Raw genomic sequence first — 57,419 nt, 5'->3', positions numbered from 1 at the left:
GCGATCGCTCCTGACTGATAACCCTACCTCAAGATCAAGTTTATTTTCAGAGGAGTATCCCCTACTTGATAAAACTCCTATCTCAAGATATACAGCTTTCTAAAGTAGACGAGGTTTATTTAATGTCGTAACCAAATAAATTGGCATTGATTTCTGCTAGCTCGATATCTTGCAGACCATATTCTTGCCAGCGTCTTTCTACCATTGCTGCGACATCAGGATCCGATTCTAGAGGTTCTCCCCATGCGTGACTAGTTTCGGGAGCGATTTTAGTGGTGGCATCAATTCCCATCCGTCCTCCCAAACCAATTTTGGCACTGGCAAAATCGAGAGTATCGAAAGGAGTGTCGGGAAGAATAAACACATCGCGGGAAGGATCGACTTTAGAACTAATCGCCCAAACTACCTGACGAGGATCGCGAATATTAATGTTTTTATCGACGACAATTACGAATTTAGTGTACGTAAATTGCGGTAACGCGCTCCAAAAAGCGAGAGCGGCGCGTCTGGCTTGTCCTGGATAGGCTTTATCGATCGAGATAATTGCCGCTTTATAACTCAAAGCCTCCATTGGCAAAAAGAAATCAGTAATTTCCGAAACTTGCTGACGCAAAATAGGTGTATAGATGCGGTTTAGAGTGATCGCCATCATCGCTTCTTCTTTGGGAGGACGACCGCTAAAGGTAGTGAGGTAAATGGGATTTTTACGATGGGTCAGAGAGTGGAAGCGAACTAAGGGGGAATCTTCCACGCCGCCATAATAACCCATATGATCGCCAAAAGGTCCATCGGGCAAAACTTCCCCTGGGGTAATCGTACCTTCTAGAACGAACTCCGAATCGGCAGGAACTTCTAAATTTAGCGTTTTACACTTGGTCAGTTTGACTCCACTACCGCCATACAAACCGGCGAATAACCATTCCGATAAATCTACAGGTATGGGAGTTGCTGCCGCCATAATAATCAAAGGATCGACACCCAGCGCGATCGCAATTTCTAATTTTTTACCTGCTTCGGCAGCTTTGCGGAGATGTCTGGCTCCTCCTCTTACCGATAACCAATGAATGGTCATAGTGTTCTTTGACTGTAGCTGAAGGCGATAAACACCTACATTAGGCGTACCCGTTTCTACGTCTTTGGTAATTACCAGTCCTAAAGTAATAATCTTGCCTGCATCACCAGGATAAGGACGAATCATCGGAATTTGATTCAAATCCAAATCTTCATTTTTAACCACTACCTGCTGACAGGGAGGAAAAAAGTCTCTACCTGGTTTGGCTTTGACTACATCGAACAAAACTTTACCAAAGTCTACAGCTTGAGAAATTTTTTTCGGTGGTTTGGGCTGCTGTAGCATTGCCAGCTTTTTACCCAAGTCTTCTAATTCTTCTGGCTGCTGCATATTCATCGCCCAGCAAATCCTTTCAACCGTACCCATAAGGTTGATAGCTACAGGAAAAGGCGAACCCTTAACGTTCTCGAACAGCAGACCAGGACCTCCAGCCTGGAGCATTCGATTGGATATCTCTGCAATCTCCAGGTCAGGATCGACCAATGCCGAAATCCGTTTTAGTTGTCCTCTTTGTTCTAAGGTTTTGATAAATCCCCGTAAATCCCTAGCCATAGTTAAAATAAAATCCGTCTATTTATTATGAACCGATTTGAAACGGGAAAGGTAGAGATAATTGAAGCGATCGCACCATAATTAAAACTTACAATCTCAACTCTAAGTCAGTCGGCAACAATAAACTACATTTTACTACAAAATGTTTACCCGTTCTTTTACCAATGACAAAAAATAAATGACGACCTCCGCCAGTTAGCTCTAGATTAGATTGTCCTGCTAAAATTATGCTTGAGAACTACTTTCACCTCTAATTACCGCAGCACCAATTAAATGAGCCAAGCGTAATGCTTCTGGTACTTTACCGCAGTCCGTCAGGCATTTTAAAGCCGCTGCAACTATCTCTGGCTGCTCTCCCCACACTTGAAAATAAAAAGGAGGATAAGCATAAATTTCTCCTGCTTTTTGCAGTAGTTCGATGCGTTTGGCGCGATCGCTCAATCGAGAGAGAGCTTGTTTCATTTTAGGCAGATTGGGAAGTCGGCGCATTACGGCTACGCAAGGAAGTTGTAGTCTGGTTGACAGATGGGGCAAATCTACCAAATTAAACCCTCCAAAGCCGATACCATCAAGTAGCACCAAATGAAGCTGAGGTAAAAATTTTCCTCCCAGCAATAGCTGACTAATAACCTCAGTTGCATCCCAGCCATCGAGCTGGATTTCGCCCCAAACCATACCTTCAAAACGAGTATTAGCGCAAACAATTCCTGCTATGGGTACCTTTGCTGTCTGATGGCGTGTAAAAGGTGCGTCGTCAAATCCGATCGCTCTAATTTTACGATTTCGTTCGATTAAATCTTTTAATTCCATCAGCATTAATAAATAATGTAGTTAATATCTGTTTCGTTGCTGCTATTAACTACCAACCTCACAATTTATTACCTACCAATGTTTTTTGCCTCGTCAAAACAGTTTAACTATCTTATCTTTGTATTTATAGCTTGCGTAGTAATTTTAGTGAATACTCATCCGATTTACGCTACTGATATGCTAACTAAAGACGGAGTTTTAGAAATAGTTTACAGACAAGCTGAAGCTTGGCAAAGTGGTGATGCTGAAGCGATCGCTAGTGATTTTGCAAAAGACGCTGTTTTTGTAGTTCCAGGAATGAGATTTGAGGGTAGATCGCAAATAAAAGCCGCAGCCCAAGACTATTTTCAGCAATTTACCGATACCAAAATTCAGATTAAAAATACCATTATCGAGGGCAATCGGGGCGCAGTGGAGTGGGATTGGCGCGATCGCCCCAAACAGGCTCAAGATTTTAACTATGCTGAAGATGCTATTATTTTTGAACTAAAGGGCAACAAGATTTTTTATTGGCGAGAGTACATCGAAAAGCAGTCACCGCCTAACGAGTGATAAAACTTATCATCTCATATGAAATCTAAAAAAGAATGCTACACATAGATCTTATAAGGAAGAAGGAAGAGGGAACAAGGTTATTTAGATAATTTCTGTAAAGTAGAAACCATATTGGATGGCACGGATACTGCTGCTCGTCTGATTTGATTGGTTAAACCGTATAGTTCTGATTGTGGAAAATGCTTGGTTAATCGATAGCAAATAACACAAAGCTCGACGCTAGGTTTCCAAATAAATTAGATCTCTTGCATGAATAAATAATCAAACCTTTTTTCCTTTGACCTTTCCCCTAGCTTGACTAGTTAATGATGATTCATGCAAGAAGTCTATTATACCTTCTTCCCTCTTCCTTACAATCCCCGTCCGTTTACGGCGGGGAATTGTGAACGACTCACTGCTCAAACAATGAAATTGCCTTCAAATGCGTAAGTCCTGAATCTATAGTAAAAAAATACTAGTCAGAAAAATTAGGGCACGAGAGCACCAACACCATTGAGAATATAGCCTGGTCGATAGGCAAAGCGATCGAGATTTTCTTGGTTAGTAACTCCACTGAGAACTAATACCGTGTCAATTTCTGATTCTATGCCAGCAATAATATCGGTATCCATGCGATCGCCGATAATAGCCGTTTCTTCTCGCGAACAAGCCAATTTTTTTAACGCGTTACGCATGATTAAAGGATTGGGTTTACCGATAAAGTAAGCTTTAGAATTGGTAGCTAATTCTAATGGTGCAATCAAAGCACCAGTGGCAGGAACGATACCTTTTTCCGAAGGACCGGTTAAGTCGGGATTGGTGCCAATTAATTTAGCACCGTTGAGTACTAAAAGAGTGGCGCGTTCTAGCTTTTCGTAACTATAACTGCGCGTTTCTCCCATTACTACATAATCGGGGGAGGTATCGTTCATGGAGAAACCAGCTTCGTAGAGGGCATTAATCAATCCTGCCTCTCCGATGACAAAGACACTACCTCCAGGAGTTTGCTGGGCTAAAAATGCTGCGGTAGCTAAAGCACTAGTGTAAAAGTTCTCTAGTGCGACTTCAACTCCGAGACGGCGTAACTTCTCCTGTAGTTCTCGCGGCGATCGCTCGCTGCTATTGGTGAGAAACAAAAATTTTTTGTTTTCCGTTTTCAACCAATTGACAAATTCGAGTACTCCTGGCAAAAGTTTATTTCCATGGTAGATTACGCCGTCCATGTCGCAAATAAATGCTGTTTTGCGATGTAGTTTTTCTAGATCTTGTTTTTCTGGTAAAAGTGACATGGAATTATTTTTTTTGCCAGCAACCAAAATGATTATAGACTCGAGCGCACTATGGGAATAAAGTCTGTAGCTTAAAGGCTGGCTAGTCCTTTAAGCTACTCATCGAGCTTTCGCTCCGTGCGATCGCCTTAATTCGCTAGTTACAAGACCTTTGGGATCACACTGCTAATTCTGCACCAGGTTCGGGATGATACATAGTTGCATCCAGTTTACAACCGCGATATGCCAGAGTATAGAGTTCTTGCAGATCTTTAATTAGAGGGTAACGGGGATTAGAACCCGTACACTGGTCGTCGAAGGCTTGTTCTGCTAACGCTTCTACTTGCTCGTAAAATTCTCTTTCTTCTCCCGGTAAAGCTTCTTTAATAGTCAGAGGAATATCGATTTCTGCCTTGAGATTATCGATCGCTTCAACTAATTTTTCTACTTTTTCATCGAGAGTGTTGCCACCTAAATTTAGGTAATCAGCAATTTTGGCATAGCGTTCTTTGGCGTGGGGATATTCGTATTGAGGAAAAATCGCCTGTTTGAATGGGGCATCAGTGGAATTGTAGCGAATGACGTGGGTAATCAACAACGCATTGGCTAAACCGTGGGGAACGTGGAAACTCGAACCCAATTTGTGTGCCATCGAGTGGCAGATTCCCAAGAAAGCATTGGCAAATGCCATTCCGGCAATAGTAGCAGCGTAGTGGACTTTTTCCCTGGCTTCACGGTCTTTGGCACCCAGTTGATAGGCGCGAGGTAAGTATTTCAGCAGGATGTCGATCGCTTCTAGTGCCAGTCCATTAGTAAATTCCGTTGCCAATACGGAAACATAGGCTTCTAAGGCATGGGTTAGGGCATCGATGCCGCCGAAGGCGGTGAGGGATTTGGGCATGTGCAGCACTAATTCGGGATCGACGATCGCCATATGAGGAGTGAGGGCATAGTCGGCGAGGGGATATTTGATCCCGGTGCGATCGTCGGTAACCACAGCAAAGGGAGTCACTTCCGAACCAGTACCGGAAGTAGTAGGAATGGCTACCATCTCTGATTTATTACCGAGAGAAGGCAATTCGTATACCCGTTTGCGGATATCCATAAAACGCATGGCAATGCCTTCAAATTCCACTTCGGGGTGTTCGTACATCAACCAAATTACCTTAGCTGCATCCATGGGAGAGCCACCACCAAAGGCAATAATCACATCGGGTTGAAAAGTATTGACTCTAGCCAGTCCCATTTCAATAGTAGAAAGGTTGGGATCGGGTTGGACATCGTAAAATACTTGGTGTTCGATGTTAATTTCTTCTAAAACATCGGTAACTTCCTTGAGCATTCCCAAATCGAATAAGGGCTTGTCGGTAATGATAAAGGCTCGCTTTTTACCCACCAAATCTCTTAAAGCGACAGGCAAACAACCATATTTGAAATAAATTTTGGGCGGTACCCGAAACCAGAGCATATTTTCCCGTCGTTCGGAGACGGTTTTGATGTTGAGTAGATGGGAAACGCTGACGTTTTCACTCACAGAGTTACCGCCCCAAGTGCCGCAACCCAAGGTTAAAGAGGGGTCTAACTTAAAGTTATACAAATCGCCGATCGCTCCTTGGGAAGAAGGAGTATTAATTAACACCCTACCAGTAGAGACATGGGAATCAAAATAATCAATGCGATCGCTGTTGCTAGAGGCTGTATAAAGTACGGAAGTATGTCCTCGTCCTCCTAGTAAAATTAGTTCTTCGGCTTTCTCTGTTGCCGTTTTAAAATCGACTACCCGATACATTGCCAAGATTGGGGAAAGTTTTTCAATAGAAAATGGTTCGTCATGTCCCACTTTATCGATTTCCCCGATCAGCACTTTGGTTGCTTCGGGAATTTCGATTCCGGCTAGCTGAGCGATTTTAGCTACCGATTGACCGACTATTGCCGGATTAATCCGTCCATCTTTAACCAGCACGGCACTTACCTGAGCTCTTTCTTCGGGAGATAGAAAATAGCCCCCTCTCAGGGCAAATTCTTGCTTGACGCGATCGTATACTTCATCGACGACAATCACTGATTGTTCTGAAGCGCAAATCATGCCATTGTCAAAGGTTTTACTCAATAAAATCGAGCTTACGGCTAATTCGACCTCGGCAGTTTCATCAACGACAGCGGGAGTATTGCCCGCACCTACACCCAAAGATGGTTTGCCCGAAGAATATGCCGCTTTAACCATTCCCGGACCTCCAGTAGCCAGAATTAAATTCATACTGGGATGTTTCATTAATGTCTGGGATAACTCCACTGTCGGTTCGTCGATCCAACCGATAATATCTTCTGGTGCACCGGCAGCTACGGCGGCATCTAAAACTGTTTTTGCTGCTGCGATCGTACATTCTTTTGCTCTCGGATGGGGAGAAAAGATAATGGCATTGCGGGTTTTAAGAGCGATTAATGCTTTAAAAATTGCCGTAGACGTGGGATTGGTTGTCGGTACGATTCCCGCCAGAACTCCCACTGGTTCGGCAATTTTTTGAATGCCGTAGTGAGAATCAGATTCAATGACACCGCAGGTAGCTTCGTGTTTGTATTTGTTGTAGATAAATTCTGAAGCGAAATGATTTTTAATTACTTTATCTTCTACTAGCCCCATATTGGTCTCTTTAACCGCTAATTTGGCTAGAGGAATTCGGCGATCGTTAGCAGCTAAAGCAGCTTGTTTGAATATTTTATCTACCTGTTGTTGAGTAAAACTAGCATATTGACTTTGAGCGGCTTTGACTTTTTGAATCAGGAGATTTAGTTCTTCTATGTTGGTAACTTTCATATCGATGTTTAAGTGTTAATAGTTATTAGACATTGGTCATTAGTCATTCGTCACTAGTCTTTAGTTGCAAAGGACAAAGAACGAATGACAAAAAACAACAGATCGAGACAAGATCAATAAACTTTAATGCCGTATTCTTGAAAAATATTTTTGGCCATGGCGACTAATTCTGGAGATGCAGGCGGAGTATCTTTGAGTTGGTAGTCGTAACCCAGCCTTTCCCATTTATACTCTCCCATTTTATGAAATGGCAAAATTTCTACTCTTTCGACATTATGCAAACTAGATACAAACTTAGCTAAACCTCTAATATTTTCAGGTGGATCGGTAAGTCGGGGAACTAAGACGAATCGGATCCAAGTCGGTTTATCAATTTCACTTAAATAGCGAGCTAGATTGAGAGTTGGTTGGAGTGATACACTGGTTACTTGACGATAGATTTTAGGATCGAAAGATTTAATATCGAGTAATACTAAGTCTACATAATCTAGAATAGTTTTTGCCGTAGCTAATTTGACATAACCAGAAGTATCTAAAGCCGTATGAATTCCTAATGCTTGACAACGGCGAAAAACCTCACCGACAAACTCCGGCTGCATTAAAGGTTCGCCACCAGTTATGGTTACTCCTCCACCAGAAAACTTCATATAAGAACGATATTTTTGGATATCTGCAATTAATTTCTCAACTGTGACTTCTTTCCCTCCATCGGGATAGCGACAGTCAGGATTGTGACAGTAGAGACATCTTAAGGGACATCCTTGGGTAAAAATTACATAGCGAATACCAGGACCATCAACCGTGCCACAAGTTTCAATTGAATGAATTTTACCTTTGGTTTGAGATTGAGAAGTTGTTGTCATCGATTAATAATTTATAGTCATTAGTCAGCGATTGCCAAGTACGAAAAACAAAAGACTACGAGCAAGTTTATCGTCTTAATTTAACTTGACTGATGGACGAGCATTATGTCACAGGGAACGTGGTGAGAGACATAGTTACTAACACTACCCATAAGCAATTCGTTCAAACCTTTTCTACCGTGACTGCCAATTACAATTAAGTCTGCTTGCCATTCTCGGGCAGATTGACAGATTTTATGTTCTGGTTTGCCAATTTCTCGAACTAATTCTGCCGAAACTCCAGCTCGCATCGCTTTCTCCGCTAGAGATTGTAAATAATCTAATTTACTTTCTACTCGAACTTGCCATTCTTGTTGTGCGGTTTCATCGATATTGTCAGAGTAATAGCCACTGCCAGCTAGAGAGACTTGGTTACGATATTCTGCCTCCGCTGGAGAAATAACGTTGAGTAACTGTAATTCAGCATTAAACATCTGAGCTAGCAATAAGCTTTGTTCAAAGGCTTTCTGGCTAAGTTGGCTATCATCCAAGGCAACAAGAATTTTGTGATACATCGCTCGGCTCCGGTAGGTGATAATCGCTCGAATTATGCTCTGGGTTTTTCAAATTGCCCGGATCGCAGTACGAAGATGAAAGACAATTTGTTTGACTTAATCTCATCATAAAAAAAATCTGGAGGATAGAGCAGATTTTTAAGGTTTTTTTGAGATCTTAACTAAGTAAATATTTTATTTAGATAATTTGTAGCGGATTTAGCGATCGCGCAAATTTTGAATTTTGTGCTTAACTTTTATGCTTAATTTTAATAATAATTTGTGCTTTCTCAATAGATTGTATAATATTACAAACATCAGTCATTTTTTATCAAAATTATCATCAAAATTTATTTTGATAATTTATGTAGTTTAAAATTAGTTATTGTCAAACCTAGCAAATAAAATAGCATGAGTAAAACCAAAATCGATCCTTATTTGCAATTGCTGGAAATTCCCCCAGGACACCTGAATATTATGGGTTATGTTGACGAATCGGAAGTTAATGGTCCTGGTAGCCGTGCAGTAGTTTGGTTACAAGGGTGTCAGCGAGAATGTGATGGCTGTTTCAATCCCGAATCTTGGTCATTTGAGATTAATCAATTAATTTCCATCGAACAACTGACAACGAAAATATTAAATAATCCTAAAAATACTGGAGTAACTTTTTCTGGTGGAGAACCTTTTTGGCAAGCAACAGCATTAACTGAAGTAGCCAAAAAAGTTAAAGCAGCTGGACTAAATGTAATGTCTTTTACTGGCTTTACTTTAGAGAGATTGCAGTCAGAATATGCTCCCGCTCGCAGTCGAGAATTGCTCGCCCAACTCGATATTTTAATTGATGGTGCCTTTGTCAAATCGCTAGCAGTTAACGATCCCAATTCCTTGGTTTCTTCTTGTAATCAAAAAGTTCATATTTTTAACCCCGAGCTAAAAGATAAACTCGATTGGGCAAGCGACCAAATAGAAATACACATTCTTCAAGACGGTAATCGAATTATTACTGGTTTTCGAGGTTCTTTATCAGAATGATGGATTTTTGTTAGTAATTAGTAGTTTTTTGTTTTCCTACTAACTTAACTACTAACCACTAACATAATCTTTACCGACTTGTTGTCTAATTGGCTTCAAACCCTCTTATGAAAGGTACGACCAATCACATCTAACTGTTGTTCCCGGGTAAGTTTGATAAAGTTGACCGCATAACCAGAGACGCGAATGGTTAGTTGAGGGTAGAGTTCGGGATGTTCCATGGCATCGATTAGAGTTTCGCGATTTAACACGTTGATATTGATATGGTGTCCCGTGTCGTGGAAGTAACCATCTAACATTCCGGCGAGGTTATTAATTTTGCTGTCTTCAGATTTGCCTAATGCCTCGGGAACGATCGAGAAGGTATAGGAAATACCGTCTTGGGCGTGTTCGTAAGGCAGCTTGGCTACAGATTCCAGGGCAGCGATCGCGCCTTTGGTATCTCGTCCGTGCATCGGGTTGGCGCCAGGGGCAAAGGGTTGTCCGGCTTTGCGTCCGTCGGGAGTATTGCCGGTTTTCTTGCCATAGACGACGTTAGAAGTAATCGTCAGAATTGACTGGGTGGGAACTGCACCGCGATAGGTTTTGTGCTGGCGGATTTTGTTCATAAAGTCTTCTATCAGTTTGGCGGTAATTTTATCCACGCGCTCGTCGTTGTTGCCAAACTTGGGATAATTTCCTTCAATGGTGTAGTCTACTGCCAAGCCATCTTCATTGCGAATCACTTTAACTTTGGCATATTTAATTGCCGATAAAGCATCCCCTACCACCGATAAACCAGCTACGCCACAAGCCATCGTCCGATAGACATCGCGATCGTGCAGTGCCATTTCTAACCTTTCGTAGCAATACTTATCGTGCATATAGTGGATGACGTTGAGGGTGTTGACGTAAAGTTTCGCCAACCAACCCATCATCAAATCGAATTTGGCAGTTACTTCTTCGTAATCTAAATATTCCGAAGTTATCGGTGCAAACATCGGGGCGATTTGTTCCCCAGCTTTTTCGTCTTTACCGCCATTGATGGCATAGAGTAAAGCTTTGGCTAAATTGACCCTGGCACCAAAAAACTGCATCTGTTTGCCAATTCGCATTCCCGATACGCAGCAAGCGATCCCGTAATCATCGCCGTAGTAGCTACGCATCAGATCGTCGTTTTCATATTGAATCGAACTGGTATCGGCAGAAACTTTAGCGCAGAAGCGTTTGAAGCCGACAGGCAATTTTTCCGACCAGAGAACGGTAAGATTTGGTTCCGGGGCGGCTCCTAAGTTATATAGAGTATTTAAGAAACGAAAACTATTTTTAGTTACTAAAGTTCTGCCATCTTCTCCCATACCGCCAATGGATTCAGTTACCCAAGTAGGATCGCCAGAAAACAGTTCGTTATAGGCAGGATGACGTAAGAAACGTACCATCCGCAGTTTCATTACGAAATGGTCGATGAGTTCTTGAATTTCGGCTTCGGTAACGTCGCCATTATCTAAATCTCGTTGGCAATAGATATCGAGAAAAGTAGAAACCCTACCCAAAGACATTGCCGCACCGTTTTGTTCTTTAACTGCACCTAAATAGCCAAAATAAGTCCACTGTACTGCTTCTCTGGCATTGGCTGCAGGTTGAGAGATATCGCAGCCATAACTAGCCGCCATTTGTACTAGTTCTTTAAGGGCGCGGATCTGTTCGGAAATTTCTTCTCTTAGCCGAATTATCTCTTCATCGAAAGTATCTACTTCTAGAGAGTATAGCTGTGCTTGCTTGTCTGCAATCAGGCGAGCGCAACCGTATAAAGCTACCCGACGATAATCGCCGATAATTCTACCCCTACCGTAAGCATCGGGTAAACCGGTAATAATTCCCGAATGCCGTGCCAATTTCATTTCGCGGCTGTAGGCATCGAAAACTCCATCGTTATGAGTTTTGCGGTATTTGGTAAAAATTTCTTGGGTTTGAGGATCTAACTGATAGCCATAAGCTTCAAGAGAACTTTTAACCACCCGAATGCCACCAAAAGGCATAATTGCCCGTTTTAGAGGTTTATCGGTTTGTAAGCCGACAATTTTTTCTAAGTCTCGGTCGATATAGCCTGGGGCGTGGGCGGTAATGGAAGCAGGCATCTTGGTATCTGTATCTAAAATACCTCTTTCCCGCTCTACTGCCATCAAGTCTTTAACTTTTGCCCAAAGCTGATGTGTGACTTCGGTGGTACTAGCTAAAAACGATCCATCTCCTTCATAGGGAGTGTAGTTTTGCTGTATAAAATCGCGGAGGTTAATTTCTTCCGACCATTTACCTGAAACGAAACCTTTCCATTGTTGCAACATAATCAGATGTATCTCCTATATTTCCACTTGCTTTTGTGACCTAAGTTACCAAATTACTTGAATTATTCTTAGGACGAAATTAGTCATCGTTGAAAGTAAGGTTGAATCGATCGAATAATCTATTTTAAAATTTAATTACTAGAATTTTTGAGTACATTTGAGTACATTTTTTTCAGTAGTTCGATAGCAGCTTGCTTAGAATCTCTAGATAAGTTATTAGTAATTTAAGTTAGGACTCTTTCTCCCTCTGTCTCGCTTACACCTCTAAATTAACAGTACCATAACTACTATTACAACTCAGTTTACAAAAGGTAAAAATAATATATTATCCCAAATAAACAACATTTGTCTTGTTTTACTCTTGCTCTCTTAGACTAGAATATTCACTGAGTTTTGTGACATAAAAGAATCATAAAAAATACTGACGAACATTAATAAAAAATTAAAAGCAAAATAGCAAACATTTTAAAAAAAATTAATTGATTATAATCGAAGGGAAAAATCGAGCTTACCCTACATTAAAACTCGCAAACAAGTCTATGACCATCTATATGAATCTGACCGTCGATCCCGCTCATGATATTACCAACTATCGACGGCGACCTCTAGACAGAATTTTTACTCCCAAAACTGTAGCCGTTATCGGTGCGACAGACCGTCCCGGTAGCGTAGGCAGAACTTTACTTTGGAATCTAATTAGTAATCCTTTTGGCGGTACGGTATTTCCCGTCAACCCCAAGCGGGATAATGTTCTCGGGATTAAAGCCTATCAAGATATAACTGCTATTGCCAGCGCGATCGATCTAGCTGTCATTGCTACTCCAGCTGCCACAGTCCCTACGGTGATTCGTCAATGTGCCGCCGCGGGGGTAAAAGGAGTAATTATCCTCTCGGCAGGATTTAAAGAAATTGGTACGGTAGGGATTGAGTTAGAACGGCAAATTTTATTTGAAGCTCGTCGTCATCAAATGCGGATTATCGGACCTAATTGTCTGGGACTGATGAATCCCAGCAATGGTCTAAATGCTACCTTTGCCGGTACTATGGCACGTCCCGGTAATGTGGGTTTTATCAGTCAGAGTGGGGCATTATGTACGGCAATTTTAGACTGGAGTTTCCAAGAAAACGTCGGTTTTAGTACTTTTGTCTCTATCGGTTCGATGCTTGATGTCAGTTGGGGCGATTTAATTTATCATCTTGGTGACGATCCAGCTACCACCAGCATTGCTATTTATATGGAATCTATTGGTGATGCTAGCTCTTTTCTCTCGGCAGCGAGAGAAGTGGCATTAACCAAACCGATTATCGTAATTAAAGGGGGACGTACTGGTGCGGCAGCCGATGCAGCAGCTTCACACACAGGTACCTTAGCCGGTAGCGATGATGTCTTAGATGCAGCATTTCGTCGTTGTGGCGTATTGCGAGTCGATACTATCGAAGACCTATTTAATATGACTGAATTGCTAGCCAAGCAACCTCGTCCTAAGGGCAAACGCTTGACTATTCTAACTAATGCTGGTGGACCGGGAGTATTGGCTACTGATGCCCTAATTAGAGAAGGAGGAGCTTTAACCTCATTATCTCCCGAAACTACCACTCAGTTAGATAAAGTCTTACCTGCTCACTGGAGTCGCCACAATCCGATTGATATCCTCGGCGATGCTACGGCAGAACGCTATACCGAAGCTTTAAAAATAGCAGCAGCAGATAATAACAGTGATGGTCTATTAGTCATCCTTACTCCTCAAGCGATGACTGATGCCACCAAAATAGCAACTCAATTGCAAGAAACCGTTAAGGAATTAAATGGCAAACCCCTACTAGCTAGCTGGATGGGAGGAGAAAATGTTACCGAAGGAGAAATGATTCTCAACCGTGCAGGGATTTATACCATGCCCTATCCCGACACGGCTGCCCATCTGTTTAACTTGATGTGGAATTATAGCTATAACCTTAAGGGTTTGTATGAAACTCCAGTATTAGCAGCCAATGACAATGGTCACAATCGTAGTAGTTGCGCTCGAGCAGCAGCAATTTTAAATCGAGTTAGAGATACGGGGCGCACTTTACTGACAGAATATGAATCGAAACAGTTACTAACTGCCTATGATATTCCTACTATAACTACTGAAATTGCTACAAGTGAAGCACGAGCAGTAGAAATAGCCAATCAAATTGGTTATCCAGTAGTTCTCAAACTCCACTCTGAAACCATTACCCACAAAACCGATGTGGGTGGAGTACATCTCAACCTCAATAATGCCGATGCCGTCATCAATGCCTACAATTCAATTAAACAAGCCGTCGAACCAACCCACTTTCTCGGCGTTACCGTGCAGCCAATGGTCAAACTCGATGGCTACGAACTAATCGTAGGTAGCAGTATCGATGCACAATTTGGACCAGTGTTGTTATTTGGAACTGGGGGGCAGTTAGTAGAAGTATTTAAAGACAGCTCTTTAGCTTTACCGCCGCTCAATACCACTCTAGCACGCAGGATGATGGAACAAACTCGCATCTATGAAGCCCTTAAGGGAGTTAGAGGTAGAAAAGCGGTAGACTTAACCGCCCTAGCTAAATTAATGGTGCGTTTCAGCGAGTTAATTGTAGAACAACCCTGGATCGAGGAAATCGAGATCAATCCTCTATTAGTATCAGAAAATAACCTGTTGGCTTTAGATGCTCGCGTTGTCCTCCACGACCGAGAGACTCACGAGTCGAAACTTCCGCGGGTTGCCATTCGTCCCTATCCTACCCAGTATGTAAAATATTGGACGTTAAACGATGGTAAACAAGTAACCATTCGTCCGATTCGTCCCGAAGACGAGCCACTGATTGTTGACTTTCACCAAACCCTTTCGGAAGAAAGCGTTTATTTCCGCTATTTTCACCTGATCGGGTTACAAGCCAGAGTGGCTCACGAACGACTAACACGGATTTGTTTTATCGATTACGATCGCGAAATGGCATTAGTAGCCGATTACCTCGATCCCAATACGGGAGAAAGCGAGATTTTAGGAGTAGGTCGTTTGAGTAAAATCTACGGCACCAATGAAGCAGAGTTTGGTATGTTAGTCAGCGATCGTCATCAGGGTCGAGGTTTGGGTACAGAATTACTAAAGACCTTGCTCGATATCGGTCGGCAAGAACAATTATCCGGTATCAGTGCTGAAATTCTCCCCGAAAATCATACTATGCAACATTTGTGTAGCAAAGTAGGTTTTAAACTTCAGAGAAATATGGATCTAGTCAAGGCCTATTTCGAACTTGTATGAAATAAAAACCGAAATACTACATTTAGGTGCGATCGGACAGAAGGCACAGAGCGCGATGTTAGAGGCTCACTCCAACATCGCGCTCTCTTCAATTTCGTCTCGGTTGTTCGTGTCGTTTTACTGATCGATTGTATTTTACTCAACTAAAAATCGCTGTAAGCTCGGTTTTCAACTAGATACTTTTAAATGCATTGAACGATAAGCTTTGTCAATTAATTATAAAATATTTTTATATAAAAGTTCTTATAAAATTCTGTTAGCTTATTAATAGGTAATAAAAGTTAAGCAGAACAGATTAAAAAATGACCGATCTAATTCAAAGTTTTTACCAAAAACCTCTAAATCCTTGGCAATTTCTCCAACAATGGCTTGATGGTTTAGAAATCCAAGAAGCTCAAACAGCAAGACGCATCGTTAAATTGATTCCCAGTCAATGTCCATTTGCCAGAGAAATACAGGTGTTTGGTAAAGTTATTTTCCGGATTCCAGCATTGTGTAAATTCAATCCTTTATACGAGCAATTGATGGGATTGCGATTTCGCGCACTGTGCTTTCTCGCCGACTCGTGCGATGAAGATGTTACCTCTTATTGCTTGTAATCCAACCAAAATTTAACAATTGGAATCTTTTAGCAAGGTTCGGTTATTGAAAATTTAGAGTACTTATCTAGGAGTCACTTATGGTTGCACTCATTAATACCGATCGAACGACTAAAGTTAGTGGAAGACTGACCCTCCAAACCGTCGAACTAGCACCAGAGACTACGGCAATTCGTTGTCTAGATTGGGATCGCGATCGCTTTGATATTGAATTTGGCTTGCAAAACGGAACGACCTACAATTCTTTTATCGTTCAAGGAGAAAAACTAGCTTTAGTCGATACAACTCACGCTAAGTTTCGCCAGCTTTATCTCGATCTACTAACCAGTTTAATCGATCTATCTCAATTAGATTATCTAATTATCAGTCATACCGAACCCGATCACAGTGGTTTGGTTAAAGATATCTTGGCGTTAGCACCCCAAGTTACGGTAATCGGGGCAAAGGTGGCGATTCAGTTTTTAGAAAATATGGTGCATCAACCCTTCCAACATCAGACCGTTAAAAATGGCGATCGCTTAGATTTGGGCAATGGGCATTACTTAGAATTCGTTTCGGCTCCCAATTTGCACTGGCCAGATACCATCTTTACCTACGACAACAAAACCCAAATTCTCTATACTTGCGATGCTTTTGGGATGCACTATTGCGATGAGCCTACTTTTGATGAAAATTTAGAATTAATCGAGGCAGACTTTGAATATTACTATGACTGCTTGATGAAACCCAACGCCCGTTCGGTTTTAGCTGCCATCAAACGGATGGGGAAACTCGAAGTAGATACCATCGCCACGGGACATGGACCTTTAGTACAGTACCATCGTGACGAATTAGTCGATCGCTATCGGCAATGGAGTCAGGCACAAACCAAAACTGATACTTTGGTGGCGCTATTTTATTCTGAAGATTACGGCTATAGTGACGAACTCGCTCGTGCGATCGCTCATGGCATTACTAAAACCGGAGTAGCAGTAGAATTAGTCCATTGGAACGATACCGAACCTCAAGAAGTCAGAGAATTAGTCGAGCAAGCGGAGGGGTTAGTATTAGGAATGCTACCCCAATCAGACTCAGAAGCCCAGGCGATTCTCAGTACCATTTTAGCAGCCGCACAGGGTAAACAAGTGATCGCTTTATTTGAAACTGGCGGTGGTGAAGATGAACCAATTTATCCTTTACGAAATAAATTCCAAGAAATCGGCTTAACCGAAGCTTTTCCCCCAATTTTAGTTAAAGAATCTAGCGATCGAGTAATCACACAAATCTGCGATGAAGCTGGTACCGATCTGGGTCAATGGTTGACTCGAGATCGCACTGTCAAACAAATCAAAGCCATTGATAACAGTTTGCAAAAAGCCTTGGGCAGAATTAGCAATGGTTTATACATCATCACCGCCCAAAAAGGAGAGATTTCCAGCGCGATGGTGGCTTCTTGGGTAACCCAAGCTAGTTTATCTCCTTTGGGAATTGCGATCGCAGTAGCTAAAGATCGGGCGATTGAATCTTTCTTACACATTGGCGATCGTTTCGTGTTGAATGTCTTAGAAGAAGGCAATTATCAGCACTTAATCAAACATTTTCTCAAACGTTTTCCCCCTGGTGCAGACCGCTTTGCAGGAGTTAAAACCGTACCTGCTAATAATGGTTCGCCAATTATTGCCGAATCTCTAGCTTACATTGAATGCCAAGTTGAAAGTCGCTTAGAATGCAGCGATCACTGGATCGTCTATAGTATCGTGCAAGCTGGCAGAGTTGCCAAACTAGATGCTTTGACTGCCGTTCACCATCGCAAGATAGGGAATCATTACTAAGTTATTAAGTCATTTGTTATCAGCTTTTAACTGCCTCCTCTGCTTTGTTCCCTAGTCTCGTCGCGATCTCTCACTCTTAATCTCATGGAAAAACTTGCCAACACTCCATCAACACCCTGGTATAAATTACTGAATAGCAGTAGTGTAATCAAAATTTTGGAATTCATTCAAGATTCGATTATCATCTCGCTCTGCATCGGTTTATTTTGCTTTATGGCAATTCAGTTACGAGAGATGTTCGTATCTCTACTGCCGCCACTGAATTTTCCCCGAGTAACCGCTGATATTTTGTTTTTGCTGATTTTAGTCGAATTATTTCGCCTATTAATCATTTACTTGCAAGAACGTCGTGTTTCTATTGGTGTCGCCGTCGAAGTTTCCATCGTTTCGGTTTTAAGAGAAATCATTGTCAAAGGAATTCTCGAAACTCCATGGAATCAGGTATTAGCAACTTGTTCTTTTTTACTCGTTTTAGCAGTTTTGTTAGTAGTCCGAGTGTGGATACCTCCGACTTTTGAAGGCATCGATCCCGAACAAAAAGTATCTGAGCGATACAAACAAAAGATCGTCAACGGTAAACAGCCTATTAGTCGTTAGTGATTGGTAGTTAGCTTGGTGATTTACTTTTGACTGTTTACTTTACTTTTTCCATAATTTGACATTCCTAAATTTTCAAACCCCTAAACCGCAAAAAATTATGCTACAAACAACTATTAAATCTATACCCGCTAGACCGAGAGATGTTCGAGTAGCAACAATTAGCACTAATACTCAAGTATTGCGATCGCGTACTTGGGAGCGATTGAAGTTTGAAGTTGAATATTCCCGTCAAAAAGGTACGACCTCAAATTCTTATCTCATTGAAGCAGATAAAACTGCCTTAATCGATCCGCCAGGACAATCTTTTACGCAAATTTATCTAGAAACTTTAGAACGTCATCTCGATTGGCAAAAGTTAGATTACATTATCTTACAGCACGTCAATCCCAATCGGCTGGCAACCTTAGAAGTCTTGGTTGGTAAAGTACCTCAAGCACAAATTATTTGTTCCAAACCAGCGGTTAATGCCCTCAAAGCTGCTTTAATATTTCCCGAACGACAGTCTCGTATTCGAGTAGTCAGAGACAACGATACTTTAGATTTAGGACAGGGACATCAACTACAATTTATTAGCGTTCCTACTCCTCGTTGGGTTGATGGCTTATGTACCTACGATCCCCAAACCCAAATTCTCTATACTGATAAGTTCTTTGGGGCACATGTATGCGAGGAAGCCGTTTTTGACGAACACTGGAAACAGTTAGATCTAGACCGCCGTTTCTATTTTGACTGTCTCCACGCTACCCAATCCAAACAGTTAGAAACTGCTTTAGCTAAATTAGCTCCTCTGGTGAGCAAAATCTATGCTCCCGCTCACGGTCCCTTAATCAAATATAGCCTCAGTCGCTTTAGCTACGATTATCAACAATGGTGCCAACAACAAACCGATCGAGAATTTAAGGTAGCTCTTCTCTACGCTTCTGCCTATGGTAACACCGCAAATCTTGCTAATGCGATCGCCCATGGCTCGCTCCAGTCGGGAGTAGCGGTAGAATCGATTAACTGTGAACTCGCTTCGACTGAAGAAATTGCTCAGGCTGTTAAAACTTGTGATGGTTTTATCATTGGTTCGCCAACACTGGGAGGTCATGCACCAACTCAAATTCAAACTGCCCTAGGAATCGTCTTGGCTAACGCAGCCAAAACTAAATTAGCAGCTGTTTTTGGTTCTTATGGTTGGAGTGGTGAAGCGATTGATGTCTTAGAGACTAAACTCAGGGATGCTCATTTCACTTTTGGGTTCGATCCTATCCGCGTGCGTTTTAGTCCTACTACTATCGAACTGAAAGAATGTATCCAAGGAGGTCAAGAATTCGCTCAAAGATTGAAAAAAAACAAGCGACTGCGTACTCCTCGTCAGCCAGTCACCGAAACCCAAATCGATCGCACCGAACAAGCAGTAGGTAGAATTGTCGGTTCTCTCTGCGTGCTAACTACTTGCAATAACCATCAACATAGCGGCGTACTCACTTCTTGGGTATCTCAAGCTACTTTTAATCCTCCTGGGATCGTGATTGCAGTTTGCCCAGAACAAAATGCCGAATCCCTCAACGAACCGGGAGATAAGTTGGTGTTAAATATCCTCAATGAAGCACGAAATGTGAGAAGAAACTTTTCCGCTAGTCCTAGTAATTGCTTTGACAACTTAACTACCAAAACCGCCAGCAACGGTTGCCTCATCATCGAAGAAGCTCTAGCTTATTTGGAATGTACCGTCCAAAGTCGTTTAAAGACTGGCGATCGCACTTTAATTTATGCAGTAGTCGATAGTGGTGAAGTTTTAGAAAACAATGGCATTACTGCCATCCAACATCGTAAGTCTGGTAGTTATTATTAACCCGATGTTTGAGGCCGTCTTAGGTGAGCGAAATTTGGTGTTGCAGAATTAGAGGTTGGGTACTGAGGGTAGCGGTATTTTTTGGAGTTTTAAGTAGTGCATTAGTAATCTTAGCGAATGGCGCAACATCGAAACAGATTTGGAATAACACAAGGTTTGTCGTTTGAGCCTCGCTAAATAATGTCTGAGTCGCGTATTTTCTCCTTCGACTCTGGTTAACTGAGTTTTCGGAAGTACTTTATGCTTCTTGGAGTCAATGTAATTAGCGTAGACACAATATCCATCGGTTAAGTACCTTTTGCTATCCCAAGCTTTGATTCTCCTCCAAAGTCTCTTAAAAGTTCGACCGCTGCGATCGCCAATCTCGATTGCTAGAATTCCTGGAAGATAATGATTGATTGCCGTCCACACCCAAATCTTATCTTTCTTTCGATCTACATAAGTTTGGAGTTCATCTAACTCAGCAATGTTTGGCAACCAAGGTTCAGAAATCTTGAGCACACGGGCAATACCAGCTAAGGGAATTTTCTCTAATAGTAATCGGTCAATCAGAACTTTAGTCTCTTCTGGAATACTTCTCCATTGTGGATTTTCCACAAATTGACGACCACAATCATTACACTTGTAATTTTGTTTTCCATGGCGGGTTTGACCATTCTTAACGCTCGCCTGAGAACCACAAGTTGGACAAGATAACAAGGAATCTGCCATGAATGAACTTTCAAGATCGAACTACTTGCTATCTTCCCTTATCCTTTCCTTTTTAGGACTACCAAACTCTTCATATTAATACCCTACATTTATTCTTCAACCTGCGAAATGCCCGCTTCAATTCTGCAACACCCGACTAGGAAGGTTAGAGCGATCGCCTCCGAAATATTTTACTTTTCTTGCTTTCTCGGCGATCGTTCAGTTGCCGTTATCGATAATAGGTAACACCACGATATTTTAATTTCGTTTTTTGCTTGGCTTTTAAAGCTTTAAGCCGTTCTATTTTTACTGTTAAACTCCAGCAGCGATCGAGTCTTTCTAGATCGTCTAGATACCAACATTCATCTAAAAATTGTCGTTTGTGGTCGTACCAAAAGGTTATCGGATCGAAAACTGGTTTAGATTCGGATCTTCCTACTAGCTGTCTAATATATTTCCACCAGGGAAACTTAGGATTGATTCTCGCTGGTTGAGGATTACCGCGATAGATAATCTGGTTATTTTCTACTGCTGTTGCTGGTGTGGATAGTTTAGGGACTGCTTCGCTATATTTAACTCCCCGATAAGTGAGTTTCATAAATATCACCTCTGTTATCGTGTCGATTATGAGGCGCGTTCCTTCAGGATATTTAAGTAATTCCTTACTTCCGTCTTTCCTAATAGTTTGGATAAAGATGAACGATTTGATAGTTACAGACAATTATATTTTTATGATACTCAACAATTTGAGGGAATTGCTATACCCTTTGTCCTAGATTGCAGTCCTTATCTAGAAGCTGTAGAATTCCCCGAAAAAGTGCGCTCTTGAAATTTTTTTACAGGATAAATGTTTCAAGCTAAAACTTTGCTGCTCTAACTATTATCGGGATCGCTACTGGCTATTTACCCTAATTATGCCCTAATTATGCCCATTGAAAAATTGCCGAACTCCAAGTTAAGCCAGCCCCAAAACCAGAAACGGCAACCACATCTCCTGGCTTGACTTTACCCTGTCTGACGGCTTCATCGAGGGCGAGGGGAATCGAAGCCGCAGAAGTATTGCCATATTCAGAAATATTACTAAGAATTTTGGATTGAGGAATATTCAGGCGTTTAGCTACGGCATCCATAATGCGCTGATTGGCTTGATGCAGCAGCAACCAGTCGATCTCCGCCGCCGAAAGATTGGCCTGAAACATCGCTTTGCCAATCGCTTCGGGAACTTTATCTACAGCAAAACGATAAACTTCTTTTCCATTCATGGTGATGGGCTGATAAGTACCGCTTTCGATAGTAATATCGGCAACTAAAGACTGAGTTTGCCCCCGATAGGAAAGATTGAGACAGTTATTTTGGCTGCCGTCGCTGTACAGGGAAAAACCTAACAGGCGATCGCCTTCAGCAGTACCCTGACAAACTACTGCCCCGGCACCGTCACCAAACAAAACGCAGGTATTGCGATCGCGCCAGTCCACCCAACGAGAAAGAACATCGGCGCCAATCACTAAAACATTCCGATACATACCAGTACGAATAAACTGGGTAGCGGTAACTAAGGCAAAGACAAAGCCCGAACAGGCGGCAGTTAAATCGAAAGCGACAGCCCTAGTCGCTCCAATTAGATGTTGAATTTTACAGGCACTACCAAATAGATCGTCTGGAGTAGAAGTTGCCAAAATGATTAAATCGATCTCGGTGGCAGTAATTCCTGCCATTGAGATTGCTCTTTGACTGGCGATCGCCGATAATTGACAGAGAGATTCGCCCTTACCGGCAATATGACGGCGTTTCATCCCCGTTCTACTACTAATCCAATCGTCAGAAGTTTCAACTATCTGGCTCAAATGGTCGTTGTCTAAAATAGCCTTTGGTGTAGCCGAACCACATCCAGTAATTGCAATACCTGCTTCCGTATGATTCAATATATTACCCCCTTACTGCTTGGGATCGAGCTTTTACAAATTTAGAGCGGGCTGCCGACGCGAGTTCGGCGGCTTACTCCGATTTTGCCGAGTTTACACTAACTCACGGCCGTTTCGGTTACATCTTCGACATCTGTAACTATTTTTTCGTTATATTCCTTAAATCTCTCTAAAATCTGGTTGTCAATTGCTTCTTTCGCCTGACGAATGGCGTTAAAGATTGTCGGTGCTTTCGAGCTACCATGGCTGATAATACACACCCCCGATACGCCAAACAATAAACCTCCTCCATGTTCGGCATGGTCAATTCTTTGTTTGATCCTACTGAGATTCGGCTTGAGAAAAGCCGTTCCAAGCTTACCACGCCAGCCACGAGGCAGTTCTTCCTTCATAATTTGCAGCATTACTTCCCCTACTGCTTCGGCAAATTTGAGCAGTACGTTACCGACAAAACCATCGCAGACGATAATATCAAATTCTCCCGATAAAACATCCCGTCCTTCGGCATTACCTACAAAAGGAATTCTAGAATTTGACTCTAACAATTGATAAGTCTGTAGAGCCAGGTCATTACCTTTTGAAGCTTCTTCGCCGATGTTGAGCAGTCCTAATTTGGGTTCTTTGGTACCCAAAACGTATCTACTATAAATCGTTCCCATCAAAGCAAACTGCTCGAGGTACTTGGGACGACAGTCTACATTAGCCCCCACATCCAGTACGATTACCGATTTGCCTGGTATGATAGTGGGAAATACCGCACCAATGGCGGGGCGATCGATACCTTTCAAACGTCCTAAACGCAGTAAACCAGATGCCATTGCCGCTCCCGAATGTCCCGCAGAAACTACCGCTTGAGCCTGTTTTTGCTTGACTAAATTCATCGCTACATTAATCGAAGCTTGTGGTTTGCGACGAATTGCCATCAGAGGCTCTTCTTTCATGGTTACGACTTCTTTGGTAGGTACTATTTCGACTAGAGAAGTATTGACGCTACCCTGTTGGCTAATTGAGGATGCGATCTTTTCTTCATCTCCTACCAACAAAATATTTACATCGAGTTCGGTTGAAGCTTGTATGGTTCCAGCTACGATTTCATCAGGGGCATAATCTCCCCCCATAGCATCTACTGCGATTGTCGGACGTTTAAATACCATTTAGTAAATTCTAGAGAAGCCTTACAAATTTTAACAGTTTTAGGGTCAATCTCTATACATATTATCTACATCATTAATATCTATTTTCAGACTATAAATGCTGTATTTGCCAATAACGAAGTAATTATCGCTTTGTATGGGGTGGGCAATTTAATTTGTGTTGAAGATGTTTTGAACCATTGCTCTAGCCTTCAGCTATTGAGGTAGGAGTTTACCGAATGAAGGAGAAGTCCCAGCCACCAAGACCACTAATCACTACCTTTTATCTTAAACAGAACTAATCTTAGTCCACCATTCGGTTAATTCGAACTAACTGTTTTATTCCGTCCCAATATCGGTTAGCTTCCAACTCCCAAGAGTCAAATAGCTGAGTTTCAAAGTTGGTTTTAGAATAAACGGGTCGTCTAAACGGGACATCTTCATCTTCTTCGTCATACATATCTTCTATGTCTTGCCGTTTGATCTTAATCTTAGTGGAGGAAGAAAAGGACGGAGAAGTTAGATGTGAATTTTTCTTTAATTCTGTTGGAGATTCGATCGCATCGGGCTCTTTGCAGTTTGCCGTTAATGGAAATTCTGGCTTTTTAATCGAATAATCATCCAGCTCCACTAATTCTCCCTCGAAACTCCGAGTTAAATTAGCGATCGCCCGCTGTAAGTCATCTATATTTTCAGTATCGTCGGTAGTGGCAAGTGAATTCGATTCTACTTCTGTTGCTTGTAGGGGTTGGCTGGAGTTTGGCTCTAATGAAGTGCTAGCAGTCTCTGGGACTATTGGAGGCGGAGATTCAACCGGAGCATTAGCAATAGTATTGTCCGGTGTTTGTAACGCGGCAGGGTTATCAGAAGTGTTTGACTCTTCAGGGCGATCGCCAGTTTCGGACTGGTTCGCGCTAACTAGATCCGCCCTGGATTCTGACCGAGGTTCAGCAGGAGAACCAGCAGCAACATTATTCCCTACTGATGGCTTTCGGGGATTAGCAACTTCTAGCTTGACTTTGATAATTCGCTGACAGACTTTAGCAAAAGCAGTTTCAATATTGGTAACTTTTCCCTGATGCAGTCTCTGTAACTTCGCCGAACCGATCCCGACGATAGCTGTCGAACCTTCTAGACTGATTAAATGACACTGTTGACGCAGCAAAGCTTGAGTTGTCGGTGGCTGAAGACACTGAATTACGCGTTCCCAAATCTCCTCATTAGCCACACTATCAGAAGTCTCAACCTCAGACTGGACATTTTGTCGAGTAGTTTGCTGGTTGAGATTATTTAGGCTATTACTTTCTAATGCTTCATTCTCGCTAGTAGAAGATATTGGTTTTAATTGAACCACATTGCGATCGCGCTTTGAATCTGATTTTACTGCTCTTTCTGCTTGCCGTTCCTGCTCTAATTTAATTTCAGTGCCATTTATACTGGTTGCTTCTTGACGCTCCTGCTGCTTGACATCGAGCTTATCTTTACCGCTCGGCGCTGAGGAGTTTGGTGCAAGGGCAGTAGGATAAGAGCGATCGCTGGGTATGGTTTTAGATACAGCGGTTGGAGTTACAGATTGTAATTCATTAGCGGCAGGTAATAATCCCAGTAGAGTTATTTCTAACCAGAGGCGGGGTTGAGTCGTTTGTTTGAGTTGTATTTCTGCAGCTTTAAGCTGCTGTTGCCCCTGTAGAATTAGCTCGATTTCCCAGCTAGCCGCTTCAGTACGCAGTTCTTGCCAACAGCTTTCCGTAACCGCTACCATCTCGCTGCGATCGGGTGCAGTTTTGGCAATTAAAAGATTGAGATAAAAACTTGCTAGATTTTGCAGTACTACCAAAGGTTCTCGTCCTCGATCGAGTAAACTACGACACTGCTGGATAATCTCGGTAGCGCGTCCCCTTTTAATTGCCTTTAATAAGCTTAATAAATCTAATTCTGGTACCGCTCCTACCAAGTCCCAAACCTTTTCTACCGTAATTTTTTCTGGCAACAAACTTAACTGGTCGAGCAAGCTTTCGGCATCTCTCAAGCCCCCATTGGCGATTTGGGCAACTAGAGTCAGAGCATCATCGGCGATCGCAATATTTTCTTCTTTGGCAATGTATTTGAGGTGTCCGACCATTGCTGAGAGTGGAATGCGACGATAATCGAATCTCTGACAGCGTGAAATAATTGTGGAAATTACCCGTTGGGGATCGGTGGTGGCTAAAATAAATACTACCTTGGGGGGCGGTTCTTCGAGAGTTTTGAGCAAAGCATTAAAAGCGGCGGTGCTGAGCATATGGCACTCGTCGATGGCATATACTTTATAGCGACATTGTACGGGAGCAAACCGACACCGCTCGATAATTTCGCGAATATTATCTACTCCCGTATTACTAGCAGCATCGATTTCCATCACATCTAATGCCGTACCTGTGGCGATCGCCAAACAAACTTCACACCGACCGCAGGGATTGGATGTTGGTTTGTCACTTGACAAACAGTTGAGGGATTTGGCCAAAATTCTCGCACTAGAGGTTTTTCCCGTTCCTCTGGGACCGGTAAATAAATATGCTGGAGCGATTTTGGTTTGGGCGATCGCATTACTAAGAGTTTTGGCGATCGTTTCTTGACCGACTAAATCCTTAAAACTTTGAGGGCGATACTTGTGATGCAGGGGTTCGTAGGACATATTAGATGTGGGAATTGCGGTTTTCGATGCCGCGATCGCGCAAACAACCTGTGGTGGATCGACATTATATTATTCCCTAAAATTACTCCACTAAAACTAGTATATTAGATCTAAGATAGTGAGACAAAAGTTTAACCAGACCAGGCAAAACCAAGCACAATCTGAACTGCGGCAAAGTTCATCTCCAACCGCGAGCGATAACTCCAACTCGTTTCAAGCCACTGAAACTCCTGGTAATTCTCAGCTTTCTCGTGCTGGGACAGAATTGACATCGGGAGCGGCGGCTGGTTGGCTAGCCGATGCGGATTACGAATTTTTGTTCGACCAACTTTTACAGGGGGTCACTCATGGTTGGCATCAAAGACAAATTGTTAAGTTTTTTGTCCGACTGGAAGCACGGGGTCAGCAACAGCTGTGGATCGAGTGGTTAAAACGCTTTCAACACAAGTTGTTACCTACGCCACCTGAGTACAAACGACAAATAGGAACGCTAATGATGAGTTTTGGCAAGCTAGCCGATTCTACCCCAGAAGTCGGACAATTTGGAACTGTTGCCAGTCAAATTGGACGAGAGCTATTATTTGATAATTATAGGGAAGTAGTTTGGGAATACGATGGGGCAGATCTAGTTGAACTCACTCCTGACGACCCAGACCGAGATAATGTAACCACAAATACCGAGAGCGAAAATTTACCACAGTCTACGACCAAATCAGCATCAAGTTTGGAGCAATCTTCTTCAGTGGATGGGGATCGTTCTACAGGGGAACGAGTTACGGAAAATCGAAAGCTGGTGTTCCAACCAAACTCCGATCCCCTAGCAGTCACTGGTGAAGAAACCTCACTAAGTACTTACCCCGAGCCAGAAAACGGACTGGCTACAGAAACCGTCGCTAATACTGCCCAAAGCGAGTTGTCGGATGTTTCACTTCAGGACGACCCAATTTCAGACCCAGTTGGTGCGGTAGAATCAGAAGTAACGGTCATTCAACACTCGTTACAACCTAAAGTCGCCGTCACTACATCTCAGACTGGCAAAACTGAAGACAACTACAGTACCAAAAATAATCACTTTAGCTCGATAGAATTGGTCAAGAACTGGTTTGAGTTAGGCATACGACAAGCTATTTCAGGAAACTTTGACAAAGCGATCGCTAGTTGGGACTGTGCTTTAGAATTGAATCCTAATTTACCAGAAGCTTGGCATAATCGCGGCAGTGCTTTGGGTCATTTGGGTAAATATGCCGAAGCAGTCGCTTCTTTTGAGCGTGCTTTAGTCATGGATGCCAATAATTATCAAACTTGGAATGGTCACGCTCATGCCTTATATTTGCTAGAAAAATGGTTTGAAGCGGCTAGTAGTTGGCAAAAAGCCATAGAGATCGTACCTGACAATTATTTATTTTGGTTTAATCGCGCTCGCGCTTTAGAACGAATAAAAAGTTTTGAGGAGTCTCTTGTTAGTTATCAAAAAGCACTAGAAATCAAGCCAGATTTTCAAGCAGCTCGCTCGAGATATCTTAGTTTGGTAAGAGAAAATTCTGGTACAAATTAGTTAAGATAACGGTATGAAATTCAGGAAATCAAATTATAATCAAAATTCCTGTTTCAACTTTAAACCCAATTTAAAATCGTTCGAGTTTTTGCTAGCTATGACAGAATCATCTAACAATGCAATGGAAGAAATTAAAATATCGAGTGAAGAAAGAGTCAATGAACTCAGAAATTTAATCGATACCCTGAGAATTGCTGAAGAAATAGCTAGCAATGGTTATTTAATCAGTAGTTCCGAACTAGCCGATTTGATGGATATTAATGCCAGTGCGGTTACTAGTAGAGGAGATCATTGGTCTTGGCGAAATTGGGTTGTCTCGAGAGTGAGAAGAGAAGGCAATCAAATTTTATGGCAGTTAGAAAAGGTTGATTAGAAAAATGAGTTTATCGGTACAAAATACACCCAAACTCGTAGTGCGTCCTCTCCAATATCGGGATGTGGAGGCAATTAATGCTTTGGTTAACGAGTGCGTTGTTAGAGAGAATTCTAAGCGTTTAGTCACGATAGATCGAGAACTAGAACAGGTTGGTTCTTGGTACGGACTAAAAAGGTTCCTCAGCTTTTTACCTCAATCACACTATCATGGATGGCGGATTTATGTCGCTCAGAGGCTCGAGGAAGTACTCGGTATCATTCAGGTGTCTTCTTTAAACAGTACCCGTAGTACCTGGAAAGTAGAGCGAGTTTTGCTCAATAGCAATTCTCCCCACCTCGAGCTACTCAAAAGCCAAAAAGAAATTGGTTCTCAACTACTGCGCTACTGTTTGGAAAATATTTGGGAAGCGCGAACTTGGATGCTGGAAGTAAACGTCAATGAAAAAAACCATCTGGCTTTATATCGCGAAAATGGTTTTCAGCCGCTAGCACAGATGACCTATTGGCAGCTTTCTCCAGAATTATTAGAACAGTTGGCACGGCAAAATCCCGATTTGCCTAACTTCCTACCAGTAAGTAATGCCGATGCCCCTCTACTATATCAACTAGATTGCGTCTCCATGCCGCCATTACTGCGTCAAGTATTCGATCGCCGCGTCGAAGATTTTAGAACTAACCTAATTCAAGCTGCAGTAGCTCAAATTCGACAGTGGTTAAATCGGATCGATGTGGTTAGTGGTTATGTATTCGAACCCCAGCGCAAAGCGGCAATTGGCTATTTTAAACTAGAATCTTCTTTAGATGGTTCTCGTCCTCATAAAGCTCAATTGACGGTCAATCCAGCCTACACTTGGCTGTATCCCAAGCTGATCGCTAAAATGGCGCAAATAACCCAAAAAATAAATTTGGGAGACACTAAAGCTACTACCAACAAAGAGCGATCGAGTTGGCAATATTTAGAAATTGCTTCTGCCGACTATCAACCAGAACGAGAAGAGTACTTTACTAAAATTGGTGCGACTTCTGTAGAAAATACCCTGTTGATGTCGCGATCGGTTTGGCATAAAATCAAAGAAACCAAACCACTAGAAGGATTACAGTTATCGGAAATGCTGCAAGGATTGAAGCCAGCTCGTACTCCCATCCCTTCGCGCATATCTTGGTTGAAATCTCTCGTGGGTTCTTATCAAAATACCGTCAGGCAAAAAAATATCTTTTCTTCCAAGGCAATTTATTTTTCTAGTAGTAAAGAACCTAACTCTGTTAAGTCCTCAGAACATCCTAATAATGGTCATCATGCTTAATTGGCGATCGTCAATCGGTTAGTTGGGAGGCTGAGCTAATAAGGGATCGAGCTTATTTCGAACATCTAGTTCGTAAAGATCGTCACAACCTCCCAGATGATTGTTATTAACAAAAATCTGCGGTACGGTTCTTTTCCCATTGGCACGTTGCGCCATCTTGTTTCTAGCTGCTTCGTCGCCGTCTATCTTATATTCGGTAAATTTAACTCCTTTCCACCACAACAGCATTTTGGCACGGATGCAAAAAGGACAAAAAGTCCAAGTATAAATTTCTACATTAGCTTTCATCCGTTCTGGATGGCGGTTTAACAGCGGGTTGAGAAAATCGAGCATTGTTTTTTTTATTATGGGCGTTTGCAGATATTTTGCCTAAATTATAGCGACTACACTGAATAAACAATAGCTACATGCTATGAGCTTCGAGCTAGAGTGTGAGATAGGTTGTAGAGCTGCAATAGTTAACTTAGAAATTTCTATTGCCTCTTAACAAAACCCTAAATTTTTAACCTTTAGATCGGTCCGATTAAGACTCTGTTTATTTCTGTTTATTTTCGAAAAATCAGTCATGTCCGAGCGCCATACTCTAAAATCTACATTATTAAAACTCGATAACGCCAGCTATAAAGCTTACAAAAGTCTCAAAGCAAACTATGAATTTGGTGACTTTACTTTAATTGTCGATCGCGTACAGGGAGATCCTTTCGCTTCACCCAGTAACCTGAGAGTCAAACTACCCCAAACTGTAGCTCAATTTCCTCTGGATTTATATCGCTCTCACAGTCGAGCAGTTGCTTTAAGAGACTATCTCACCCGCCAATTCGATCGCGCCGCTCGTAAAATTAGTTCTTGTCGGGGTACGGGAAAAAGTGGACTAATTGCTATTGCTAGTTACGGACAAGAAGTTTTAGAACGCACTGCGGCTTTTATCGATAAAAACTTTGTAGAAGTTCGCTTTGTAGTTGGTCTTCCTGCCAAAGGTAGAAGGATATTAGGTCGTCAGGCGGCAGAGATGCTGTGTGAAGATCTACCCGATATAGTTGAGTCGGCTTTACTGTATTCTTCGCTCAACGCTAGAGAGATAGAACGACACGTCGCAACCATTGAAGATGCCGACTGGCTGCGGGAACAACTATCGGCTAAAAAATTGGTGGCTTTCGTGACTAATGATGCGATCTTACCCCGTCGTAGCGGTATAGATTTTCGTCCCCTACAGCAAGATGTAATTCCCTTTCAGTCGCCGCCAAGTTTAGAAGTAGAGTTCGAGTTGCCCAATCATGGCTTAATTAAAGGTATGGGAATACCCGAAGGAATAAGCTTAATTGTTGGCGGTGGCTATCACGGTAAATCTACTTTACTTAGGGCGATCGAACTAGGAGTTTACAACCATATACCCAATGACGGTCGAGAGTTTGTAGTTACTAACCCCACTGCAGTTAAAATTCGCGCCGAAGATGGACGCAGCATCGCAGGAGTCGATATTTCTCCGTTTATCAACCATTTACCCCAAGGTCGTTCCACTACCAGTTTCTCTACTACCAACGCCAGTGGCAGTACTTCGCAAGCGGCAAATATTATCGAAGCTTTAGAAGCAGGTACAAAATTGCTATTAATCGACGAAGATACTTCTGCTACCAACTTTACCATCCGCGATCGCCGGATGCAGGCTTTAATAGCTAAAGACAAAGAACCAATTACGCCGTTTATCGACAAGGTACGACAACTTTATACTGACTATGGCGTTTCTACTATTCTGGTTATGGGTGGCAGCGGCGATTATTTTGAGGTGGCAGATACGGTTATCGCTATGGAAAACTTTCTACCATACGAGGTTACGGAACGAGCCAAAGCGATCGCCAAACAGTACGTGACAGAAAGACAAGCGGAAGGTGGAGCGAATTTTGGCAAGATTAGCCCTAGAATACCGCTACCTGACAGTATAGATGCTAGTCGGGGTAAAAAGGAAGTCAAGTTAACAGTTCGAGATGTCGATAAAATTGTTTTCGGTACGGAAGATATCGACCTTTCAGCCGTAGAGCAAATAGTCGATACGGGACAGTTAAAAGCGATCGCTCAAGCTATAGTTTATGCCAAAGAAAAATATCTTGATAACCGGCTAACTCTACCCGAAGTTTTAGACCGAGTTATCGACGATATTACTAAAGAAAGTTTAGACACTATAACCAACTTTTCTCAAGGAGATTTAGCTTTATTTCGCCGCTTTGAGTTAGCAGCAGCTTTAAATCGTTTGAGAAGTTTAAAAGTTACTGAGTAAACATTCATCTGTATATCTCAATTTTGCTTAGTTAAATGTGACTGGCTGCTTGTCCAAAAAATATACTGTACTATTTTCTCAATTTTTATTCGTAGTTATTATTGCTGTCTTCTGGTAATTCTTCGTCATCTTCATCTTCGGATGAAGTTGAACTTTCACGTAATAGCTGTATGTACTCTGCGAGCAAAGAATTGTCTCGTTCTTCATTAGTTGCTCGTATCCTAGAGCGTATTAGCCAAATGAGCAATACACTTGAAATTAATCCAATTATTAAACTAATAACAATTATTTCCATAGTAAAGAGATAATTCGAACAAAAAACGCAATGAAAGTATGTCAAACATATCGATCCAAATGCATAAAAATTTTTGAAAAAATGTTCGTTTTGCGGATAAGTATAATTGTTTAATTAAAAACTTAGGATACTCCCATTGGTAAACTCACTAAAACGCTTTTAAGAATTTGTTAATTTTTAGCTGACTACAATTTAATATCTTAGATTTGCATGAGTCTGAATTTAGCAATGTTTAGTCTGATTTGTTTGATGAAAATGATAAGCATTAAATGTTTTTAGATTTAATTCACAAACTATTGATATATATAATTTTGTAGTAAAAAAGTAATTTTTAACTCTGTGCAACTACCTAAAATTATTATAAAGTTATTATTAAAAGTTTTAAAAATTAAGGCTTTAAAGTCTTAGACATCATATAAAAATAACTGGAACAATTTGCCGAAGAAATAAAGAATCAGAAAAAGAGTTATATCCCTCCAGTGTTGTTATCTGAAGTAAAAAAGCATTTTGTTTGTTTAAACTGCGATCGCTGCGATTTAAGAGAATATCCGAAAAGTCTCAATGATTACCTTCGATCAAATTTACTCAAACGAAATTACTAGGGTTATAATCCGCTCTTCTAGGTATGAAATTAGACCTTAAGGTAACAAAATTTACTTTTCAGACGAGCTCTAACACTGAAATAATATTCAATTCAATATTGTTTTAGGGTTAAGTGCTGTTTACTCTTCTCTTACTATCTTCTGTTGCCCCACCCCAGGAGTAGGATTTTGCGATTGTTAAAACTACGATACTATCTCCAAAGAAGGTCGGAATAGGCTTAAAAAAAGTTATTTGCCGAAAACAAATGTCTATTCTCAATCCTGCCAAATGGATATTTTTTAGAGAGGACGAAAACAAACATCATGGCATACGAATTACCATCTCTTCCTTACGACTACACAGCTTTAGAACCAGTGATTTCTGAGAGAACTTTAGAGTTTCATCATGATAAACACCATGCTAAGTACGTCAATAAATATAATGACGCAGTTAAGGGTACAGAACTCGATAGCAAACCCATTGAAGAAGTAATTAAAGCAGTAGCAGGGGATTCTAGCAAAAGCGGTTTGTTTAATAATGCCGCTCAAGCTTGGAATCACACTTTTTATTGGCAATGTATGAAACCAAATGGCGGTGGGACTCCCACGGGAGAATTAGCTAAAAAAATAGATACCGACTTTGGTAGTTTCGAGCAATTTGTAGAAGCTTACAAAAATGCAGGTACGTCTCAATTTGGTAGTGGCTATGCTTGGCTAGTACTAGATGGCAATACTCTCAAAGTTACTAAAACTCTTAACGCTGATAATCCTCTAACTAGCGGACAAATTCCTTTATTAACAACAGACGTTTGGGAACACGCCTACTATCTCGATTATCAAAATCAACGTCCTGCTTATATGGATGAATTTATCGGTAAGCTGGTCAACTGGGAGTTTGTCGCTCAAAATCTAGCTGCTGCATAAGTAGCGAATTAATCGAAGCGGATATAAAGTTAAGTAGCTTAAATATCCGCTTCAAAGATCTACTTTAAGTCTTGTAGAAGAAATAAATAAATGATGATAGAAGCTCATTATCCCCAGATTATGCTTTCCTTTGCCTATCGTGGCTGCAAAATAGAGATCGATCGCGATGAGCTTGACGGAGAGTATGTCTATGCTGCTTGGGTAAATTACGAAGAAGGTTGTGCTGTTGCCGTTCCTAGTGCCAATAGCCCTATGGATGCGATCGTCAAAGCTAAGCAATGGATAGATCGAAGACTCAGCCAACTTTAATCGATCGAGTAGAAGCGATCGCCGTTTGAGATTTTACTAAGAAGTAATTGGATGTTTTTTTGCTTGTCAATAGGTTGATGCGATCGCCTCGACAGCGAAGTATTGAAGAACTAGATAGTTTCGAGTGCAAATATTCTTACAAGTCGTTGTCGATCGAACTTGCTTACAGGTCTACTTACTCTTATTTACTGCTGGTTCACTTATCTTTTCTCAAACAAATTCCTTTGAAAATAGCTTTCTCTACTTCCAGAATAGTTGGGAAATCTTCAGCTCTTTAGGAGTAAAATAAATTAATCGGTTCTAATGGGGAACAGTCATTAGAAGTAAAGGGGAAAGTTTGGTGCAAATCCAACGCTGTCCCGCAACTGTGATGAGATTGACAATCGATTAATCTCTCAGTCAGAATGCCCGCCGATGAATGTAGTCGATCGATTTAATATATCTGCGAGGTACAGATGTTTGACAGTTTTTTAGTGGCGATCGCCAATTGTTTAGCTAAAGCATTTTTTTGTACGCTACGATTGATGACTGGCTAGTTTGCGCTCTAGGCGATCGCTCAATTATATGACTATTTGTTTGGTAGCTATTACTTTCCCGATCGAGCAAGTTGATTTTCAAGTAAAGTTTGAATCAGCAAACCTGGTATGTAATTTGTCGCTACCAGCATTTATTTGAGTTTCTACTCCATCTTATGGTACAGCTGGCTCATTGTTGCGGCGATCGCCGATAACATATTTCTTCATATAAACTAAGTCTCGATCTCTTTTCCACAAAATCGGAGCTAATTTAACTAGATGGTTATTGCCAATTCTTTTCCTAAATTCAACTCACTTCAATTACCACCCTTACCATATAAAAGACCTTTACTCGCCATCGGACATGGTACGAGAAACCCTCGAGGCAGACAAACTTTTCTCGAGTTTATCGAAATTTACCAACAACTAGATACTTCTCGTCCCGTAATACCTTGTTTTTTAGAATTAACCGAACCGACAATCGAGCAAGGAGTAGCAACCTGCGTCCAACAAGGCTATACAGAAATTTCGGCACTGCCAATTTTGTTATTTGCAGCTAGACATAATAAATTTGATGTAACTAACGAATTGGATCGGACGCGATCGCTCTATCCTCAGTTAAGCTTCAGTTACGGTCGTCATTTTGGAATTAATCCGAAAATTATCCAACTGTGGCGCAATCGCCTGGCAGAATTGGATACAGCACGACATAATCCTTGTAACATTTCCCGTACTGACACGGTATTATTATTTGTCGGTCGTGGTTCGAGCGATCCCGATGCTAATGGTGATGTGTGCAAACTAGCTAGGATTATTTGGGAAGGTAGTAGTTATCAGACGGTGGAGACTTGCTTTATTGGCATCAGCCACCCTCGTCTAGAAGAAGGCTTTCAACGAGCTTATTTTTATCAGCCCAAACGCATTATCGTTTTACCTTATTTCTTGTTTACGGGTACTTTAATGGAAAAAATTTTTAATATTACCGCCCAACAGCAGGAAAAGTATCCAGACATCAATTTTACTAGTTTGCCAGAAATGGGAATTGCGCCACAATTATTAGAGGTAATGCGAGAGCGAGAAATTGAAGCACAATTGGGTCAGGTAGCAATGAACTGTGAAATGTGTAAGTTTAGACTTGCCGCAGTAGATGAACACGGACACGGACACCATCATCACGGACATCATCACCATCATGGTGACAGCGATCCCTACGCCAAGTCAGAGGATTATCACCAGCGTATTTGGCAAACTCCTTAGCAACAAACACCTATTCCTCGAACAAAAAACTATACCTCAAGCTGTTCTACAGTTGTAGATAGCGTTAGTTCGACGAAAATTTTTAGAGCAAAAAGAAAGCTGAGACTTATGCTAAAAAGCAGTATATAGACAGTCTCAGCTATGGAAATATAGTCATTACAAATAGTAACCGTAGTCATCGAGGTTAACGAAAGTCGAATATCTGAAGGGGTGACAAGGGAGCTAGAAAGATTGCTGGATAATAAACATAGCTCGTAGACCCCTCTGGTAAAAAGGCAGCTTATTGAGATTGAGCCACATCAATTTGTTTATCCATTCCTTCATCAAGGTAAATGAAACCAGCCAGCTACTACCATATAAACCAAGCCAAAAGTAGCTGTTGCGAGTCAAAGATTGTTTAATTTTTCGATGGCGACCGATGTATTTAGACTGACCTCGAAGGCTAAGAGTATGTCCTTTGAACACCGAGTGAGTGTAAGCAATGGCGATGAGCAAAACTAGACGAGTAAGGCGTTCAATCTGAGCTTGCGACCCCTCGAGATTGTAGCCACCTGACTTGCAATCTTTAAACATCGCCTCAATCCCTACGCGCTTTTTATAGGCTTTGACAGCTTCAGGTAAATTGGGTAAATTTGTCAGCAGATACCAGGGTTCCTTTGCCCCCATGCCTCGGTAAATACGTCGCCAATAGACCCCTAAATAAATCCCCGAAACTTGATGCAGTTGAGTGACTTTAGTTTCTTGATAAAACCGTTGGTCTCCTGGATTAACGTCTAGGTCTTTTAAGGGAGTAAAACCTAATTGAGTTACCATTATCTTCGTACTCTTTCTCTGTCGAAGCACAAAGTAGACCTGCTGCTGGGTCAGCCACTTAGCTAGTTCAACACTCTGGAATTCTCTGTCTCCTAAAATAACGATTTGGTGTTGTTTAAACAGCTTCAATACTGGACGTAATATGGCTTTTTGTTGAGCGAAGTTACTGGCTCCTTTCTTCTCTAGAAACTGCCAGTATATAGGCAAAGCTCTTTTCGCCATCACTACTCCAACCATGAACAGATTTTTATCTTGCCATTGAGTTCTATCTAAGACTAGATAAATTGTCTGGTCTGGCAAGAATTTCTTTTGAACTACTTCTTTGACTATGGGAAACCAGACTAACGAAACTGATAAAGCTGAGGACTTCAAAAACCTTTGGATTCGGCGACGACGGCTCTCATATTTAATTGGTAAAGGGAAGTATGCAGCTAGTCTTTCTATCTTTACTTGTTTGTAGGTCTGGATAAGGTATACCAGCACTTCCAAAGTAATTAGTTGGTCATCACTCAGATAACGTGAAAGATGATTGCGGTACAATTGGTTTAACATTTTTTAGGGTTCGGTCGGATTCTCAATAACTGACCGAATCTTTTTTACCATAGGTTGTCTCTGTTCCCTACACTGTCTGACTTCTCACAGGGTTGTCACCCCGTCAGGTCGAATATAGCTGGCAATTGACCACAATCAAAGCATCGGGAAATTAATTGAAATGACTATAATTAAAGTTTTCTGCTATGCTGCAAGGCAACATCACAGAGTTGATTGAAAGTTTTATCTAGATAAATACCTCATCGCACCAACTACCGTGTAAGCCATAGGGAATGTGATGTTTGAGATAGAGACGTGCGATCGCCGATCCCTCTATATCTTGTCCGTCTAAAATGACTAAGCTAGAACGGTGTTGCTTGCCATCATAAACTAGAGTCAACACCCAACCTCCATCTTCTTCAGTAGCATTGGGTTTGGGAACGAATATGGGTTCGCTGACAAAACCATGAGGCGCGAAAGAATGAATGGCGCGATCGCCTGTTTGGAGATCGGCTTTCATAATTGCCTGCAGGGGTGCATTGCCTGTAGCTTCGTGAGCAGCACCCATAAATAAGTAGCGATATTCTCTACCCGCTCTATCGGGATGAGCATAAGGAAATTCACAGCAGCGACTTTCTAGTATCTTGCGTTCTACCGCCTGGGTTTGAAAATCGTAGCTAAACTGCCACAGTTGTCCTGGATCTAAGAGTGCGAAATCCACATTTTTATAATCAGAGTCTGGTTGAACTTGGGGTAGAGACTTATAGGTAATTGAGTCGATATAGATTTTGCCCTCAGCCTGAAAAGCATTGGCATGATGGAAAACAAAACCAGACTTTACCTCAAACGTAATGACTTCTTTATTCTGGGGATCGCGAGGAATTAAGATTACTCTAGTTGTTTCTTCGGGCTGAAATTGAATACATTCCCCCGCACCTCGAAAGCCAAATACATAGGGCAGAGGATTAAAATTAACTGCATTTTGAAAAAAGATGCAGTAATTGGGAGTAATGGCAAAATCGTGAATAAAACAGAATCCTGGAACGCTATGGGAACGGCGGCGGAGTAATTCTCCTTGAGGATTGAATTCAAACACGCTAATCTTGCTAGAAAGTCCAGGTTCGATCCGGAAGTTGACCAAACAAGGATCGCCGCCGTCCAGTTTGCAGCTAGGATCCATCCAGGGATGGGCGGCAAAAGCGTCTCCCTCTTCTAAAACGCCATCGAGACGATCTATGCCCATAGTTTCTAAGGTACTAGGGTCTAGGCGATGGGGTTCGGCAGCTTCCCAAAGAGCCAATAATTTACCGCCCCAACGGATAATATTAGTGTTGGCAATATTTTTAAGTCTAAAATCGAAAGCGTTGTTGAGCCAACCACCAAGTTTTTGAGTTCCAAAAACGCCACGATAGAGTGGTTTACCTGCTTTTTCCTCTTCTACATAGGCTTTGGTGCGGACGAAGCGATTGCGATAAAAAGCTTTACCGTCTTTAAGATAAAATGCGTTGATCATCCCGTCGCCGTCAAAGGGATGGGCAATGGGTGTACCGCCAATATCTAAGCGACCAGGACCGTTACGAAACAACGTTCCCTCTAATTCGAGAGGAATTTCACCTTCAATATCTTCAATTTGATACTCGTATTCATTGTGTTGAGTTTCATAACCCCGTCGCCATTCTTCGATATAGTAAGATTTACCGTTTGCCGATTGCGTTTCGGCTTTTTGTTCGATCTTGTAGGTCATAGTCAAAGATAAATTAATATATTGCGATCGCCAGCTTAATAGTTCTTCTTATCAGACTATCAAGTTTTGTAAAGCAAGCTCTATATCTATGGGGCAATTTATATTTGAATTCTTGACGATCTAGAAATTTGCTATTTAGTAGAAGGACAAAATTTATCTAAATTAAGTCTTAAACATATCTGCTTTTGTCTAGATTCGAGTTAGGTATGGAATAAGTCTGCTAATTTTATGCTCGAGCAGATGCGATGGCCCATTACTCGCTAAAAATATGGAAAATTTTAACTGGAAGAAACTACAAAACGGTTCGGATATTCGCGGAGTAGCTTTGGAGGGAATTCCTGAAGAACCTGTTAACTTGACACCAGAAGTAGCGAAGCTTCTGGGAAAAGCTTTCGTTAGCTGGCTAACCCAAAAAGTTGCAAAACCAACTGAAAAATTAATCATTTCAGTCGGACGTGATAGTCGCATCTCCGGACCTACTTTGATGCAGTCATTTATGGAGGGAATGACTGAATGTGGCTGTCAGGTATACGATTTCGGTATCGCTTCGACTCCAGCTATGTTTATGAGTACGATCGCTCCCGAATTTAACTGCGACGGTGGTGTAATGCTAACTGCTAGCCATTTACCATTTAATCGTAACGGATTTAAATTTTTTACCGCCAGCGGTGGTCTAGAAAAACAAGATATATCCGATATTTTAAACCTAGCCGAAAAAAATGATTTTGCTACTGTCTCTCATCCTAAAATAATCGAACAACACGATTTTATCTCGGTTTATGCCGAAGGATTAGTCCAAACCGTACGCAATTCCGTAAATCATCCCAACAACTTCGACCGTCCCTTAGCAGGATTAAAAATCGTCGCCGATGCGGGTAATGGTGCCGGTGGTTTTTATGTCGATAAAGTGCTCAAACCACTAGGTGCAGATACTACAGGAAGTCAGTTTTTAGAACCAGACGGTACCTTTCCCAATCATATTCCCAACCCCGAAAATAAAGAGGCAATGGCTTCTATCTGCCAAGCAGTTATGGTAACCCATGCTGACTTTGGCATTATCTTCGATACCGATGTCGATCGCGTCGCCGCCGTAGACCATCAGGGCAAAGAAATCAATCGTAACCGTCTGATCGCACTAATTTCTGCCGTAGTTCTCCAAGAACATCCAGGTTCGACCATCGTCACCGACTCCATTACTTCTGAAGGCTTAACTCAGTTTATCGAGCAAGATTTAAAAGGCGTACATCATCGCTTCAAACGCGGCTACAAAAACGTCATCAACGAGGCGATTCGCTTAAACCAAGAAGGAAAAGAATCTTGGTTGGCGATCGAAACTTCCGGTCATGCGGCGATGAAAGAAAACTATTTTCTCGACGATGGGGCTTACCTCGCTACCAAACTACTGAGCGAACTGGCTAAATTAAAGCTAGAAGGCAAATTTTTAACCGATTTAATTGCCAATTTAGTCGAACCAGTCGAAAGTGAAGAATTTCGTCTCAAGATTGAAGCTGATGACTTTAAAGCTTATGGCAATCGAGTAATCGCCAAACTACAAGAATTTGCGCGATCGCAACCAGATTGGCAAATTGTTCCCAACAATTATGAAGGAGTACGCATATCTTGCCAGTCACCTACTGAAGATGGCTGGTTTTTACTACGCCTATCTCTTCACGATCCGGTGCTACCATTGAACATTGAATCCAATGTTTCTGGTGGTGTTAGCCAAATAGTCAGCAGGCTACAGGAATTCTTCTCAACGTTTGACTCACTCGATCGCTCATCTTTTAAGAAAGTAATGTAGATATAGCTGAAAGCATCAATGCGAGCGACCAAATCATTAACAATTCTTTATTTCCTCAATTACCTATTTCCCTAAGCACCTATTTCTCATGATTTATCTAGAATGAGACAGCCCTACCCCCAATTCTGGGGTAGGTACACAAATCATCTCAAAAATCAATAACGCCCTAATTTTTACTAGACACTAAACTAGGCTCTACCTCTAATTTAGATTCTGGAGACTTTTCAGTGGGCAATCCTTCAATCGGACACTCTTTAGTACCGACAGTAGAACGAGTAATTTTCTCTGCGTTTTCCTTAGCTTTTTGCTCGTCTAACACCCAGTCGCGGTAAAAATCAAAAGGACAAGTTTGTACTCCTTCTGTTCCTTCGCCAGAGTTAATCATTCCCGTGTAGCCACGGTGCATTAGTTTGAATAGATGGTTTTGTGATTGAGCATTAGCGCGGAAGTCACGAATGGCAAATTTAGACAGATTGGCATACTGCACTCCGTTTTCTTCTTCGCCGCATTCTCCTAATGTCCGTCCGTCAAATCCGACAATCGCTGAATGTCCGAAGTAGCTATACACGCCGTCGAAACCAGAAGCATTAGCAACCGCAACGTAGGTATTATTCATCCACGCCATTGCCTTGGAAACATTAATCTGCTGCTCTTTAGCAGGATACATATACCCCTGACAGCGGACGATTAGCTCGGCTCCCTTCATCGCACAGTCGCGCCAAATTTCTGGATAGTTGCCATCATCGCAGATAATCAAGCTAATTTTTAGTCCTTTCGGACCTTCCGATACATAGGTGCAATTGCCTGGATACCACCCTTCAACGGGACACCAAGGCATAATTTTGCGATATTTCTGGACGATTTCGCCGCGATCGTTTATCAGAATTAAAGTATTGTAGGGAACTTTATGAGGATGCTCTTCATGCTTTTCTCCTGTAAGCGAAAATACACCCCAGGTTTTATTGCGTACGCAGGCTTCGGCAAAAATTTCGGTTTCTGCGCCAGGAATATCCACTGCCGTATCCATCATCTCTTTGAAGTCGTACATGATGCCGTGAGTCGAATATTCAGGAAAGATAACTAAGTCCATTCCTGGCAGACCGACTTTCATGCCGTCGATCGTTTTAGCGATATTATGACAGTTAGCAATTACCTCCTCTTTGGTATGGAGTCGAGGCATTTTGTAATTGACTACCGCAACGCCGACTGCATCGTTGCTAGAAGAAATATCTCCATGAAAAGCCATTTTTTGCTCCTAAATTTATCTCTACTTTTCTTTAGCAAGAACAAAAATTTAATATCTAGTATTTTATTCCTGGGATTATGTTATCGATTTGAATAACAGCAACCTGTAACTTTGACTACACCACATAGGGTAAATACCGAATATGTTAATTATTCAAAAAAAATTTGCTTGCTTTTAGCCCTAAAAGTAGGTCTATTATTAACAGTTATTAATATTTTTGAGACATCTTTTGAGTGATAGTTATGTTCTTTTGAAGAGTTAAAAGATTCTACCTTCACCAAATAGAGATGGTTATTTAAATTTATAAGTAAGTTTCAAAGAGTGATTCTATGGGAGAATAATCGAAGAAGCGTGCAACTTTTATGTCGATCGCATTCTAGACTAAAATTAAGTGCGGATGGCGAGAATCGAACTTGAAAACGCGAGGGTAAACCTCGCTTGTCGCAAGGCGTTCGCCGTTTTTACTCAGAGTAATTAACGTTACTTTTGAGTAAAAAATGAGTAAAGAAAATTACCCTATTGGATACGAAGCATTACTACTAGACTTTGAAAGATACCGTAAGCAGTCAACTAATGGTGTCACCTTAGCACGCAAACCAAGTGGTATCTACCTTCAATTCAAAACACCCAACAAACCTAGAAGGCAGTACCCATGTAACTGTAGTTTTTCCATAGACGGTATGCAGTCGGCATTAGTCAAAGCTAATAAAGTCACCGAAGCATTAAAGTCATTTGATACTGAATCTGAATTTTGGGAGTGGTACGACAGAGAGATAAGGGAAGAGTCACAGCTAGAAAATGACCTAGTAACGTTTGCTGAGACTATAGCCATCGTTGAAGAGGACTTTTGGAGTAGACCCAGTAGAACAGGTAGAAGGCGTAATAGGACGAATCCTAGTGACCACTCAAGCTATTACGACACTTATGGTAGGTTTTACAAGTACTTACCCCAGGACAAAGCAGTAACCCTGAAAACTATCATGGGGACTATCAATCGATGGGAGAAAGGGACTAAGAGTTATAAAGGTGTTGTCTCAGCAATGAAGCGTTTAACACGCATGGCGGGAAAGAGGAAAATACTTGATGAGCTGGACAACCTTAACATCACTCAAACCAAATTCCAGAACTTACAGTCAATTGACCTAGAGGAGTTCATAGAGTGGCGTGAGGCAGTATTAACGAATAATCACCCAAACGTTAATAAGGAGGTTAGACGAGCGTGGTTATGGGTGTTTAGCGTTCAGGTAGTTTACGGTCTGCGTGTACATGAGGTATTCGCGATACAGAATCTTGAGTGTCCCTTCGTAACCGTTGACCGTGTAACCATCCCACCAATGACTGAAGACGCTAGATTAATCGTTGTAGGGCAGTTTACGACACTGGGGACAACTACTAAAACTAATTACCGTTTAGCACGTTCTCTCGTCCCACCGAGTCACCCAGACCTAATCGAATTACTGGACATTAAAAAACCCCTACTACCAGGCAATAAACCCAGAAGTAGGAGTAATGACACGATTAGAAAGTTCTACTGTAATAAAGCCACTGAGCAGTTAAGACGCTGGAAATGTCCCGTAACTCAAACACACGCCTTTAGACATCTAGCGAACCATAACGGCATTATGGCAGGGATACCTAAAGAGATAAGGGCGTTGAGTATGGGACATACACCAGAGATGAATGAGAGTACTTACAAGAGGCGTAGAAGGACACAAACAACTATAGATTTATTGCTGCATTACACAAAAATAGTTCCTACAGAGTCCTAATTCTCTATTGGGGATGTTGGGGACATCAGGAATAGCGGTTTGCACGCCTACCGTAAATGTCCCCAGTAATTACTATTCTGATGAATTTGGAAATTTTTAGGTTTTTACATAGTCGGGTGCTAGCAACCACCATGAAGAGAAGGAGTTCTTTGAGTATTGTCTGTAGGATAAGCAGTTAGAATAACTCTGCCGTCCTTGGTTTTGATTACTCCTCTGGCAGGAATGATATCGCCATATTGGGTTTTGATGGGTTTAATATCAGGGTGCTGAGATTGTAAGTTTGGAGTAGTAGTTTGCTATTGCTTGAGTAATACGCGAATTGGTTTCATCTCGAAGGCCCTCAAACCACCTGACTTAATACAATAATAGAGAACTGAGGTTACTTCACTTACCTTTGCAGCCAGTTCGTTTGCCTAAAGCAGACAAACCGAGAATAGTTTCGGCAACCCGCCTTGCTGAAAGCTGCAATTAATTCGTCAGTTCTTACTACCAGCTACTACTGAGAACACTCTCTACTCAGCACTAACTTGCCATCGGTTAGACGATACACATTTTGCGGTTCTACTATCGGTTCTCCCCGCTTCCAGATGCTAGCAGTATTAGCTTCAGCGGGAATAGTTTGCACTTCCCCCGTAGCATAGTAAGTAACCGAAGTATCTCCAGGACCAACGGGTAAACCCCCACCGCCAGTAATTACAAAAGTACCGTTGTTTTCTCCACTGGGGACGACGCAGCTATTAGCAATTAATTCGTCTGTACCAATTAGATTATCAGGCAATTCTACCGCACCTTGAAGCGGATTTATATCCAAAATGTTCAGCGAAACATTACCATCTAATCCGAAATTAGAACTAGCATTAATATCGTTGGTTTGCGGACTTAGAGAGCGTTCTTCGATGCCAAACAAAGATTCGACAACAATGTTTATATTACCTCCAACTCCGTCTTCAGCACTGGCAATGATATCGTTATTTTGGGGGAAAGCAATGATGAAGTTGGCATTAATGTCTATATTGCCACCGTTAGCTTCACCAAAAGCTTGAGCAGAAATACGACTATTATCTCGTAAAGTTAAAGTATCGTCTACTGACAACACAATGCTGCCGCCGTTACTAGATTGGGTAGAGGCTAGAATAGTTCCTTGCTCGCTCAAATTTAATTGTCCCGTGTTCAATATTAAAAAACCAGCTTGGCCTGTAGAATTTGAGGTAGGATTTACGAACAAACCACTATTAGGACCAGGATCGCTAACAAAGTCTTCACCAAATTGAGCGCGCCGTTGGAAAAATGTTGGATCGCTGCCAGAAAGAGTAATATTATCAATGATATTTAAAATGATATTGCCAGCATTACCATCACTGCGAGTAGTAGCACGAACTTGTCCACCGCTAGCAGCCTCAAGTGTGTTGGCGTTAATAGTGATATCTCCTCCATTACTAGAATTACGAGTTGCAGCGTTCACATTCGCACTGTCGGATAGGCGTAAAACTCCAGTATTAATAATAATGTCTCCTGCATCTCCGTTTGCTCCTTGCTCAGTAATTGTCAGTATAGAACTAGAAAAACTTTGAGAACTAAATCCTGAAAGCTCTATAAAATCTCTAGAATTAATAACAATATTGCCTCCCTGACCCTGACCACCAGCAAGATCGTTTTCTTCGCGGAATACGGCAGCTTGTACTTGAGCTCCTTCTAATAAAGTCAGAGAATTAGAGTCAACAGTTATATTTCCACCATTTCCTATCGCTCCATTTCTAACAGTACTAAAAATTAAACTGTCATTAGACATAAAAATGGAGTCGTCAGCTTGAACAAATATATTGCCAGCATTTCCTTGTCCAAAAGTACTACTATTAACTACTGCGCGATTAGTTATCGATAGTGATGCAGTTTTGATATTAATTTCACCAGCATTACCTACCGCACCAGAAGCTACTGTATTAAAAAAGCCACTACTTCCTCCATCGCTAGCAATTCCATCAAGAAAGATATCGCTAGCCATGATATTTACTTTTCCTGCATTTCCCTGTCCTTGGGTTAAAGAATTGGCTTGACCTCCATCTCTAAGAACAAGTGACTCTGTTGTAATATTGACATCCCCGGCATTCCCAGTAGCCCCAGAAACCACTGCATTAGAAATAAAAGTATTTGTCCCAGAAATAGTTACTGTCTCAGTCGAATCAACATCGATATTTCCAGCCAGGCTTTCAGGTGAGCCTGACCCCGATGCTATTCCTGCTCTTACTTTGCTTCCTTCTAAAATCTCCAGATTTTGGGAGTTAATAGCAATACTACCTCCACTCCCGGCACGGACATTTATTTGCGCTTCATTAGTCAGCGATATATCGGCTCGCGGCACCTCTTCAGGGAAATTTAAACCTAGGTCATCGTTAAAGTTTACTGTTCCCTCTGTTGCTAATCCTCCTAACTCAACCCTTCCGCCTGGAGCAAAGATTACTCCGCCATCAAAAACGATATCGCCACCAACTAAAATTATATTATTTCCTGTATCAACCTGTAATCCCATATCATCAGTAATAGACCTGTTAGTAATAGGTTGAGGATTATCTCGAAAATTTAAACCTATGGGCGCATTAATCGTTAATACTGGTTGTGCTTGAGTATCAGTCGCACTGAACTCAATTCCGTCGGGGAAGAAAATACTGTCTGCGGTACTGCCATAGAAAGAACCACCAATATCTAACCTCGCACCTTCACCAAAGATAATTCCTGCGGGATTTAACAAAAATAAATTAGCCGAACCATTAGCACGAATCAAACCATCGATATTGGAAATATTGCCGCCTGTTACTCTAGAGAAAATATTAGAGATAGCCTCGGCATTATTAAACAAGGCTTCATTACCAGTCCGAACCGAAAACTCTCTGAAGCTATGAAACAGATTAGTTCCTCTAGTCTCGCCTCCAGTAATTTCTGAGACGTTTCCGCTTTCAGTGACTCGTGTATTAACCGTATCATCTGGAATTACTTGTGCTAAAGCTGAAGAACCAATCAAAATACCAGCAAGAGACAAGGAGAGAGATAAACCTTTTTTCACTGCAACGCCTCAAAACTAAAAAAGCTATCGTAGATTATTTTACAAATTATAATTATTATGTATGCAAAATCAATTGGTTACAAATAAGTCAAATATTATAATTATTTACAAACGTGCTAATTTCCAATTATGCATTTAACTCTTTGTAACCGAGAATAAAGTTAGAGGGGTTATGTTTCCACTTGTCCCGTATGTGAGTGTACACCTGGGTTGTTCTAAGGTCGGCGTGTCCTAGTGCATAAGAGACTTGTTGAATGTCTGCTCCGCCTCTAACTGCTAGCGTGGCAAACGAGTGTCTCAAACTATGCCCGCTCATACCAGGGCGTTTTAGTTTTGCTCGGTACAGGGTTCTATCAACTGCTTTACGAATGCCCCGTGTACTAATTGATGTCCCAGGTTTACGGGTACTACTGATTAGGGGACTATCGGGTTTAATCGTTTCACCGTCTGCAACTCGCTTGGCAATGTAGGCATTAATCAACTCAACTACAGGCGTAGGTAGGGCTATTACTCTAGTGCTGCGTTTTGATGTGACCTCCAGACCGTATTCCTTAGTACCGTACTGTTGAATGTTGCCGATACGAGACGTACTTACCTCTACCGTCCGCAGACCACAGAGACTCATCAATGACAAAATTAATCTTTTCTGTAAGTCGGGCGTAGTAGCGTACTCTGTACCGTCTAACAAATTGTTTAGATTAAGACATCTGCTTAATTCCTCCTTAGTGAATGCTTTTACTGTTGCTGCTCTATCCGTCCTGTGCGTAGGTGATTTTACGTTTTTAGCGGGGTTAGCGGGTAAAACGTGTTCAGTACCAAAGCCGTGTAGAAGCGGTTTACAATACGCAAATAGAGCTTAATGGTGTTAGGTTTGTAGCTCTTGTTTATCAGATGGCTTCTGTAAGATACGATGTCCTCTTCCGTACAAGTGCCAGGGTTAATGTTGTTGTCTAAGCACCATTGGATGAAGTAGCGTATTTTAGCAATGTAGGTTCTAACTGTGCTTTGTGATGGGTTGCCGTTGCTAACCCGTGTCCTAACAAACTTCTCAAAGCTATTGGTCAGGATGTCGATGTGGTTGGTTGTTGTAGTTGTTAATTGCATGGTCTTAAGGGGGACGTTGCCCCCGTGTAGTGTTTACTTATTAGTCGTTGCCAAAAATCTCGTTTAGTAGTTTGTCTTCTTCGTCGTCTTCGTCTTCTGGTGGTACGTAGTGACCGTTAGTCATAACGTTGTCGTGTATGTTGGTTAGACTATCTAATTCAGTGGTTAGAAGCTTTGCAATTTCTTTGTTTTTAAATCTGGCTTTGCGTAGGTACTGAACTAAAAAGTCATAGTCGGACTCATCTTGAGGTCTACCTTTTTCTATTAGCTCAATACATACCTTGTTAACTGCCATAGTCAATAGTCTTAATGTGTCGTCATCCATGATGTTTAATTGGTTGTAAGTGTGTGTACAGGACAGTTTTAGGACTTGTCCCAGGTCACGTGGTTTACTTTCTAGATAACTCTCGGCTATCTCTTCCCAATCAACAACAGCTAGTGAGTGATTAATAAGGTCAGCGAATAAGCTAGCGTCACTGCTACAGGGGTTCATCTCTTCTACAAGTGATTGAATCTCTTCTGCAATCTCTACGGTTAGCGTGTTGAGAGTGAGCATTAGGTTGTTAGGTTCTGTTGACACAATTAACGCAACCAAATTAAAGTCGAAGCAAATTCGGCAAATCCCAAATAACATTCGTCAGTTTTGTCAAAATGGCTGAAAACGCGACGATAGTATTTAAGTTTGTTAAAAAAGCACTCAACTAGATGTCGCTCCTTGTACAGATGTGAATCGTAATCTCTAGGGTTGAGGCGACCAGAACGAGGCGGAATCACGCCTTGAGCACCAGTTTCCTCAATCAAGACCACAAAAGCATCACAATCATAGCCTTTATCGGCAATTACCTGTTGAGCTCGATAACCAGCCACCAATGCCTCTCCTTGACTGATATCGGCGGTTTGCCCTGGAGTCAGAAGCAACCGCAGCGGATTGCCCAACGCATCTACCACAGCATGTAACTTGGTACTAAATCCGCCACAAGAACCTCCTAAAGAGTGTTTTTCTGACCCCCTTTTGCTCCTGCTGCACAGGGATGAGCACGAATCATGGTGCTATCGGGAATTAAACTTTCTAAGTCAGCAGAGTGGGACATTTCTTGCAAGAGACGATGCCAAACTCCCTTCTGACACCAACGCCGATATCGTTTGTAGAGGCTGTTCCAGTTGCCAAAACGTTTGGGTAATTCACGCCATTGAGCACCTGTGCGAGTAATCCAGAGAACCGCATTCAGAAAACGACGACAAGCTTTGGGGTCTTTGATACGGATGTCTTGTTGGTGGCTCAGAACAACGAAAATTTGCTGCCAAGCAGAATCGTCCAACTTAACACGAGATTTCATGAAGAATTTTTTGACTAAAATCAGCAACTTCAGGTACTTTCTTATCTTTGCCTCTTTACGTCAACAGAACCTAGGGTCGTCACTATCTCCATTAGCAGAATAGAGAATGTCCCATCTACAATCCTTGTACTGTTGAATTAGTTGTAGGAACTCTGTGAACTCATGGCGTTGTTTCTCTACTTCGTCCATAATCTCCGCCAATTCCGACCGTAGAACTATAGCCTTACTGTTTAACTTGACCTGGCAGAACTCGTTAAATGGATGCTTCTTAAGCCATGTTTGTAGCTGCTTATAGGTCAACCCATTAATCATGTCAGCGTCTAATAGGTCGTTATTGTTGGTTCTGTAATAGTCCTTGTGGAATTTCATAATTTTGTCCTTTTGAAAATGTGTCGGTGTTTGTGTGTTTAACTTTTTGCTCTTATCGTCACCGTTACTCTTCATTCGCGGCGGCTACTCGGTTTATTTGGTTGTCTGGGTGCTGTGTGGTGGATGGGCTTCTCTCTTGCCCCTTACTCAACCATGTATCTATAGTAACGTACTCTAGCGACAGTGTCAGCTATTTTCATGAGAAAGTTTTGTATAAGTAACTCAAAAGCTTATGGTGCAAGAATAAAATTATTTGGTAACAGATTGTAAAACTATGAATTACTGAAGCTACTCAAGCGGAAAAAGACAGCAAATGTTAGGATGGTAACGTACATTAGACTAACAGAGAGATAAAGTAAGTTATGTCAACGCAAAAGCCTAAAGTCTCGGTGTATCTCGCTGAAGACTTGAAGATAAAGTTACAGAGACTAGCTAATATTCAAAGCCGTTCTATGGCAAATATGGCTGAGGTTCTAATACAGGACGGTATAGAAAGAGCCGAAGAGTCAGGAGAACTACCCAAGAGATAAAAATTTTTGTAGGGCGTGAGCTTTGTGTTTCAGTAAAAGGAAAAAGAAATGATTAGACGACAAGAACAAATAGACTGGATAGAATCAATGGGGTTGTTACCCTTACCTGTAGTCCCACTAGACGCAATGGAAGGAGAAGCAATATTAGATGATAAAGGTGTACTTTGTAAGGTTGCCTTCTATGAGCCTAGAAATAATAAGCCAGTGTATCACCGAGGAAAAGCACCTAGTTACTTTAATGAGCGTGGCAAGTTTAGGTTTGCTACTTGGAAGGAGGCTGAAACAGTCGAGCCTGAATGGTTCATTAATGATTCGGTTGGCGTGGGTACTCGCTGCACGAACACTATTAGATACATTGATATCGACCAACACGCCGAGGCTGTATTCAATTTCTTTAAGGGACGGTTAGGGGATAGGCTTAACGGTGTGCGTGTCGAGCGTACCCCTAGCGGTGGCTATCATATACCGATTAAATTGATGTCCCCGTTATCAGAAGAAAAGGAGATAGATAACTATATTGTCCCTGATGTAGCAGGAAAAGAAAAGATAGGCGAATTACGCGGAGAGCATCAGATGGTTGTTAATGCTCCTACTACTGGATACGCACTACTAGATGAGTATACATTCGGTTTACTAACGTTAGAAGGATATGAATTGGAGGGACTATTAGGAATGTACGACCAAGGCAAATTTAATCAAGCAACACAGGACGCACTGAACAGTAAACAAGATGACGGTAGCCAAGCGACAGTAGCCGCATACAAAGAGATACAAGGTCACGTAAACGAAAGAGGCTTAGACCCTGCCGAGGCTGATGCACTGGTTCAGCGTGTGGCAGAGGTACAAGGCACAGCACATAAACTAGACCGTGTACTTAAGAACATTGACCCTGTTAGTTGTACTGCTAGTGGACACATTAACACCGTGAGTAACACTGAGGTTGACAGCAGTGTACACAACACAAGTAATGTCAACGTTGATGTAACTAGTAACACTGGTGATGTAACTGATGATGATGGTCTGTTAGTACCTATTGACTTTGAAAAGGAACGAGAGGAAAGGAACAACCGTAAGTATCTCGTTAGTGAGCTACTACCAAAAGGACAGTTAAACCTATTACACGGTGAGTCATCCGCAGGTAAAACTTTATTGATGCTTGACCTTATGATGTCGGTTATGTCTGGTCAAGACTTTCTAGGGCATCCAGTAGAGAAAGGGTTAGTAATGCACATCGACACCGACAGGGCAGAGAAAACAAGAGAGTATTTAGAATACAGGGGCTTTGATAAGGATGTATTAGGCGATGAGATTTGGAGTAATTATCTTATGTTTAATTCCCTTACCCTGCCGCAAAATATGGAAAAGCTTAAGAAGACTATCCAACATTACCAACCTGTTCTAGTAGTGTTCGACTCATTGACCACACTTACTACTATTGATGTCAATAAGGACGAGATAGCTACTAAGGTACTCCAACCATTGAAGGAGATATTTGAAACCTTAAAGACCACAGGAATAGTTATCCATCACGACAATAAGACTAAGGAAACCAACAGCCAAGGCAAGGTTAAAGGTAGTGCTTTAATCCCCGCCCGTGTTGATGCTAGATGGCACTTAGCAGTTAAACCTAGTGGTGTACGTGAGCTACGCTTTGAGGGACATATAGCCCATAAACTTTATGAATTAGACATCACTAACGGGTTTGATGAGTGGTACGAGAAAGGCTGCTTTACTCCTACTCTTGAGTTGTCCCGTAGTTTAGAAGAACTCAGCAGCAATAGAGATAAAGTAGTAGCCGTACTTCAAAACAACCCAGGTAGAAGATTTGATAACCCTGAACTGGCTAAACATATTGGTGTTAGTAATAGCACTGTTAGGGCGTTGACTCGTTCACTCGCTAGTGATGGGACTATCAATAAAGAACGTGACCCTGATAAAAAGAATGGTTGGGTTTACTTCATACCTTCTCCTGTTTCTTCTGTCGCTGATGAGGTCATGGAACAAAAAAAGCAGCAAAAGATAGCCATTGATGAGCTAGTTAATAGCACGTCAGCCGAGGAATGGGATAAGTTAGTTGACCGTCAGAGTTTGCATGATGAGTGGTCACTTGATGTTGATAATGTACCCTTCTAATTTCTAACTGATTAAGTGATGAGTTAAATCGTGTTCCCCAACTTTTTCTCATCATTTAAGCCTCTATCCCTTACATGACAAGGGTTTCCAAACTGATGGCTAACTGATGACCTAACTGATGAGTATCTGTTTAAACTGATTAGTGCTTGGCGTGTATTCCCGTTAAACTGACGACTCATCAGTTTAAAATCAGTAAAAAATCAGTTACAGGATGTATACTTAGTAAGGAATACAGACGAAATTACCCTCTTTTCTGTGGAGAACACAAACGAAGTGATGAGGGAGTTAAACGACAGTTTGACGAGTGAAGAAACGAAGTGACCCAGTATCACGTTATGTCATCAGTTAAATAAAATAGTCCCAAACCCTTGTCAGCTATACATTACGATAACTAATCAGTTTAATTTTGTACCTATATTTCCCCTATAATTAGAAACACAGACTAAGAAGAGAGAGAATAACCAATGTATTTGACTAAAGACTGTCAGCGTTTACTTTATTTACACAATTGGGTTAGTACCCACAGCCAAGAACTGTTTAATAAATATCGTGAGCAGCTATTCTCTCATCGCAATAACGCTCTGTTTATCATCTTTCCTGAGAGTCACGTTATCATCGACCCATTCACTAATGAAGAACACTTAAAGTTTAGGACTAGTTTACCTACCAAGGATGAAGCAGTACAACAGCTATTTATGCTCGGTGCTACTAAGAAAGAAAAGGATTTATTCTTAACAGCACTTACTACCTATCGCCAAGCTTATAGAGTTCATGGAAAAGAAGAGATACAGTTACCCGTTGTACTTGTTTATAACTCTTCATTTCTTATCGTTGAGATGCCAGTGTTAGTTAACTATCAACCTCAAGAAGCATACCTCGCTTTTAATAAGAGTAGCGAAGCTCTCGCTTCTTAACGCTGCTAAAACCGCTTGATTGTTGTAAATGGCTAAATCCCTGATGTATACCTAATACGCCTAATTACCCCCTTCACGCTGGGCTATCAGTACATCCTCTCTTTTCTCTTATCAAATACCTACAGACAAAGTAGTGGCGTATCAGCGATGCTTATAAAAAACATATGAACAGTTGTTCATCTATTGGTCATGGTGAATTCTACCATTCTTCTTTCATAATCTTCTTGTAATTCGTACCTCTACTACTTCTATCCGTCGTAGACGCTGCACTACATCTGGCGCAATTACGGCTGTATCTACGCATAGTACGCTAGCTCTAGTGTTATGTGATACCAGTAATACCTCTTATCACTGAGCCTGGTAATTACTATTACAGGAACTATCCCTCTTTCTCTAGCCCACAGCCCACAGAAAAAGTCCCTCCAGCACACCTGCTATTTATTCGCCTAACGGGGGTAACGGGTTCTGTATATATCTGTACCTCAGTAACAAAATTTTTGTAGCAAAAAACGAAGAATCCCGCGTATTTAAAACTGCTGCAAAGCCATTTAGCTTATAGAGGTACGATGCTATAATGATTATTTATCAATACTTGTAGAGTTTTACATGAGTTATGAAGATGGTCACGGTCTAAGCGGAAAAGAGCATAAGTTATTTTTACAGCGTAAGACCAATGAGAACGCCAGAGCGAAGCAAATGAGGATGAAGGGACAACAAGAGCAGAACAGCTTTAAGGTTGCCAGAGAGTTAGATGCAGACGCTTTGCGTGTGAAGATGGACGCTATCAAAGGCAACTCCTTAGTGTCCCAGAATACACGCGAAACTGAGGGACTAAAAAAACAGGGGATATTAAAGATGATGTGGCTTAACAGGCTAATTAAAAAGACTATTGACCAAAGAAGATTCAGTAAAAGAAGGAGGTGAATTAAATGAGCTTTACTTTCGTAATGCAATTCAGTAAGACCAACCAATTAAGTACAGGAGGACAAAAGTAAATGTCATATATCGGAGTACCAGCGAACAAGATACAGGTAGTAGACCAGGGACAAGAGGCAGACCTATCAACGGCTGTAAGTATCTCCCTAACTGGAGCGAACGGCATTATAGTAAGTGCAGAGACGGCTAGCGTGTACTTAAGCCTAGATGGTTCAACAGCTTCGGCTAGTAATGGGGTGTTATCCCTGCTGGAGTGTCCCCCATTAGGTTTGATTTAACTGCGAATAGTTCGGTATCAGCGTTTAGTAGTAGTGGTAGCCTGAACTACATCAAGATTAAGAGCTTATACGGGGACTAATGAAATTAACAACACGGCTTAACAAGTATCAACAAGCAGCAGCTAACAGGCGTACTACCTACACTAAGAACGTTATAGCGAACTCTAGTGGAGATGTACGGCTTAACACTATGCTTGGGCTTGTTTATGAGCAAGTTTGGATACCTGACTTAATGTTCACAACAGCAGGAGGAAAGATAGTTTTAGTTAGTGTTATCGACAGAATGAACGCTGACACTCGCAACAAGCTCTTAGCTATTGAGAAACGTAAAAAGGACATCCTAAACAACATGACGATGGGCAGAGATGCCAAGAGAGACACGGATTATAGGTTGTTGTTTCGTAATGCGTCGCGGCGAGTACGTAAAGACGGGACAATGTCTTATGGACAGTTCGCAGAACAGCATGGATTTAGGTACGCCGAAGGCGAGGAGATACCCTTAGAATGGCTGATAGAAGACTAAGTAACATAATCGTTGACCTTGGCGATATTGTTTCGTTTATTGTGAATGATGAGCCAACGGGCGAACATCTGATAAGTGTATTGGTGAGGTGTGGCTACGGCTATGACCAAGCAGCAATAGTAACTAATCGCTGTGCGCGTCTAGACGGTAAGAGAATTTACCAAGCTTCAGTATTTAGAAAGTTATGGGACACAGTATTTAATTACCTAACCACAGAGAAAGGATTTAAGACTGACAAGAAGTACAATTTTACTATGAATAATGAGGAACTCTATCTGATGAACGATGAGTATCAATGGTACTGTCCCTCAGAAGACACGCTAAACGCTATGTGTTGATATACATCCAATCCTCATGCAACTCCTAAACCTAAGCACGAAATTAGGCAAAGGGGTTTTTTATTTACAATTGCTACTCTGCATGTCCCCCCTAGCATACAACTTCGTACCCCTATAAAATGTTATGATGTAACGGTAATGGTCGTTAATACATCACACTTATATGGCAAAACTAAGCAGAGCTAATAAGCTGAAGTACGAGAAAAAGCTAAAGGATTACAAAGAGGAGTTAGAGACTAAGGAGGAAGAGGAAAAGATACTAGGTAAAAGGACTTACTTACATACCCCTTGTTCTAATGAGTTCAAGAGGATGATTGAGGCAGTAGCCCAGATTGAAAGTAGTTCAATGGCTGAAGTGGCGAGAAGAGTCTTAACCTCATATGCCAGAAAAGAGCATAACTTAGCCCCTCTGGACTTTCGGGCAGACAAGCTAGTAAACGCTATCGGGACACCAACAGAGCTAATTAAACAACGTCAGCAGTTGAAGCAGGAAGTAGAGAATTTGAAGCACTCCAACCTCGTGTATAAAAACAAAGTCGGGGAAGCACGCAAACTATTCCAACAAATTACAAACACATCAGCACCCTTTTAAACATCATGAGCAACAACGACAACATAGTAATTGGATACAAGTTTCAACACCACGAAACACCGAGGTTTAAGCTACTCCAGTCCTCATTAAATAAATTGGAGGCAGCTAAAATGAAGTGTCTAGACGAAGAGCTAAAGGAGGATATAGAGGAGTTATTGACCAAGTGGAGAGGAATTTACACCAAGTCCCAACGGAGGTTTAACGGATACGCAGATGAGTGAAGAAAACGTTTATTACGGAAGACGGGCGGAAGTTATTCAAACACCCCCACCAGAAAGCCCAGCAAAGCCTGTTGAAACTCAAGCAGGTAATAACAGTCAGGAAGGAAACAACGGGGCTGCTAGTGAGCCGTTTTACAGTGGTGCTTCGGCTGATGGGTATAGAGTTACTACTCGTAGTAACCAGAGTTACACGATAGGGGATGAGGGACAAACCTCGATGACTCCAGAGCCAATGCCTAGCATGCTAAACGCGGAGCAGGTTAGAGCTAGTCGCCCCGACCAATACATACAGATGGGCACTGAGTTAACAGACAGACTGAGAAGAGATGAAGGCTTCAAGCGGTACTATCAGCAGTTAGCTAGCGACGGCACTCTAGAGCAATTAGCAGATATCGGTGGTTTACCTGGAGTTGACCAACAGTTTACTGACATGATGTCCCAGACCTTTGGAGTATCAACGGCTGAGTTATTAGCTGCTAGCAAGTACTACGAAGGTCAATTAGCATCTGCCCAGGACAGTCCTGTACAAGTTGAGACACAAGAAAAAACCCCCACCTCAACACCCGAAGGTGAAGAAGCAGGGGGAGAAAGTGTTGATATCTATCCTGAGTTGATGGAGTATTACGAGACTGATGAAGCCACGGTTAACAGAATGATAGATGCTACTGAGGCATGGTTTCAGACAATTAGTAATGATGAAGCTGACCATCTCCTATCTATTAAAGATGAGGGTGAGAGGTTTAGAATTGCCTACAACCGTATGCGTCAAGACATGAAGGCTCAAGAGCGTGAGCAGCAGCAACGACAACAACAGCGGTCAAAGATGCCCACGTTTACCCAGGCTGAAATAGACAATATGTCCCAAGAAACTTACGCCAAGTACGCGGACAGAATTCTGAGAGCTTATCAATTAGGACTAGTTAAATAAAGGAGTAGATACCAATGACTGAAGTAATAGACTTTAACCAGCTAAGAGAAGGACAAAAAGAGGAAGTCAGACGCGGAAGCCGCCACACCGCTCAAGAGATAATGGCGAAGCGTCGAGCCAGAGAGAAAGAGGATAGAGACAGAAAGCGTCGCTTAACTCTGGAGGCGTGGGAAGCCGAAGACCAAAGAAGACCCTACATTAACCCAATGGATAGGATGTCTGCGGAGGAGCACGCAAAAATTAAACAAATGGTAAAACTCTCTAAAGAAAGGTCAGCACAAGCCAGAGAGGACGCTAGGAATAACGCCGCCGCTCAACGTGAAGCCGAAAGACTAGAGACGCTAAGGGGACGTAATAGAGAAGCCCTGGAGCTCACCAGAATTGAAGTGTCCCAGTTAGAGGAGCGCATGAATAAGAAATTTGACTTGATATTGGAGAAGTTAGAAAATGCCAGCAAATAAGACAAGTAAACAACCAGATGAGACACCCAAGCAGTTAGCCCAACCTTTACCTGTAAGTAGGG

51 protein-coding genes and 2 riboswitches (1 of these 53 cut by a window edge) are annotated in these 57,419 nt (G+C 41.7%); of the genes, 27 read left to right on the top strand and 24 right to left on the bottom strand.

Annotation, left to right across the window (positions count from 1 at the left end; translation table 11 throughout):
* Nucleotides 1-115: 115 nt before the first annotated feature.
* On the bottom strand, nt 116-1,624 hold the full coding sequence (locus tag ACLFKQ_RS11550) for a UbiD family decarboxylase (RefSeq protein ID WP_448999958.1): 1,509 nt from the start codon (nt 1,622-1,624) through the stop codon (nt 116-118).
* Nucleotides 1,625-1,849: 225 nt separating this feature from the next.
* Nucleotides 1,850-2,434 (bottom strand): endonuclease dU, encoded by a 585-nt coding sequence (locus tag ACLFKQ_RS11545; RefSeq protein WP_449000345.1) that lies wholly within the window; start codon nt 2,432-2,434, stop codon nt 1,850-1,852.
* Between the two features lie 177 nt (nt 2,435-2,611).
* On the opposite strand from ACLFKQ_RS11545, the gene ACLFKQ_RS11540 reads away from it, so the two are divergent.
* On the top strand, nt 2,612-2,986 hold the full coding sequence (locus ACLFKQ_RS11540) for a nuclear transport factor 2 family protein (RefSeq protein ID WP_448999957.1): 375 nt from the start codon (nt 2,612-2,614) through the stop codon (nt 2,984-2,986).
* Between the two features lie 80 nt (nt 2,987-3,066).
* Here the strand turns inward: ACLFKQ_RS11540 and ACLFKQ_RS11535 are convergent, their stop codons facing one another.
* The 5 genes from ACLFKQ_RS11535 to ACLFKQ_RS11515 all read right to left on the bottom strand — a co-directional run bounded on the left by ACLFKQ_RS11535 (nt 3,067) and on the right by ACLFKQ_RS11515 (nt 8,468).
* Entirely contained in the window at nt 3,067-3,222 is a 156-nt protein-coding gene (locus ACLFKQ_RS11535; protein ID WP_449000344.1) for a four helix bundle protein, read from the bottom strand.
* A gap of 234 nt (nt 3,223-3,456) precedes the next feature.
* Nucleotides 3,457-4,257: an HAD-IIA family hydrolase gene (locus ACLFKQ_RS11530; protein WP_448999956.1), complete on the bottom strand. Its 801-nt coding sequence runs from the start codon at nt 4,255-4,257 to the stop codon at nt 3,457-3,459.
* Nucleotides 4,258-4,414: 157 nt separating this feature from the next.
* On the bottom strand, nt 4,415-7,051 hold the full coding sequence (gene adhE, locus ACLFKQ_RS11525; RefSeq protein ID WP_448999955.1) for a bifunctional acetaldehyde-CoA/alcohol dehydrogenase: 2,637 nt from the start codon (nt 7,049-7,051) through the stop codon (nt 4,415-4,417).
* A 113-nt stretch (nt 7,052-7,164) separates the two neighbouring features.
* Nucleotides 7,165-7,914: a pyruvate formate-lyase-activating protein gene (gene pflA / locus ACLFKQ_RS11520; protein WP_448999954.1), complete on the bottom strand. Its 750-nt coding sequence runs from the start codon at nt 7,912-7,914 to the stop codon at nt 7,165-7,167.
* Nucleotides 7,915-7,994: 80 nt separating this feature from the next.
* Nucleotides 7,995-8,468 (bottom strand): universal stress protein, encoded by a 474-nt coding sequence (locus ACLFKQ_RS11515; protein WP_448999953.1) that lies wholly within the window; start codon nt 8,466-8,468, stop codon nt 7,995-7,997.
* Nucleotides 8,469-8,858: 390 nt separating this feature from the next.
* Between ACLFKQ_RS11515 and ACLFKQ_RS11510 the strand changes: the two genes are divergently transcribed.
* Nucleotides 8,859-9,479 (top strand): 4Fe-4S single cluster domain-containing protein, encoded by a 621-nt coding sequence (locus ACLFKQ_RS11510; RefSeq protein ID WP_448999952.1) that lies wholly within the window; start codon nt 8,859-8,861, stop codon nt 9,477-9,479.
* Nucleotides 9,480-9,574: 95 nt separating this feature from the next.
* Here the strand turns inward: ACLFKQ_RS11510 and pflB are convergent, their stop codons facing one another.
* Nucleotides 9,575-11,803: a formate C-acetyltransferase gene (pflB, locus tag ACLFKQ_RS11505; protein ID WP_448999951.1), complete on the bottom strand. Its 2,229-nt coding sequence runs from the start codon at nt 11,801-11,803 to the stop codon at nt 9,575-9,577.
* A gap of 539 nt (nt 11,804-12,342) precedes the next feature.
* On the opposite strand from pflB, the gene ACLFKQ_RS11500 reads away from it, so the two are divergent.
* The 5 genes from ACLFKQ_RS11500 to ACLFKQ_RS11480 all read left to right on the top strand — a co-directional run bounded on the left by ACLFKQ_RS11500 (nt 12,343) and on the right by ACLFKQ_RS11480 (nt 19,925).
* Nucleotides 12,343-15,078, top strand: coding sequence for a bifunctional acetate--CoA ligase family protein/GNAT family N-acetyltransferase (locus tag ACLFKQ_RS11500; protein WP_448999950.1), 2,736 nt, complete (start codon nt 12,343-12,345; stop codon nt 15,076-15,078).
* Nucleotides 15,079-15,380: 302 nt separating this feature from the next.
* Nucleotides 15,381-15,677 carry a Mo-dependent nitrogenase C-terminal domain-containing protein gene (locus tag ACLFKQ_RS11495; protein WP_448999949.1) on the top strand — a complete coding sequence of 99 codons (297 nt, stop codon included), beginning with the start codon at nt 15,381-15,383 and terminating at the stop codon, nt 15,675-15,677.
* Nucleotides 15,678-15,757: 80 nt separating this feature from the next.
* Nucleotides 15,758-17,488: a diflavin flavoprotein gene (locus ACLFKQ_RS11490; protein ID WP_448999948.1), complete on the top strand. Its 1,731-nt coding sequence runs from the start codon at nt 15,758-15,760 to the stop codon at nt 17,486-17,488.
* An 84-nt stretch (nt 17,489-17,572) separates the two neighbouring features.
* On the top strand, nt 17,573-18,085 hold the full coding sequence (locus ACLFKQ_RS11485) for a phosphate-starvation-inducible PsiE family protein (protein ID WP_448999947.1): 513 nt from the start codon (nt 17,573-17,575) through the stop codon (nt 18,083-18,085).
* Between the two features lie 100 nt (nt 18,086-18,185).
* Nucleotides 18,186-19,925 (top strand): diflavin flavoprotein, encoded by a 1,740-nt coding sequence (locus ACLFKQ_RS11480; protein WP_448999946.1) that lies wholly within the window; start codon nt 18,186-18,188, stop codon nt 19,923-19,925.
* 48 nt (nt 19,926-19,973) lie between these two features.
* Here the strand turns inward: ACLFKQ_RS11480 and ACLFKQ_RS11475 are convergent, their stop codons facing one another.
* The 5 genes from ACLFKQ_RS11475 to ACLFKQ_RS11455 all read right to left on the bottom strand — a co-directional run bounded on the left by ACLFKQ_RS11475 (nt 19,974) and on the right by ACLFKQ_RS11455 (nt 26,344).
* The gene (locus tag ACLFKQ_RS11475) at nt 19,974-20,636 is read right to left on the bottom strand and encodes an IS1 family transposase (RefSeq protein ID WP_448999945.1); all 663 of its coding nucleotides are present in this window, start codon (nt 20,634-20,636) and stop codon (nt 19,974-19,976) included.
* Nucleotides 20,637-20,844: 208 nt separating this feature from the next.
* Nucleotides 20,845-21,213: a DUF4278 domain-containing protein gene (locus ACLFKQ_RS11470; protein ID WP_448999944.1), complete on the bottom strand. Its 369-nt coding sequence runs from the start codon at nt 21,211-21,213 to the stop codon at nt 20,845-20,847.
* 32 nt (nt 21,214-21,245) lie between these two features.
* Nucleotides 21,246-21,319: riboswitch (Glutamine riboswitch) on the bottom strand.
* 219 nt (nt 21,320-21,538) lie between these two features.
* A complete protein-coding gene (locus ACLFKQ_RS11465) occupies nt 21,539-22,537 on the bottom strand; it encodes a beta-ketoacyl-ACP synthase III (RefSeq protein ID WP_448999943.1) in 999 nt (332 codons plus the stop codon).
* A gap of 98 nt (nt 22,538-22,635) precedes the next feature.
* The gene (plsX, locus tag ACLFKQ_RS11460; RefSeq protein WP_448999942.1) at nt 22,636-23,691 is read right to left on the bottom strand and encodes a phosphate acyltransferase PlsX; all 1,056 of its coding nucleotides are present in this window, start codon (nt 23,689-23,691) and stop codon (nt 22,636-22,638) included.
* A 283-nt stretch (nt 23,692-23,974) separates the two neighbouring features.
* Entirely contained in the window at nt 23,975-26,344 is a 2,370-nt protein-coding gene (locus tag ACLFKQ_RS11455) for a DNA polymerase III subunit gamma/tau (RefSeq protein ID WP_448999941.1), read from the bottom strand.
* A 118-nt stretch (nt 26,345-26,462) separates the two neighbouring features.
* On the opposite strand from ACLFKQ_RS11455, the gene ACLFKQ_RS11450 reads away from it, so the two are divergent.
* From ACLFKQ_RS11450 to ACLFKQ_RS11440, 3 genes are all read left to right on the top strand, one after another.
* Nucleotides 26,463-27,899 carry a tetratricopeptide repeat protein gene (locus tag ACLFKQ_RS11450; RefSeq protein ID WP_448999940.1) on the top strand — a complete coding sequence of 479 codons (1,437 nt, stop codon included), beginning with the start codon at nt 26,463-26,465 and terminating at the stop codon, nt 27,897-27,899.
* Between the two features lie 97 nt (nt 27,900-27,996).
* A complete protein-coding gene (locus ACLFKQ_RS11445) occupies nt 27,997-28,272 on the top strand; it encodes a hypothetical protein (RefSeq protein WP_448999939.1) in 276 nt (91 codons plus the stop codon).
* A 4-nt stretch (nt 28,273-28,276) separates the two neighbouring features.
* Entirely contained in the window at nt 28,277-29,578 is a 1,302-nt protein-coding gene (locus ACLFKQ_RS11440; RefSeq protein WP_448999938.1) for a GNAT family N-acetyltransferase, read from the top strand.
* 18 nt (nt 29,579-29,596) lie between these two features.
* Here ACLFKQ_RS11440 and grxC read toward each other — a convergent pair whose 3' ends face one another.
* Nucleotides 29,597-29,911, bottom strand: coding sequence for a glutaredoxin 3 (grxC, locus tag ACLFKQ_RS11435; RefSeq protein ID WP_448999937.1), 315 nt, complete (start codon nt 29,909-29,911; stop codon nt 29,597-29,599).
* Nucleotides 29,912-30,143: 232 nt separating this feature from the next.
* Here grxC and ACLFKQ_RS11430 point away from each other — a divergent pair, with 232 nt between their 5' ends.
* Nucleotides 30,144-31,850: an ABC-ATPase domain-containing protein gene (locus ACLFKQ_RS11430; RefSeq protein WP_448999936.1), complete on the top strand. Its 1,707-nt coding sequence runs from the start codon at nt 30,144-30,146 to the stop codon at nt 31,848-31,850.
* Between the two features lie 85 nt (nt 31,851-31,935).
* Here the strand turns inward: ACLFKQ_RS11430 and ACLFKQ_RS11425 are convergent, their stop codons facing one another.
* Nucleotides 31,936-32,097: a hypothetical protein gene (locus ACLFKQ_RS11425; protein ID WP_448999935.1), complete on the bottom strand. Its 162-nt coding sequence runs from the start codon at nt 32,095-32,097 to the stop codon at nt 31,936-31,938.
* A gap of 953 nt (nt 32,098-33,050) precedes the next feature.
* Here ACLFKQ_RS11425 and ACLFKQ_RS11420 point away from each other — a divergent pair.
* From ACLFKQ_RS11420 to ACLFKQ_RS11410, 3 genes are all read left to right on the top strand, one after another.
* Nucleotides 33,051-33,650 carry a superoxide dismutase gene (locus ACLFKQ_RS11420; RefSeq protein ID WP_448999934.1) on the top strand — a complete coding sequence of 200 codons (600 nt, stop codon included), beginning with the start codon at nt 33,051-33,053 and terminating at the stop codon, nt 33,648-33,650.
* 90 nt (nt 33,651-33,740) lie between these two features.
* Nucleotides 33,741-33,959, top strand: a complete 219-nt coding sequence (locus tag ACLFKQ_RS11415) for a hypothetical protein (protein ID WP_448999933.1) — start codon at nt 33,741-33,743, stop codon at nt 33,957-33,959.
* A 278-nt stretch (nt 33,960-34,237) separates the two neighbouring features.
* Nucleotides 34,238-34,389, top strand: a riboswitch (cobalamin riboswitch).
* A gap of 364 nt (nt 34,390-34,753) precedes the next feature.
* Nucleotides 34,754-35,731 (top strand): sirohydrochlorin chelatase, encoded by a 978-nt coding sequence (locus ACLFKQ_RS11410; RefSeq protein ID WP_448999932.1) that lies wholly within the window; start codon nt 34,754-34,756, stop codon nt 35,729-35,731.
* Nucleotides 35,732-35,953: 222 nt separating this feature from the next.
* Here the strand turns inward: ACLFKQ_RS11410 and ACLFKQ_RS11405 are convergent, their stop codons facing one another.
* Both ACLFKQ_RS11405 and ACLFKQ_RS11400 read right to left on the bottom strand, forming a co-directional pair.
* Entirely contained in the window at nt 35,954-37,096 is a 1,143-nt protein-coding gene (locus ACLFKQ_RS11405; protein WP_448998311.1) for an IS4 family transposase, read from the bottom strand.
* A gap of 226 nt (nt 37,097-37,322) precedes the next feature.
* The gene (locus ACLFKQ_RS11400) at nt 37,323-38,819 is read right to left on the bottom strand and encodes a carotenoid oxygenase family protein (RefSeq protein ID WP_448999931.1); all 1,497 of its coding nucleotides are present in this window, start codon (nt 38,817-38,819) and stop codon (nt 37,323-37,325) included.
* Nucleotides 38,820-39,087: 268 nt separating this feature from the next.
* Here ACLFKQ_RS11400 and ACLFKQ_RS11395 point away from each other — a divergent pair, with 268 nt between their 5' ends.
* The gene (locus ACLFKQ_RS11395; RefSeq protein ID WP_448999930.1) at nt 39,088-40,620 is read left to right on the top strand and encodes a phosphomannomutase/phosphoglucomutase; all 1,533 of its coding nucleotides are present in this window, start codon (nt 39,088-39,090) and stop codon (nt 40,618-40,620) included.
* 166 nt (nt 40,621-40,786) lie between these two features.
* On the opposite strand, the gene ACLFKQ_RS11390 is transcribed toward ACLFKQ_RS11395, so the two are convergent.
* Nucleotides 40,787-41,866, bottom strand: coding sequence for an aliphatic amidase (locus tag ACLFKQ_RS11390; RefSeq protein WP_448999929.1), 1,080 nt, complete (start codon nt 41,864-41,866; stop codon nt 40,787-40,789).
* A gap of 497 nt (nt 41,867-42,363) precedes the next feature.
* Here ACLFKQ_RS11390 and ACLFKQ_RS11385 point away from each other — a divergent pair, with 497 nt between their 5' ends.
* Nucleotides 42,364-43,635 carry a hypothetical protein gene (locus ACLFKQ_RS11385; protein ID WP_448999928.1) on the top strand — a complete coding sequence of 424 codons (1,272 nt, stop codon included), beginning with the start codon at nt 42,364-42,366 and terminating at the stop codon, nt 43,633-43,635.
* Between the two features lie 496 nt (nt 43,636-44,131).
* On the opposite strand, the gene ACLFKQ_RS11380 is transcribed toward ACLFKQ_RS11385, so the two are convergent.
* From ACLFKQ_RS11380 to ACLFKQ_RS11355, 6 genes are all read right to left on the bottom strand, one after another.
* Nucleotides 44,132-46,693 carry a two-partner secretion domain-containing protein gene (locus ACLFKQ_RS11380; protein ID WP_448999927.1) on the bottom strand — a complete coding sequence of 854 codons (2,562 nt, stop codon included), beginning with the start codon at nt 46,691-46,693 and terminating at the stop codon, nt 44,132-44,134.
* Nucleotides 46,694-46,820: 127 nt separating this feature from the next.
* Nucleotides 46,821-47,381 carry a tyrosine-type recombinase/integrase gene (locus ACLFKQ_RS11375; protein WP_448999926.1) on the bottom strand — a complete coding sequence of 187 codons (561 nt, stop codon included), beginning with the start codon at nt 47,379-47,381 and terminating at the stop codon, nt 46,821-46,823.
* A gap of 86 nt (nt 47,382-47,467) precedes the next feature.
* The gene (locus tag ACLFKQ_RS11370) at nt 47,468-47,797 is read right to left on the bottom strand and encodes a phage integrase N-terminal SAM-like domain-containing protein (protein WP_448999925.1); all 330 of its coding nucleotides are present in this window, start codon (nt 47,795-47,797) and stop codon (nt 47,468-47,470) included.
* A gap of 40 nt (nt 47,798-47,837) precedes the next feature.
* Nucleotides 47,838-48,122, bottom strand: a complete 285-nt coding sequence (locus ACLFKQ_RS11365; protein WP_448999924.1) for a hypothetical protein — start codon at nt 48,120-48,122, stop codon at nt 47,838-47,840.
* Between the two features lie 257 nt (nt 48,123-48,379).
* Nucleotides 48,380-49,134, bottom strand: a protein-coding gene (locus ACLFKQ_RS11360) for an IS5 family transposase (protein ID WP_448999923.1) whose coding sequence is annotated in 2 segments (ribosomal slippage) — nt 48,380-48,811 and nt 48,814-49,134 — 753 coding nt in all. Because the reading frame shifts where the segments join, the coding sequence is not laid out codon by codon here.
* 60 nt (nt 49,135-49,194) lie between these two features.
* The gene (locus ACLFKQ_RS11355) at nt 49,195-49,503 is read right to left on the bottom strand and encodes a hypothetical protein (RefSeq protein WP_448999922.1); all 309 of its coding nucleotides are present in this window, start codon (nt 49,501-49,503) and stop codon (nt 49,195-49,197) included.
* A 362-nt stretch (nt 49,504-49,865) separates the two neighbouring features.
* Between ACLFKQ_RS11355 and ACLFKQ_RS11350 the strand changes: the two genes are divergently transcribed.
* The 11 genes from ACLFKQ_RS11350 to ACLFKQ_RS11300 form a co-directional block, all read left to right on the top strand.
* Complete coding sequence (locus tag ACLFKQ_RS11350; protein WP_448999921.1) at nt 49,866-50,033, top strand: ribbon-helix-helix domain-containing protein; 168 nt, start codon at nt 49,866-49,868, stop codon at nt 50,031-50,033.
* Nucleotides 50,034-50,081: 48 nt separating this feature from the next.
* Nucleotides 50,082-52,166, top strand: coding sequence for an AAA family ATPase (locus ACLFKQ_RS11345; protein WP_448999920.1), 2,085 nt, complete (start codon nt 50,082-50,084; stop codon nt 52,164-52,166).
* A gap of 464 nt (nt 52,167-52,630) precedes the next feature.
* A complete protein-coding gene (locus tag ACLFKQ_RS11340; RefSeq protein ID WP_448999919.1) occupies nt 52,631-53,080 on the top strand; it encodes a hypothetical protein in 450 nt (149 codons plus the stop codon).
* Nucleotides 53,081-53,686: 606 nt separating this feature from the next.
* Nucleotides 53,687-54,004, top strand: a complete 318-nt coding sequence (locus ACLFKQ_RS11335; RefSeq protein WP_448999918.1) for a hypothetical protein — start codon at nt 53,687-53,689, stop codon at nt 54,002-54,004.
* A 71-nt stretch (nt 54,005-54,075) separates the two neighbouring features.
* Entirely contained in the window at nt 54,076-54,294 is a 219-nt protein-coding gene (locus tag ACLFKQ_RS11330) for a hypothetical protein (RefSeq protein WP_448999917.1), read from the top strand.
* 79 nt (nt 54,295-54,373) lie between these two features.
* Nucleotides 54,374-54,817, top strand: a complete 444-nt coding sequence (locus tag ACLFKQ_RS11325; protein WP_448999916.1) for a hypothetical protein — start codon at nt 54,374-54,376, stop codon at nt 54,815-54,817.
* 41 nt (nt 54,818-54,858) lie between these two features.
* Nucleotides 54,859-55,155, top strand: a complete 297-nt coding sequence (locus ACLFKQ_RS11320; RefSeq protein WP_448999915.1) for a hypothetical protein — start codon at nt 54,859-54,861, stop codon at nt 55,153-55,155.
* 163 nt (nt 55,156-55,318) lie between these two features.
* On the top strand, nt 55,319-55,747 hold the full coding sequence (locus tag ACLFKQ_RS11315; protein ID WP_448999914.1) for a hypothetical protein: 429 nt from the start codon (nt 55,319-55,321) through the stop codon (nt 55,745-55,747).
* Nucleotides 55,748-55,960: 213 nt separating this feature from the next.
* On the top strand, nt 55,961-56,896 hold the full coding sequence (locus ACLFKQ_RS11310) for a hypothetical protein (RefSeq protein WP_448999913.1): 936 nt from the start codon (nt 55,961-55,963) through the stop codon (nt 56,894-56,896).
* Between the two features lie 14 nt (nt 56,897-56,910).
* On the top strand, nt 56,911-57,357 hold the full coding sequence (locus ACLFKQ_RS11305; protein WP_448999912.1) for a hypothetical protein: 447 nt from the start codon (nt 56,911-56,913) through the stop codon (nt 57,355-57,357).
* A protein-coding gene (locus tag ACLFKQ_RS11300; protein ID WP_448999911.1) for a hypothetical protein crosses the window boundary here: on the top strand, nt 57,344-57,419 show its 5' end (the start). Its footprint extends 359 nt past the window's final position; 76 of the gene's 435 nt are visible here — the first part of the coding sequence; the start codon lies at nt 57,344-57,346; its stop codon lies off the right edge, out of view. The genes ACLFKQ_RS11305 and ACLFKQ_RS11300 overlap by 14 nt, the downstream gene beginning before the upstream one ends.

Source organism: Myxosarcina sp. GI1(2024), from assembly GCF_053543375.1.
The sequence above is the reverse complement of the archived record's forward strand: the minus strand, read 5'-3'. Positions and strand labels throughout refer to the sequence as shown.

Coding starts and splice junctions, on each gene's coding strand:
- ACLFKQ_RS11340 (WP_448999919.1), top strand. CDS start 52,631: ATGTATTTGACTAAAGACTGTCAGCGTTTACTTTATTTACACAATTGG.
- ACLFKQ_RS11405 (WP_448998311.1), bottom strand. CDS start 37,096: ATGTTAAACCAATTGTACCGCAATCATCTTTCACGTTATCTGAGTGAT.
- ACLFKQ_RS11390 (WP_448999929.1), bottom strand. CDS start 41,866: ATGGCTTTTCATGGAGATATTTCTTCTAGCAACGATGCAGTCGGCGTT.
- plsX (WP_448999942.1), bottom strand. CDS start 23,691: ATGGTATTTAAACGTCCGACAATCGCAGTAGATGCTATGGGGGGAGAT.
- ACLFKQ_RS11410 (WP_448999932.1), top strand. CDS start 34,754: ATGGTTATTGCCAATTCTTTTCCTAAATTCAACTCACTTCAATTACCA.
- ACLFKQ_RS11385 (WP_448999928.1), top strand. CDS start 42,364: ATGAGTAAAGAAAATTACCCTATTGGATACGAAGCATTACTACTAGAC.
- ACLFKQ_RS11500 (WP_448999950.1), top strand. CDS start 12,343: ATGACCATCTATATGAATCTGACCGTCGATCCCGCTCATGATATTACC.
- ACLFKQ_RS11305 (WP_448999912.1), top strand. CDS start 56,911: ATGACTGAAGTAATAGACTTTAACCAGCTAAGAGAAGGACAAAAAGAG.
- ACLFKQ_RS11430 (WP_448999936.1), top strand. CDS start 30,144: ATGTCCGAGCGCCATACTCTAAAATCTACATTATTAAAACTCGATAAC.
- ACLFKQ_RS11470 (WP_448999944.1), bottom strand. CDS start 21,213: ATGAAACTCACTTATCGGGGAGTTAAATATAGCGAAGCAGTCCCTAAA.
- ACLFKQ_RS11510 (WP_448999952.1), top strand. CDS start 8,859: ATGAGTAAAACCAAAATCGATCCTTATTTGCAATTGCTGGAAATTCCC.
- ACLFKQ_RS11515 (WP_448999953.1), bottom strand. CDS start 8,468: ATGTATCACAAAATTCTTGTTGCCTTGGATGATAGCCAACTTAGCCAG.
- ACLFKQ_RS11350 (WP_448999921.1), top strand. CDS start 49,866: ATGTCAACGCAAAAGCCTAAAGTCTCGGTGTATCTCGCTGAAGACTTG.
- ACLFKQ_RS11315 (WP_448999914.1), top strand. CDS start 55,319: ATGGCAAAACTAAGCAGAGCTAATAAGCTGAAGTACGAGAAAAAGCTA.
- pflB (WP_448999951.1), bottom strand. CDS start 11,803: ATGTTGCAACAATGGAAAGGTTTCGTTTCAGGTAAATGGTCGGAAGAA.
- ACLFKQ_RS11355 (WP_448999922.1), bottom strand. CDS start 49,503: ATGAAATTCCACAAGGACTATTACAGAACCAACAATAACGACCTATTA.
- ACLFKQ_RS11420 (WP_448999934.1), top strand. CDS start 33,051: ATGGCATACGAATTACCATCTCTTCCTTACGACTACACAGCTTTAGAA.
- ACLFKQ_RS11325 (WP_448999916.1), top strand. CDS start 54,374: ATGAAATTAACAACACGGCTTAACAAGTATCAACAAGCAGCAGCTAAC.
- ACLFKQ_RS11440 (WP_448999938.1), top strand. CDS start 28,277: ATGAGTTTATCGGTACAAAATACACCCAAACTCGTAGTGCGTCCTCTC.
- ACLFKQ_RS11330 (WP_448999917.1), top strand. CDS start 54,076: ATGTCATATATCGGAGTACCAGCGAACAAGATACAGGTAGTAGACCAG.
- pflA (WP_448999954.1), bottom strand. CDS start 7,914: ATGACAACAACTTCTCAATCTCAAACCAAAGGTAAAATTCATTCAATT.
- ACLFKQ_RS11475 (WP_448999945.1), bottom strand. CDS start 20,636: ATGGCAGATTCCTTGTTATCTTGTCCAACTTGTGGTTCTCAGGCGAGC.
- ACLFKQ_RS11455 (WP_448999941.1), bottom strand. CDS start 26,344: ATGTCCTACGAACCCCTGCATCACAAGTATCGCCCTCAAAGTTTTAAG.
- ACLFKQ_RS11540 (WP_448999957.1), top strand. CDS start 2,612: ATGCTAACTAAAGACGGAGTTTTAGAAATAGTTTACAGACAAGCTGAA.
- ACLFKQ_RS11335 (WP_448999918.1), top strand. CDS start 53,687: ATGAGTTATGAAGATGGTCACGGTCTAAGCGGAAAAGAGCATAAGTTA.
- grxC (WP_448999937.1), bottom strand. CDS start 29,911: ATGCTCGATTTTCTCAACCCGCTGTTAAACCGCCATCCAGAACGGATG.
- ACLFKQ_RS11445 (WP_448999939.1), top strand. CDS start 27,997: ATGACAGAATCATCTAACAATGCAATGGAAGAAATTAAAATATCGAGT.
- ACLFKQ_RS11395 (WP_448999930.1), top strand. CDS start 39,088: ATGGAAAATTTTAACTGGAAGAAACTACAAAACGGTTCGGATATTCGC.
- ACLFKQ_RS11530 (WP_448999956.1), bottom strand. CDS start 4,257: ATGTCACTTTTACCAGAAAAACAAGATCTAGAAAAACTACATCGCAAA.
- ACLFKQ_RS11485 (WP_448999947.1), top strand. CDS start 17,573: ATGGAAAAACTTGCCAACACTCCATCAACACCCTGGTATAAATTACTG.
- ACLFKQ_RS11365 (WP_448999924.1), bottom strand. CDS start 48,122: ATGGATGACGACACATTAAGACTATTGACTATGGCAGTTAACAAGGTA.
- ACLFKQ_RS11550 (WP_448999958.1), bottom strand. CDS start 1,624: ATGGCTAGGGATTTACGGGGATTTATCAAAACCTTAGAACAAAGAGGA.
- ACLFKQ_RS11495 (WP_448999949.1), top strand. CDS start 15,381: ATGACCGATCTAATTCAAAGTTTTTACCAAAAACCTCTAAATCCTTGG.
- adhE (WP_448999955.1), bottom strand. CDS start 7,051: ATGAAAGTTACCAACATAGAAGAACTAAATCTCCTGATTCAAAAAGTC.
- ACLFKQ_RS11400 (WP_448999931.1), bottom strand. CDS start 38,819: ATGACCTACAAGATCGAACAAAAAGCCGAAACGCAATCGGCAAACGGT.
- ACLFKQ_RS11345 (WP_448999920.1), top strand. CDS start 50,082: ATGATTAGACGACAAGAACAAATAGACTGGATAGAATCAATGGGGTTG.
- ACLFKQ_RS11415 (WP_448999933.1), top strand. CDS start 33,741: ATGATGATAGAAGCTCATTATCCCCAGATTATGCTTTCCTTTGCCTAT.
- ACLFKQ_RS11545 (WP_449000345.1), bottom strand. CDS start 2,434: ATGGAATTAAAAGATTTAATCGAACGAAATCGTAAAATTAGAGCGATC.
- ACLFKQ_RS11490 (WP_448999948.1), top strand. CDS start 15,758: ATGGTTGCACTCATTAATACCGATCGAACGACTAAAGTTAGTGGAAGA.
- ACLFKQ_RS11370 (WP_448999925.1), bottom strand. CDS start 47,797: ATGCAATTAACAACTACAACAACCAACCACATCGACATCCTGACCAAT.
- ACLFKQ_RS11310 (WP_448999913.1), top strand. CDS start 55,961: ATGAGTGAAGAAAACGTTTATTACGGAAGACGGGCGGAAGTTATTCAA.
- ACLFKQ_RS11480 (WP_448999946.1), top strand. CDS start 18,186: ATGCTACAAACAACTATTAAATCTATACCCGCTAGACCGAGAGATGTT.